We start from the raw sequence: 56,823 nt of genomic DNA, 5'->3' as shown, positions 1-56,823 counted from the left end.
GACCCACCTGACCTTCGAGTTGTTCGAGGACCATAGCCTGGTCCACGCGCAGCTGGTGATGCGCCGCAATCCCGAGCGCGGCGCCGGCCTGCCGCCGCTGGTGCTGGACGGCCAGCAACTGGAACTGCTGAGCGTCGCCCTGGGCGACCAGGAGCTGAGCGCCGCCGACTACCAGTTGAGCGACAGCCACCTGACATTGCAGCCAATCAGCGACAACTTCACTGTCGACACCAGCGTGCGCATCCACCCGCAAACCAATACCGCCCTGGAAGGCCTGTACAAGTCCGGCGGCATGTTCTGCACCCAATGCGAGGCCGAGGGCTTTCGCAAGATCACCTACTACCTGGATCGCCCGGACGTGATGAGCACGTTCACCACCACGGTGATCGCTGAGCAGCACAGCTATCCGGTGCTGCTGTCCAACGGCAACCCGATCGCCAGCGGCCCCGGCGAAGACGGTCGGCACTGGGCAACCTGGGAGGACCCGTTCAAGAAACCGGCCTACCTGTTCGCTCTGGTGGCCGGTGACCTGTGGTGTGTCGAAGACACCTTCACCACCATGAGCCAGCGCACCGTCGCACTGCGTATCTATGTCGAGCCGGAAAATATCGACAAGTGCCAGCACGCCATGAACAGCTTGAAGAAGTCCATGCGCTGGGATGAAGAGGTCTACGGTCGCGAATACGACCTGGATATCTTCATGATCGTGGCCGTGAACGACTTCAATATGGGCGCCATGGAAAACAAGGGCCTGAATATCTTCAACTCCAGTGCGGTGCTGGCCCGCGCCGAGACGGCGACCGACGCCGCGCATCAGCGGGTCGAAGCAATCGTCGCCCACGAGTATTTCCACAACTGGTCGGGCAACCGCGTGACCTGCCGCGACTGGTTCCAGCTGTCGCTCAAGGAAGGCTTCACCGTATTCCGTGATTCGCATTTTTCTGCGGACATGAACTCGGCCACCGTCAAGCGTATCCAGGATGTGGCCTACCTGCGCACTCACCAATTCGCTGAAGATGCAGGACCCATGGCCCACGCCGTGCGCCCGGACAGCTTCATCGAGATCTCCAACTTCTACACCCTGACCGTGTACGAAAAGGGTTCGGAAGTGGTCGGCATGATCCACACCTTGCTCGGCGCCGAAGGTTTCCGCAAAGGCAGCGACCTGTACTTTGAGCGCCACGACGGCCAGGCCGTGACTTGCGATGACTTTATCAAGGCCATGGAAGACGCCAACGGCGCCGACCTGACCCAGTTCAAACGCTGGTACAGCCAGGCCGGTACGCCACGTCTGGCGGTGAGCGAGTCCTACGACGCCGCAGCCAAGACCTACAGCCTGACCTTCCGTCAGAGCTGCCCGCAAACCCCGGACAATGTGGAAAAGCTGCCGTTCGTGATTCCGGTGGCCCTGGGCCTGCTGGACGCCGATGGGGCTGACCTGCCGTTGCGTCTGGCTGGTGAAGCCGTCGCGACGGGCACCTCGCGGGTGTTGTCGGTGACGCAGGCCGAGCAGACGTTCACCTTCGTTGATATCGCCGAACAGCCGTTGCCTTCGCTGTTGCGTGGTTTCTCCGCGCCGGTGAAGCTGAGCTTCCCCTACAGCCGTGACCAGTTGATGTTCCTGATGCAACACGACAGCGACGGTTTCAATCGCTGGGAGGCGGGCCAGCAACTGGCGGTGCAGGTGTTGCAGGATTTGATCGGCCAACACCAGCAGGGCCAGGCCCTGGTGCTGGATCAACGGCTGGTCAATGCACTGCGCAGCGTGTTGAGCGACGACAGCCTGGACCAGGCCATGGTTGCGGAAATGTTGTCGTTGCCGGGCGAAGCCTACCTCACCGAAATCAGCGACGTGGCGGATGTCGACGCGATCCACGCCGCCCGCGAATTTGCGCGCAAGCAGTTGGCCGACCACCTGTTCGAAGGCCTGTGGCTGCGCTATCAGGCCAACCGCGACCTTTCGCGCAACACGCCTTACGTGGCGTCGGCCGAGCACTTCGCCCGCCGTGCCCTGCAGAACATCGCGCTGTCGTACCTGATGCTCAGTGGCAAGCCCGAAGTGCTGGCCGCGACCCTGGAACAGTTCGACGCGTGCGACAACATGACCGAGCGCCTGACCGCATTGGCGGTACTGGTCAACTCGCCGTTCGAGGCCGAGAAGGCCAAGGCCCTGCAAGTGTTTGCCGAGAACTTCAAGGACAACCCACTGGTCATGGACCAATGGTTCAGCGTCCAGGCCGCTAGCGTATTGCCGAACGGGCTTGCGCGGGTCAAGGCGCTGATGCAGCACCCGGCGTTCAATATCAAGAACCCGAACAAGGTGCGTGCGCTGGTTGGCGCCTTCGCCGGACAGAACCTGATCAACTTCCACGCGGCCGATGGCTCAGGCTATCGCTTCCTGGCTGACCTGGTCATCGAGCTGAATGCCTTCAACCCGCAGATTGCCTCGCGGCAGTTGGCGCCGCTGACCCGCTGGCGTAAATACGATAGCGCCCGCCAGGCGCTGATGAAGGCTGAACTGGAGCGCATCCGCGGTTCGGGCGAGCTGTCCAGCGATGTGTTTGAGGTGGTCAGCAAAAGCCTTGCATAGGGCTGACTATCCAGCAGGGGCTCCCGGTAATGAAGGTGCTTGTCTGTAGTGAAGGTGCCGTCTGTAGTAAAGGGGCTTGTCTGTGGCGAGGGGGCTCGTCCCCCGCTGGGCTGCGCAGCAGCCCCTGTAGCCCCTGAGCTCTATCTGACACACTGCTTTGCAGCCCTGCGGGGGCGATACGGCGTTCCGGCAAGCCCCCTTGCCACAAACAAACCCCTCTCCACAGATGAGCTCTCTGGCCATGGAACGGTATGATTTTTGATTCACCCCTGGCCGCGTATCAGCAGGCCCTGCACGCGGGTTTTGTCGAGGACGATGCCCAGCGCCATGCCGTGCAAATCTTGCAGGATTGCCATGAGGCCTTGCATCAGGGCGCCCATGGTCCCGTGACCGGCGTTTATCTCTGGGGGCCGGTGGGCCGTGGCAAGACCTGGTTGATGGATCAGTTCTACCAAAGCCTGCGGGTGCCTGCGCGGCGTCAGCACTTTCATCACTTCATGGGCTGGGTCCACCAGCGCTCGTTCCAACTGACCGGCACCCCCGACCCCTTGCAGGCCCTGGCCCGTGAGTTGGCCGGGGAGGTGCGGGTGCTGTGTTTTGACGAACTATTCGTCAATGACATCGGCGATGCGATCATCCTCGGGCGTTTGTTCCAGGTGATGTTCGACGAAGGCGTGGTGATGGTCTGCACCTCCAATCAGCCGCCGGAGCAACTCTACGCCGATGGTTTCAACCGGGAACGCTTCATGCCGGCCATTGAGGCAATCAAGGCCCATATGCAGGTGGTGGCGGTAGCGGGCAGTGAAGATCACCGCCTGCATCCCGGCACCGCTGAGCAGCGCTACTGGGTCGATGAGCCCCAGGCACTGGCACAGGTATTTGAGCGGTTGAGCTCGGGACAAGCCTGCAGCGATGCACCGGTGGTCGTGGGCTCACGCAGCATTGCCACGGTGAAATCCTCTGCCACGGTGCTGTGGTGTCGCTATGCCGATTTGTGCGAGCAACCGTTGGCGGCCATGGATTTCATGCAGCTGTGCGATCGTTACAGCGCCATATTGCTCGGCGAAGTCCCCAGCTTGAGTGCTCAGCAGCGTTCTGGACGGATTGCCCGTGGCACCGAAGACGGCGCCCAGCGCGTGGAAGCGGGGGATCGTGAGTTGCCGCAATTGTCTGTGCACGACGACGGTGTGCGGCGCTTTATTGCCCTGGTCGATGAGTGTTACGACCGCAAGGTACCGTTATACATCGAAGCCAAAGTGCCTCTGGTGTCGCTGTACACCGAGGGTTATCTGGAGTTTGCCTTTCGACGGACCCTCAGCCGCTTGCAAGAAATGCAGCTACAGCGCTTCGGCAGATAATGGCTTTGAGCCACCTTTTGTCGATTGCAAGCGTGATAGCGCTTTCCTGCACAAACCTGTAGTTAATCTCCTTCATCTATGGCCGACGGCCCGCTTACAATCGAGGTTTTGTGGGGAGGTAATCCCTGCCTAACTGCTATCGAGGAAGGAAATGGAAGCCGCAGAAATACTGGTGCTGCAAGCCAGCTACAGCAATCCTGTGCAGGCCGAGGCCATTGGCCTGTTACTCAATCACTACGCACAAGATCCCATGGGCGGGGGCAAAGCCCTGTCCGCCGATTTGCTGGCGCAACTGCCGGCTGAATTGGCCAAGCGTGCCCATGCATTCAGCGTACTGGCCTTTGTCGGGGGTGAGCCGGCCGGGCTGGTGAACTGCTTTGAAGGGTTCTCGACCTTCGCCTGCCGCCCGTTGGTCAACGTGCATGACGTGGTGGTCATGGAGCAGTTCCGTGGCCTGGGCCTGAGCCAGAAAATGCTGCAAAAGGTCGAGGAAATCGCCCGTCAACGTGGCTGCTGCAAGATCACCCTCGAAGTGCTGGAGGGTAATCCGGTGGCACAGGCTTCGTATCGCAAGTTTGGTTTTGATGACTCGGTGTTCGACCCGGCCCATGGCCGCATGCTGTTCTGGAGCAAGGCGCTTTAAAGCCGTATCTACGCGAGTCGCTCTTCTGGGGGGGGACATAATCGTCGCACCGCCGCTCCCACAGGGGAATGTAGCTCCGCACTCTGGTTTTGCTGTTGCTCTGCTTTTGATCTTGATTTCAGGCGCCCCGTCAAACCACGATGGCCGATCGCGGCGGGCCGCCGTCAGGGCCGAACCCTAAGTGGCCGTAACCGCAGCAACGCAGATGTACACATACCAAGAAGATAGTTGTGTAGATACTCATGCTGTATTGAGGGACAAGCCCTCACCACAAACAGGTCACCACCGGGGCACGAGTGGCGCATCAGCTCTTGGGTTGCTCGCTGTCCCGCGCCTGTTCGACGGAGCCGGCTTCGGCGCCCTTGGCATCGGTCGCCGCAGTCTGTTCAGCATCGCTGTGGGTTTGCTTCTGGATGAAGCTGAAGTTGTTGAAGTGCTCCTTCACGCGTTCCGCGCCACCTTCGGCGAAGGCCGCAGCCGAGGTCAGGCCCAGCAGGCCGGCGAGCATCAAGGTTGAAAGTTTCATCGCATGTATTCCCATTAAAAGTGATCGGTATCTGCACCGTCCCTGATCAGATTTATGGGAATAGTCTGTAGGAAGCTTATTAAATGAGAATTAACGTCAAGAACATCCAAAGTTAACCACCCGGTTAACTTTGGACGGGGTGAGGGGCGTTTACTTCAGCACCACATTCGTGGGGGCGGCAATCACCTTGGGCTTGATCAGGCTGAAGTCGATCAAGGCCTTCTGCGGACGCTGGTAGGGATCGCCAATCAGCAATGGCCGTGGCTTGAAGCTATCGCTGACCAGGCTGCGGCTGCGGTCCAGTTCGTCGAAGCTCAGGCCGGCAAGGTCGGCCCAGGTGTGAATCAGCTGGGAGCTGCTGTAGGGCCGTTGTACATCGCCTTGCATATTCCAGTCGTGGGTAGCACGCCACTTCGGCGAGGCCCAGGTCATGAAGGGAATGGTGTACATCGGCGCCGTCGGCTTGCCCTCGTTGCGGCCCAGGGTTTCGTGGCCCGCCGAGTCGAACACATCCTCGCCATGGTCGGACAGGTACAGCAGGAAACCGTTGGGGTCAGTCTTGGCGTAGTCCTTGATCAGGCTCGACACCACGAAGTCGTTGTAGCGCACCGCGTTGTCATAGCTGTTGTAGGTGGGCAACTGGTCGTCACGCACGCCATCCGGCACGCCCTGGCGGTCGGTAAAGGTGTCGAAGCTCGGCGGGTAGCGGTACTGATAGCTCATGTGGGTGCCCAGCAGGTGTACCACGATCAGCTTGCGCTCGGCCTTGTCGGCGAGGGCCTTGGAGAACGGCTCCAGCACGTCGCCATCGTACTGGCGGGCGTTCTGGTTGCGGTTGTTATTGAGGTACACCTGCTCGTCGGCCTGCTCCGAGAACGTGGTGAGCATGGTGTTGCGCTTGGTCATGGTCTGCTGGTTAGTGATCCAGAACGTCTTGTAGCCGGCCTGTTTCATCATGCTGACGATGGATGGGGTCTTGAGGTACAGGTCCGGGTGGTCTTCGTCGGCAAAGGTCAGCACCTGTTGCAGCGCCTCGATGGTGTAGGGGCGCGGGGTAATGACGTTGTCGAACACGTCCAGTTGGTCGCGCAGCTTGTCCAGTTCCGGAGTGGTCTTGCGTGGATAGCCGTAGAGGCTCATGCGCTGGCGGTTGGTGGACTCGCCGATCACCAGTACCAGGGTCGACGGCTGGCCGGCCATGCTGTCCTTGAAATTGCTCAGGGGCGGGATCTTGCTGACGTTGTCGAGCATGCCCTGCATGTTGTTCAACTGCTGGGTATAGCGACGATAAGCGACGATCATCTGCCACGGCACCGCAGGTTCGACACGGGTTTCGAAACCATCGATGGCCCGCTCCAGGGTGTCGTTGGTAGCGATCTGCTTGACCAGCGGATAACCGACAATCGCCAGCACAATGGCGGTCGCCGCGATCATCGCCCGACCCTTGGGCAGATAGACCGGGCGCACGCGGGTCCAGAGGAAGATGGCCAAGGCCGTGTGGGCAATAAAGGCCAGCACGATCCACCAGGCAAAATATTGGGTTGCGTACTCGCCGGCTTCAGAGATGTTCGACTCGAACATGATGAAGATGACGCTCTGGGAAAATTCCTGCTGATAAATAAAGAAATAGCCCAGGCTGGCCATGGAACAGGCCCACAACACCACGCCGATCAACGCGGCCAGCAGTCTGGCGCGACGCGGGAATAGCAGCATGGGCGCCAACCACAGCGCGCTCATGAAGAACGCCTGGCGGAACCCACTGAAGCCGGAGGTGCCGGTCAATTGGATCAGTAGCTGGGTAATACCCGAGAAATACCAGAAAAACAGGAACATCCAGCCAAGGCCGGCCCAATCAAACCCCGTCGCAGACTTCGTGCTGCGTTTGAACATCGCCATGCAGCGCTCCAACCCAATAATTGCCACCGCCCATGGGTGAGACGGCGTTCTGGCGAAGGATTATCGGGAAGGGCTGGTGAAAACTTCGTGAGTTGGGTCTGAGGTGGCGAGCATTGCAGGCGCCGGCAAAAGCTCAGCAGGTGATGGCTTGATTCGTGAGCTGGGCCTGCAACTGCGCACGCAGACGGATCACTTCCTGCTGCAACTGTTCACGTTCGTCTTTCAACTGGCGCAATTCGTCGCGGCGGATGGTGACGTAAAGGGTTTGTGGCGGGCGTGTGATCTGTGCAGTGCGCATTGCTTACCTCGCAAATAGCCGGTGTATCGCGGTGCCAGGGGGCTTGAGTCGAGGCCCTTGGCAGGAGTCAGGGGCGATTCTGATTTCTTTTTTGGCTCAAGGGAACTTTTTTATTTTTCGGGGTCGTTGTGACTTTTCAGCCAGTGATGGTGAAACGATGGCCTGTTTTTGTGATGAAACTAGTGCGATTGGCGCCGGACTAATTCGTCATTGCGCTATAAACTGTGTCACACATTTTTTATTTGTAGTTGGGAGCATCAATACATGCAACTGGGGATTATCGGACTAGGCCGCATGGGCGGGAATATTGCGCGCCGCTTGATGCTCAATGGGCATACCACCGTGGTCTACGACCGTAATGAAGCATTCGTAAAAGGCTTGAGTGAAGAGGGCGCGACCGGCGTTGCGGATCTCGCCGCCCTGGTCGCTGGCCTGCAAAAACCGCGAGCTGTCTGGGTCATGTTGCCGGCGGGCGAACCCACCGAAACCACGATCAACGACCTGAGCCAACTGATGGAACCCGGCGATGTGATTATCGACGGCGGCAACACCTTCTATAAGGATGACGTGCGTCGCGGCAAGGCCCTGGCGGAAAAGGGCCTGCACTACATCGACGTCGGCACCTCCGGTGGCGTCTGGGGCCTGGAACGTGGCTACTGCATGATGATTGGCGGCGACGCCGAGACCGTCAAGCACCTGGACCCGATCTTCGCCACCCTTGCCCCAGGCCTGGGCGACATCCCGCGGACCAAGGACCGTAAAGCGACCGACGACCGTGCCGAGCGTGGTTACATCCATGCAGGCCCTGCCGGTTCCGGGCATTTCGTGAAGATGATCCACAACGGCATCGAGTACGGGATGATGCAGGCGTTTGCCGAAGGGTTTGACATCCTCAAGACCAAGAACTCGGAAAACCTGCCAGAAGAACAGCGGTTCGACCTGAACGTGGCAGATATCGCCGAAGTCTGGCGTCGCGGCAGCGTCGTATCTTCCTGGTTGCTGGACCTGACTGCCGATGCCTTGGCTTCCGACCCCAAGCTTGATAACTATTCGGGTTCCGTGGCCGACAGCGGCGAAGGGCGCTGGACCATCGAAGCCGCCATGGAGCAATCGGTGCCGGTGCCGGTATTGTCCAACTCCTTGTTCGCACGGTTCCGCTCGCGCCAGCAAAGCACCTACGGTGACAAGCTGCTGTCGGCCATGCGCTTTGGCTTCGGCGGCCATGTGGAGACTTCCAAAAAATGACGGCCAACGGCAAGAAACCCAAGGCCGAGCCCGCTCCACCCACTACCTTGTTCCTGTTCGGTGCCCATGGCGACCTGGTCAAGCGCCTGCTGATGCCGGCGCTGTACAACCTCAGTCGCGATGGTTTGCTGGGTGAGGGTCTGCGGATTGTCGGGGTGGATCACAACGCTATCAGCGATGTCGACTTCGCCAAGAAACTCGAAGACTTCATCCGCACCGAAGCCGCGAGCAAGGTCAAGGGCAATGCCGAACATGCACTGGACCCACAATTGTGGGCCCAGTTGGCCAAGGGCATCAGCTACGTGCAGGGTGATTTTCTCGATGATGGCACCTATGCCGATATCGCACAGAAGATCGCCGACAGCGGCACCGGCAATGCGGTGTTCTACCTGGCCACTGCGCCGCGCTTCTTCAGTGAAGTGGTGCAGCGCCTGGGCCGGGCCAACCTGCTGGAAGAAAGCCCCGAGGCGTTCCGCCGCGTGGTGATCGAAAAGCCGTTTGGCTCCGACCTGGCGACGGCCGAGGCATTGAACGCCTGCCTGCTCAAGGTCATGAGCGAAAAGCAGATCTACCGCATCGACCATTACCTGGGCAAGGAGACGGTGCAGAACATCCTGATCAGCCGTTTCTCCAACGTGCTGTTCGAAGCGTTCTGGAACAACCACTACATTGATCACGTGCAGATCACCGCCGCCGAGACTGTCGGCGTGGAAACCCGGGGCAGCTTCTTCGAAAACACCGGCACTCTGCGCGATATGGTGCCCAACCACCTGTTCCAGTTGCTGGCGATGATTGCCATGGAACCGCCGGCGGCCTTTGGCGCCGACGCGGTACGTGGCGAGAAGGCCAAGGTGATTGGCGCTGTGCGCCCCTGGTCGCTGGAGGACGCACGGGCCAACTCGGTGCGCGGCCAATACACCGCCGGCGAGATCGGTGGCAAGGCGCTGCCGGGTTATCGGCAGGAGGCCAATGTGGCCCCGGACAGCAGCACCGAGACCTTCGTGGCACTGAAGGTGATGATCGATAACTGGCGCTGGGTCGGCGTGCCGTTCTACCTGCGTACCGGCAAACGCATGAGCGTGCGCGACACCGAGATTGTGATCTGCTTCAAGCCGGCGCCGTATGCGCAGTTCCGTGACACCGAAGTCGACGAACTCAAGCCGACGTACCTGAAGATCCAGATCCAGCCCAATGAAGGCATGTGGTTCGACCTGCTGGCGAAAAAGCCCGGGCCGACCCTGGACATGGCCAACATCCAGTTGGGCTTTGCCTACAAGGACTTCTTCGAGATGCAGCCCTCCACCGGCTACGAAACCCTGATTTACGACTGCCTGACCGGTGACCAGACGCTGTTCCAGCGCGCGGACAACATCGAAAACGGTTGGCGTGCGGTACAACCGTTCCTCGATGCCTGGAAGGAAGACGACGGGATCCAGGCCTACAAGGCTGGCGAAGACGGCCCGGCGGCGGCAGATGCGTTGCTGGCCCGTGATGGCCGCGCCTGGCATAGCCTCGGATGAGTGCAGACGCGATTCAACCCATCCGTTTTTTGTTGAGTGATATGGACGGCACGTTGTTGTTGCCCGATCACAGCCTGAGCCAGCGCACCATTGATGCGGTGCGGGCGCTGCGTGAGGCCGGGGTGTTTTTCAGCCTGGCCACCGGGCGACCGCCCAGGGCCATGCTGCAGCAGATCGAAGCCCTGGGCGTCGATGTGCCCACGGCCGGGTTCAACGGCGGCACCCTGGTCAACCCGGACGGCAGCATCCTGGTTGCTCACCACTTGCCCGCAGAGGCGGCGCTGATCACCTTGGCGTTGCTGGGCGAGCAGCCGGAGGTGGAAATCTGGGTGTTTGCCGAGGGCGACTGGTTGCTACGCGATGCAACGGGCCCCATGGTGCCTCGGGAGCAGCAGGGCCTGGGCTACGCGCCGGTGGTGGTGGAGAGTTTTGAGCCGGTCCTGGGGCGGATCGACAAGATCGTCGCCGCCAGCGCCAATGCTCAGTTGTTGATTGAGCTGGAGGCGCAGTTGCAGCCCAAGGTCGCAGGCCTGGCTCAGGTGTCGCGTTCGCAGCCGGTCTATCTCGATATCACGGCGATGCAGGCCAACAAGGGCGATGCCCTGAAAACCCTGGCCGCGCATCTTGGCGTGGCGCTGGAGCAGACAGCGGCCATCGGCGACGGCGGCAATGACCCGGCGATGTTTCAAGTGGCCGGGTTATCGATTGCCATGGGCCAGGCCGAAGAGGCGGTCAAGCGTCAGGCCGATGTGGTCACCGCCAGCAATGTCGAGGACGGTGCGGCCCAGGCTATTGAGCGGTTTATCCTTCACAGCCAATAACTGACCGCGTACCAGCCCAGCACGCCCATCACCACGGTATACGGCAGCGCCATCCACACCATGCGCCCGTAGGACAGGCGGATCAGTGGCGCAATCGCCGAGGTCAGCAAAAACAGGAACGCCGCCTGACCGTTGGGTGTCGCTACGCTGGGCAGGTTGGTCCCGGTATTGATTGCAATGGCCAGGGTCTCGAAATGCTCGCGGCTCATATGGCCGGACACAAACGCCTGCTTGACCTCGGTGATGTAGATCGTTGCGACAAACACGTTATCGCTGATCGCGGACAGCAGGCCGTTGGCAATGAACAGCATGCCCGGCTGTTGTTCGGCGGGCAGTGCCAACACCCACTGGATCAATGGCGTGAACAGCTGTTGATCGTGAATCACCGCAACCACAGCGAAAAACACCACCAGCAATGCGGTAAAGGGCAGGGCGTCCTTGAAGGCATTGCCGATGCGGTGCTCTTCGGTAATCCCGGTAAAGGCGGTGATCAGTACGATCACCAGCAGTCCGATCAAGCCAACCTCGGCGATATGAAAGGCCAGGCCGGCGATCAGGATCATTGCTGCCAGGCCTTGGACAATCAGGGCCGCACGTTGGCGCGGGGTGCGTTCGGCGTTGTCTTCGCGGGCGTAGTTGGCCAGCACCTGACGCACGTTGTCCGGCAGTAGGGTGCCGTAGCCAAACCAGCGCAGCTTTTCCAGCAGTACGCAGGTCATCAGGCCGGCTACCAGCACCGGTAACGATACCGGGGCAACGCGTTGGAAGAACTCGCTGAAATTCCAGCCCATCTCATGGCCGATCAACAGGTTCTGTGGTTCTCCCACCAGCGTGCATACGCCACCCAAGGCGGTGCCGACGGCGCCGTGCATCAACAGGCTGCGCAGGAAGGCGCGGAATTGCTCAAGGTCGCTGTGGTGCAAGGTAGGTAGATGGCGGTCGTCGCTGTATTCGCTGTCCTGGCGTGGATCATTGCCTGAGGCCACGCGGTGATACACCGAATAGAAGCCCACGGCGGCACTGATAATGACCGCAGTGACCGTCAAGGCATCGAGAAAGGCTGAAAGAAAGGCCGACAAAAAGCAGAACATCAATCCCAGCAGCGCCTTAGAGCGTACGCCCAGCAGTAAGCGCGAAAACAGGAACAGCAGCAAATCCTTCATAAAATAGATGCCGGCCACCATAAACATCAGCAGCAGAATCACCGGAAAGTTATGCAGCAGCTCGTCGTACAGCGCCTGGGGCGTGGTCATTCGCAGCAACAGTGCCTCGACCATCAACAACCCGCCGGGCATCAACGGATAACAGTGCAACGCCATGGCCAGGGTGAAAATGAACTCGGCCACCAGCAGCCAACCAGCCGCAACCGGGCCAAAAGCCCAGAGCACCAGGGGGTTGATGATGAGGAAAGCGAGGATGCTGGCCTTGTACCAACGGGGCGAGTGCCCAAGGAAGTTATGGGCGAAGGCCTGGGCCATTGAACCGGACATGGGGTGCTCCTGGGGGCGAGAAGCGCGCAAAGTGCCCGATGCTCGCAGGAAGATCAAGCGGTCATGGCATGGCAGCCATATAAAGAAGGGAGATACTTAAGTGTCAGGCACGCAAAACCCGTGGCGGGAGTCGAACTCACGCGCCACGGGTTTAATAGTCTTAACAAGTTGCAGCCAATATAAGAAGCGACGGTATGTCGCAGTGGCTGCCTTAACTTACTTGGGCATTGCCCAGGACTGTAGTTGATAACCTTCGCCATTGAGTTCGGCGCGGGCTTGTAGCAGCAGGGTTTCCAATTGTTTTGGATCGGAATAAGTGCTGCAAGGAATTTGTTTGCGCCCGATGCGTTTCTCGGTGCGGTCGATCACGGTCAGGCTCAGTTCGCCAGTGCCGTCTTGTGGGGCCCAGGCCACGCAGTGAAAAGGTTGGAAAGCACGGTCTGCGATCAAAAGAGCTTCGTTGATACGGAGCGGGGCGTTCATGGGGTCTTCTCTCTAAGTGCCCAATCAAAAGATGTGCCGTCGGTTGGGCTTACCGTTCGGCTAGTACCTGTACTGATGCACGATGACGGGGTACGGGTCACATGTTAGAACAACAAAATTCAACTTTTCGTGATTAACGTCATGTAAGGCGCGATTTTGAAAGGTGAATGAAAGATTGAAGTAGCGCTCGCCGGGGGGGCTGATCGCTAAACGCTGTATCGGTGATGGTTTTATCGCGAAACGATACAAGGGTAGCGTCAAGATCTTGCTAGGGTTATGAGCAGCTTGCCCAAACTGTTGTTTCTAAATAACTTTAATGATTTTGACGCCAAGGAATAGTCATGGTCGTTACACCAGCCCTGCGTCGCGTGCTTGTGGTCGATCCCTGTGACGACTGCCACCGGTTATTGCCTGGTTTGCGGGCGGCTGGCTGGGATGTGGACAGTTGCGCCCTGGATGCATTGGGGGATCGTACCTGTGATGTGGGGCTGTTGCGGCTCCTGCCCATGCACTTGGAGCGACCTGAGGCGGTCAAGGAGTTGATCAGTCGTAGTGGTACCGAATGGATTGCGGTGCTCAGCCCCGAAATGCTGCGTCTGCAGAACGTCGGCGACTTTGTCTGTGAATGGTTTTTTGACTTCCACACCTTGCCCTTCGATGTGTCACGGGTGCAAGTGACCCTGGGCCGCGCCTTTGGCATGGCACGCCTGCGGGGTAAAGGCGCCGCCCACGTGAACGAACTGGAGCATGAGTTGCTGGGTGACAGCCGGCCAATCCGTGAGCTGCGCAAACTGTTGGCCAAACTGGCCCCCACCGAATCGCCGATTCTGATCCGTGGCGACAGCGGCACCGGCAAGGAATTGGTGGCCAAGACCTTGCACCGCCAATCCCAGCGCCACGCCAAGCCGTTTGTGGCGATCAATTGTGGCGCGATCCCAGAACACTTGATCCAGTCCGAACTGTTTGGCCATGAAAAGGGCGCATTTACCGGCGCCCACCAACGCAAGATCGGGCGTATCGAAGCAGCCAATGGTGGCACCCTGTTCCTCGATGAAATCGGCGACCTGCCCATGGAGTTGCAGGCCAACCTGTTGCGCTTTCTCCAGGAAAAACACATTGAGCGGGTTGGCGGTAGCCAACCGATCCCGGTGGATGTGCGGGTGCTGGCCGCGACTCACGTCGACCTGGAAGCCGCCATCGAGAGGGGGACTTTCCGCGAGGACTTGTACTACCGGCTCAATGTCCTGCAAGTGATTACCGCGCCGCTACGGGAGCGGCATGGCGATGTCGGCATGCTGGCCAATCATTTTTCCAGGTTCTACAGCCAGGAAACCGGGCGCCGCCCACGCAGTTTCAGCGAGGACGCCCTGATCGCCATGAGCAAGCATGGTTGGCCGGGCAATGTGCGCGAATTGGCCAATCGGGTGCGGCGTGGCCTGGTACTGGCTGAAGGGCGGCAAATCGAAGCAGCCGACCTTGGCTTGCAAAGCCAGCAGGCTATCGTTCTACCCATGGCCACACTGGAAGACTACAAGCACCGCGCTGAACGCCAGGCGCTGTGTGATGTGCTGAACCGGCACAGTGACAACCTGAGTGTCGCCGCCCGTGTGTTGGGGGTTTCCCGGCCCACGTTCTACCGGTTGCTGCACAAACACCAAATCCGCTAGGGCGGGTAAAAAAAGCCCCGTCGCGACCCTTATCGCGGCGGGGCTTTTCCTTTTCTACTGCATGGGGGCGCAGCGGTTTTAGAAGTAGTACGGGAATTTCAGGCTGAAGGTAAAGTCTGGTGCGTCATCCGTCATACCGATCGCCAGGTTGGGCACGATGGTCAGGTTTTCACTGGCGGCGATGGTCATGCCGACGTTGAAATAGCCTGCGTTGGCGTCGCTGGAAACAATCGACTGCCAGTCGCGGCCGTCAGGCTTGAGCTTGCTCTTGCGCTGGATCAGGTCGGACACTGAGAACGACATACTCATGCGCTCGTTCAAGGCAAACGCCACGCCCACGCCGAACTGGAAGCTGTCGCCCAGGCGGACCTTACCTCCGAGCTTTTGGTTGACGTCGCTGCTGATGTCATCAAACGACTCTTCGAGGTTGTGGGTGTAGGACACCGAACCAAACAGCACAGCCGGATCGAAGGTCTTGACCAAGGAGATCCCTGGGGTGATCGACCACACGCCGTTGCCGGTGGGCAGGCTCTCCGGTACATACAGGTTGTCGTTGGCCGTCGAGCGCAACAGTTTGATTCCGAAAGGCTCTTTGCCGGTCGGGGCCTTGACCCTTACCGAAACCACGGCATCCGGCATCGTCGGCGATTCGTCGAGGAACTTGTAGGCGATCCCGAAGTTGACGTCGCCGATGGTCGGGTCCCGGCTCACGGTCTCTTCGGAAGTGGCCTGCGGGTCGCCGCCACTGGCACCGCCGGACTGATAGGTCGACTCGCGGTATATCACCGGTACGTTCACATCAAACTGCCAACGGTTGTCGAGGTTGTAGCGGCCGGTCAAGTCCAGGGTCCAGTTATCGGCCTTGATCCGGTCGAGGTTAATATTGCCGAGAAAGATCGAATCCAGTGCGAGGAAACCATTGAGGGTCAACTGGCGGGCGTCGTATCGCGCGTAGCTGATGCCGGTTTCAAAACTGAACTTACCGTTGCCGAAAAAGCCGCTGGCTTCGTTATACAAGTTGCTCACGCTTTGCGCCGGCGCCGAATCATCCTTGAGCGATTGGCCATAGGAACTGCCGCCGGCCGCACCGTCCTTGGCGTCTTTGGCGCCGCTGGCGGCCACCGTGCTGCCGCTTTGCTTGAAGTCCGCCGGCGACTTGGCCAGGCGTTTGGGCGCGGGTACAGCGGGTTGGTCTTCCACCTGGCGCACCCGTTGCTCGAGGACGGCCAGGGCTTTTTGTTGGACTTCGTAGCGCTGCTTGAGCTCCAGCAGTTCTTGTTTGAGGGTTTCGATATCCGCGTCTGGCGCTGCGTACAACATACTCGCGGGCAAGAGCGTACTTAAACAAACAACGGCACGTAGTGATAACGATCGGTGCATGAAGTAAGCCGTCCTTTTCTAATGCGTAAGTGTCGAGGGTCAGCGTAGTTCAATAACCGAGTGTGCGTAGGCCCTTGAGTTGATCCAGATTGCAGTTCAATGCCCCGGCGTTCAGGCCATTGCTGCCAAGGGCGACATTGAGCTGGGTCATGTTATTGACGAAGTTGCTATTGCCTTGCAAAACCGTGCCTTGCAGCACGTTGCCGCCGCCGATCTGCTGCAGCGCATTGCCCTGGTTGTTGTGGGCCGCGATGGCCATTTGCACGCCGCCATTGTTGGCGGACACACTGACCCGGCCAGCCGCGCTGTCTGTTGTAAAGGAGCCACCCGCCATCAACGCATGCCCTGATTGCGAGACGTTGGCCGGTGACAGGCCGTTTTCACTGACATTGATCCCAACGTTATTATACGCCGTGTTGCCATCGCCGGCGGCACGTACGGTCTGGGTCACACCCTGGCCGCTGCCCAGCCCTGCGCCACCGATCACGCTGCCGGTGCCCGGGTCGCGGTTAGTGCCGTTACCCACCGATCCGGTGGACTGCACATAGAATTGCGGAGTGATCGTCGATGAGTCGATGTGCATGTTGGCGCTCACCGTACTCGTGTCGCCCGCCGCATTGGTCCAGGTGGTGCTCATGACAATGCCGAAACTGACAATGCGCCCCGGCATCACGAAGCGGCCGCGCAGTTCAGCCAGTTCCGCGTCGTTCATTTCAATGGGCTTGAACGCCGAGGCGGCATAAGCCGGCATCGAGGCTGCCAGGCACAGGGCCGTGAGCCAACGGGAAGTGTTCATCATCTGCTCCTAGGGCGTCCTGCCCCTTATGGCGCTTCTAGAAGAAGTCGCTCTGGATGAAACCGAAGTCCATCAGCTCGGCGTCGCCCACGGGCCGGAACTCGTTCATTTTGGTCTTGGCGGTCAACGGCGTAGGGGGATCAAGCAGGGCGTTGGTCTTGTCATAGCCTTCACCGAGTACGGCGAACACGATGCCATTCCACCCTGCGACGAAGTCATCCCGCGAAAGGCGTTTGTTGCCCAGGACCGGATCGCCGATATAGACCCAGCCTTTTTCGGCGCGCTGCATCACCACGAAGTGCTTGTAGCCACGGATCTCCACCAGCACCACTACCGGAATCTTTACCGTCAGCAGGGTGTCGGGGCCGATCTTGTAGCCCCTGGCCCGCATGCCGATGCTTTCCAGGTAGCGCTTCATGTCCAGCATGGAAAAGCCCTGGGTGCGTACCAGATTCTGGTCAGCGTTAATCAGCATGCCCTTGATGACATGTGCTTCATCGACGTCCAGCCAATAGGCCTGGCGCAGGATGGTGGCGAGTGCCGCCGCACCACAGCTGAAATCGGTTTTCTGTTCCACCAGGTTGGCGAACCGGCGCTCGCGGATGCTCTCGACCTTCTTGAAGATCACTGCACCGCCGGGCATGGCGGAAATCGCCATTTGCCCTGCCCAGGACGGGCCGGTGAGCAATAACAGGAGGCAAAGGGTCGCGAGGCGCATGATCTATGACCTGTTGGACACTGGAAATAAAGAAGGGCCTTGTTGCCAAGGCCCTTTTGTATCAGAACGCCAGTTTGCTGCCGCCACCCGCTGCGCATTGGGTGCAGCCGCTGCCCAGGGTGAGGGTGTTGCTTTGTTGGTTGCCTGAACCCGCCGCCACGTTCACGCCGATGTTGCCGGACGCATTGTTGGCGGAGTTGAGCAGGCCTGCGTTGTTGACCACATACTGAGGGTTGTAGCTGTATTTGGAGGACGCTTCGTTGAGGAAGTGGTTATCCAGGGACACTTGCTCGGTGTTCGAGGCAGCCGCGACGTTTTTGCCGTCAGCTGTCACGATCGCCAGGTTGTTTTTCTGCTGGTTGCCTTGACCGGCCGCCACGTTCACGCCCACGTTGCCGGAGCTGTTGTTGGCCGAGTTAACCAGTGAAGCGTTGTTTTGCGTGCCTTTGTTAATGAACTTGTTGTCTTTGCTTTCTTGATAGATATCAGCTACGGCGAAGACGCTGGCCGCATCATCAGCGCTACTGGTGATGGCAGCAGCGTTGTCTTGCTGGTTGCCGGAACCGGCTGCGATGTTAGCGCCCAGGTTGCCTTTGCTGTTGCTCAGCGAGCCGTTGGCCCCTGCATTGTTGAGGGTCTTGGTGTCTTCGAACTTGTTGTCCTTGCTCACTTGAGTATCAGTCACAACCGCAGCCACAGTGCCGGTGGGCACAGAGGGTGTTGTCCATTTTTCGGCAGGACCTGCCTGTGCAGCAACAGCCATGAGCGCAGCCAGAGCGAAAACCAGTGGTTTGAGAGCCATTGTAGGTTTCATGGTGTATCTCCTTGCTTCTAGTTGGTTAAGTGTTGGTACGGTCTAACAAACACCTATCAAGGGATTACTTGATAGTGACACCGAGGGTGTTAGCCATTCGGTTCCCCACCCCTGCACTCTGATTCACCTGTACCACTCCACGGCTGCCGGTGAAGGCCTGGTCGCTGGTAACGACCTGGCGGCTGCCAGTGGTAGAGGGGGATCGTGAGTCTGGTAACAGCGTCATGTTCTGTTGCGACAGGACGCTGTCATCGATGCTTTGCGGACCTGTGCTGATCCGCACCGCATTGATCATCTGATTGTTGGCCCCGGCCGACTGGTTGACGCCCAGGATGCCGTTGCCGTTGCTAAATGAGCTGCCCTGAATCGCCGCGCTGGCGTTAAGGGCGGGATCAACCTTGCCGTCGAGTTTCTGGATAAGCGCGTCGCTGGCCTGGCCACCGAGGCTGACCGCGCGGCTGTTGATCTGCTGTTGTTGATTGCCGGCGGCTTGGTTGACTGACAGCACACCGGTGTATTGCTTGCCGGCGTTGTCGATCAGCGCCTGGTTGCTGCTATCGGCCATGGCCGCCGAACAACCGATTACGGTGAGGAACAGCCACGAACGGTTCATTGCTGGACCCCCATCATCGCGCCGATGTTGTTCAACGGCGCCAGGCCGCGCTCGATCGAGCCGCTGATCTGCCCGCCCAGGGTGTTGCCGCTGGCATGTCCGGCCGCCGCACCGGCGCCCAGGCCAGTCGAGTTGTTGCCCAGGGTATTGCTCAAGCCGGGAAGGTCGCCGCTGGGCAGGATGGTGCGGGTGATGGTCGAGCCGCTGCTGACCCCGGCGAAATCGTTGTCGCTGAGTTCGCCGCCGGTAGCGCGCAGGATCTGTTGGCTGGGGTTGGCGTTGACGGTGGATGGGTACGGGTCTTTGCCAAAGGAGGGCCGACCGACCATAAACCCCTGCACATTACGCCCCGTCACGATGATGCCGTCCTCGGCAGAGGCGGGCAGGCTCACGCTGGCGCTGAGTACACAGCTAATCAGCAGCAGGCCTTTGAAGCCTTGATTGAGAGTTGCCACGGCATCATTCCTTGTTTTGTGACGCTGACCCTAAACAGCGCTGCAAGGAATAGAGCAGAAGCTGTGCCGCTTTTTAAATTTTCCGAATTTTCAACGGCTTGGGATTTAAGTCCGGGTGGACGTAGGGCGGGGTGTATCAGGCCTGAAACAGCAAGCCGGCCAATGACCAGCGCCTTGCAGGGGGAAGGGGGTGTTTCAGCAAAGCAACACTATCGATGACGAATCGATGAATCCGCAGCCACAGGGCGGTTGCGCGGCGTTGAGTGTTTCAAAAGTGGACACAGCGGCGCGAGCAACACCCCGGGCAGAGCGTGCTGCTCAGATCTTGGGAGCTTTGCGCGGTATGGAGTTGAGCACGGTGTTGCCATCCTGGTTCTGCGTCAGATAGACCGGCAGCACCTTGGGCAGGGAGGCCACCAGATGGGTGACTTCATGGATGTCGTAGATCCCGCCAATACGGATATTGCCGGTCCCGGTATCGGCCAACATCACCGGTTTGCTCAGGTAGCGGTTGATCAGGGGCAAGGCATCCACCAGCGCCAGGTTATCGAGGATCAACTTGCCCGTGCGCCAGGCCAGTGCCGGATCCTGGGCAGAGAACGCCTGGATCTGCGGCTGCGCGTCACCGCGGTTGTAACTGGCTTGCATCCCGGGCGTGAGATTCAGCCCGCTGTGGCTGGCATCGCTGGAGATCTTCACCGAGCCTTCCAGCAGCATGACCCGCACCCGATCGTCATACTTCCAGACGTTGAACTGGGTGCCTGTCACACGGATCTGCCCGGCGCCGGCGCGCACCACAAACGGGTGTTCGCGGTCATGGCTGATCTTGAAGAATGCTTCGCCCTTTTTCAGGGTGGCCCGACGTTCGTCTTTATAGTTGCTGTAGACCAGCTCGGTGCCCAGGTTCAGCTCCACGACGCTGCCATCGTTCAGTGTCACCTGGCGCAGGCCGTTTTCGGCATCGTAATGCTCATAGGAGCTGGGTAGCCAACCGGCCTCCCAGCCAGCGAAGGCGGCGAGGGGCAGGCCCACCAACGAGATGGCTGCCGCCACGGCATAGTTGCGCCAGCGACTGGGCGGCGGTGCCAGCGCAACCGGCGGGGACGGTTGGCCAGTGCGTGGCAAATGGTCGGCCACATCCCAGATTTCCAGCATGGCGGCATATTCGAAGGCATGCAGGGGGTGCGCATCGTGCCACTGTTCGAAAGCCTGCCGCTCGGCCTCTGTGCAATCAAAAGCGTGCAAGCGCATGCACCAATGCGCGGCGGCATCGGTGACTGCATCATATTCGGCTTCTGAAAGGGGCTGTTGGGTCATTGGTGCTTCCTGATTTCCTACATTCTACCCTTCCCGGCAGGGTGCCGAGAACAGCCATCATGGCGAATGAGCATCAATGTGGAACTAATTCGGCCGGCAAACACCCTAAAAATCTGGATCTGTAAGTCATTCTCTATAACGGAGTAAGAAAATGCTGAAGAAAACCCTCACTGCCATGCTTGCCACTGCCACCTTGCTCGGCGCCGGCGCCGCCTTGGCCGATAAGCCAGGAGCGGGCTGGATCACCATCGAAAAAGCCATCGAGACAGCCAAAACCAAGGCCGGCTACATCGAGCTCTACAGTATCGAAGCCGATAACGACGGCTACTGGGAAGGCAAGGGCCGCAAGTCTGATGGCAGCGTCTACGAGTTCCGTATCGATGGCGCCTCTGGCAACGTTCTGCGTGACCAGAAAGACTGATCGCAAGCCGGTCAGCCCACCGACGCCTTTCGAGTGGAAGGCGTCGGGTCCAACTGGCGTCCCAGGTTGGTAATCAGGAACGCCACCGAGTCGGCATTATCCAGGATAGTGTCGACTCGTTTGTTTAGATCGGTCATGAATATGCCCCTGGCGTTACTCAGGTCTACGCCGCCGGTGGTGCGCAGGGTCTGGTCCCCGTGGCATAGCAACGAATGACGCAGTTCAGACGGTCGTATCAGCGCCAGATGTATAAGGTGCGAGCCCTCACAGGTGTTGACAGGCGGGTCGCCGGGCGTTGTTTAATCAGTGCGTTGAGTCCAGCAGGCTGTAGCCCCCCTCCAATAACAATTCAGGAGCTTCAGATGTCAGCCACGCCCGTTTGCGCAGTAACTACATCAATGGCCTTCAGCGAACTGGTGGCCCTGCTCACACATATCTTCATCCGCCATGGCACCTCGGCCGAAGTCGCCGCTGTGCTGGCCGATAACTGCGCCCGTGCCGAGCGCGATGGCGCACACAGCCATGGGGTCTTTCGCATTCCTGGCTACGTCTCGACATTAAATAGCGGCTGGGTTGATGGCAGGGCCGTGCCACAGGTCGAGGATGTTGCCTCGGGTTTTGTCCGCGTCGATGCCGGCAACGGTTTTGCCCAGCCAGCCCTGGCGGCGGCGCGCCCGCTGTTGGTGGAAAAGGCCCGTAGCGCCGGAGTTGCGGTCTTGGCCATTCGCAACTCCCATCACTTTGCGGCGCTCTGGCCCGATGTCGAACCCTTCGCCGAAGAGGGCCTGGTAGCCCTCAGCGTGGTCAACAGTATGACCTGCGTGGTGCCACACGGTGCGGATCGCCCCTTGTTCGGCACCAATCCCATCGCGTTCGCCGCGCCCCGCGCCGATGGGCCGCCGATTGTGTTTGACCTGGCCACCAGCGCCATTGCCCATGGCGACGTGCAGATCGCCGCGCGCAAGGGCGAGCGCGTGCCACCTGGCACCGGTGTCGACAGCCTGGGCCAGCCGACCCAGGACCCTCGGGCCATCCTTGAAGGGGGCGCGTTGCTGCCGTTCGGCGGGCACAAGGGCTCGGCCTTGTCGATGATGGTAGAACTGCTGGCGGCCGCGTTGACGGGGGGCAATTTCTCCTTTGAGTTCGACTGGTCCAACCACCCCGGCGCCAAGACGCCTTGGACCGGCCAGTTGCTGATCGTCATCGACCCGAGCAAAAACGTTGGCCAGGGCTTTGCCGAACGCAGCCAGGAACTGGTGCGCCAGATGCATGCAGCAGGGTTACGACGTTTGCCGGGCGACCGCCGTCATCGGGCGCGGGCCAGGTCTGAGGAGGAGGGGATTATCATCGACGGTCAAGAGTTGGAGCGCTTGCGGGCGTTGGCCCAGGCCTGAACACCGGCGCGGACGACACCGCGCCAGTGATGACCGTTATCAGTGGCGACGGCCCAGCAACAGGCCGACGACCAGGCCGAAACCGGCCGAGATTGCCACCGTCTGCCACGGGTGGCCACCGATGTAGGTTTCGGTAGCATCGACCACCGGCTTGCTGCGTTCACGCACGTTGGACACCGAGTCCAGGGCCTGCTTGAGCTTGATCGCGACCTGCTCGCGCAGGGTTTCACCTTCTTCTCCCACCAGCGACGCGCTGCTTTTGAGCAGCTTGTCCGATTCTTCGATCAGGGCCTGGAGTTCGCTGAACGCCTGGTCCTTGATTTGCTCTTCGACTGCTTGGGCGGCGGTTTTACGGGCCATTGAGTAGCTCCTTGCGGGGTAAGTGGGCAGTGAACAATGGAGTCTTGCAGTGGGCTAAAAGTTGCAGTTTTTTTTGCTGACTCTCAGCACGGCGCAAAATCCGAATTCGGACCTTTCGACCTACAGTGTAAGATGTCACCTATTTGTGCAGCAGGTAATTCCACATGAGCTTCAATCTGGCCAACAAGCCCCTTGCCGAGCGCGCTGCGCTTGAAGATGAAAAGTCCCGTCTGTACGACCTGTGGCAAAGCAATCTGGGCAAAGCCAAGGGCGAAGGCGCCCGGCTGTTTGGCGAACGCTCCAAACGCAAGGGCAAATGGGCTGAATGGGTCCGCTCGGAGTTGGATGGCATGTCGCCCCCGGAGTTTGCCAACATGGTGCGCAGTGAAGTCAACCGACTGATGGCGGCCAAGTAGGGGCCGGCGATTGCGGTAGTTCAGTCACTACATGTGCTGGCTGGTATACCGCTATCGCGGGCAAGCCCGCTCCTACAGGGATTGTTTCAGCCATTCTTCGCGGGTGATTTCCCAAATGTCCTTGGGAAAAACCCCCGCCACGAATTGTCCTTCTTCCGTACGGATCAAGCGCATGCCGGTTTTTTCCGAAATCCTGCGCGAGCCCAGGTTCGGCGCGGCCTTGGGCACCCGCAGCAGTGGGCGCCGGAGCACCTTGAACCAATACTCGGTCACCGCCGCACTGGCTTCGCTCATTAACCCCTGTCCTTGCCATTGCGGCGCCAACCAGAATCCGCGGTTGTTATCCTCCTCGTCCATCAAACTGGCGTTACCGATCAGTTGCGCCGGTGCTTGGCGTAGGCGAATCGACCAATGCCATTCACGGCCCGCCGCCATGGCCGGCAAGGCCAGATCCTCCAGATAACGGCGGGCGCCATCGGCCGGGTAGGGCCAGGGCACCAACGCATTGAGGTAACGCACCACCTCCCAGTGGGCAAACTGCTGTTGCACGCCCTCGGCGTCGTCCAGGGTCAGCGGTTGCAGGATCAGGCGTTCGGTGTGCAGGGTGGGCAAGGTGACCATGTTGTTTACCACGTCACTGTGCTGGGCAGGTCCAGCGTCCCGCGATCAACAAAACGCACGGTGCCAAACAACCCGCCGGCCAGCTTGCCGCGCAGCACATACGGCAGGTTGTTCAAGCTCTGGGTCTGGCTCAGGCCCAGGGTCTGGCGCAGCACGGAAAACGCCGAAACGCTGACCGGGACTGTCAGCACCGTCTCGGAAAAACGCGGGATCGATCCCTGCTGATCGCTGACCCCGGCCGCCAGTGGCCGCCCATTGACCTCCAGGTCCAGGGCCACGCCGTTGTAGTCGATCGCTGTTTCGTTGGGGTTCTGCACCCGCAACTTGACCGCAAACCGCACTTCCAGGTCCTGGCTTTGCAACGGTTCGATGCCCACCACATTGATATGCAGCGCGTCACGGTTGGGGAACAGCGCGCAGGCGCTCAGGCTGAGCAACACCAGGGAGAGGGTCAGGCCGATCAATCTGCGCATAAGGGTTCCTATTTCGTCGGGGCCGGGTCCTGCATCACTTTGAGGGTGGAGGCTTCCGGATCAAATTCATCTTCTTGCAGCTCTATGAACTCTTCAGGCAGGAAGATGTTCAGCAGGATCGCACAGAATGCACCGACGGTAATCGGCGACTCGAAGATGTTATGCAGGGCCTTGGGCAACTCGCGCAACACTTCCGGTACCGCCGCCACGCCCAGGCCCATGCCCAGGGAAATCGCCACGATCAGCACATTGCGTCGATGCAGCCCGGCCTCGGCGAGGATCTTGATCCCGGCCACCGCTACCGTGCCGAACATGATCAGAGTCGCGCCACCCAGCACCGGCTTGGGCATCAATTGCAAGACCGCGCCAATCATCGGGAACAGACCGAGCAACACCAGCAGGCCGGCAATGAAATACGCCACGTAGCGGCTGGCGACGCCAGTCAACTGGATCACGCCGTTGTTCTGGGCGAAGGTCACCATCGGCAGGCTATTGAAGGTGGCGGCCATCACCGAGTTCAGGCCATCGGCCAGCAGGCCGGACTTGATGCGTTTGATGTACAGCGGGCCTTTGACCGGCTGCTGGGAAATCATCGAATTGGCTGTCAGATCACCGGCCGCCTCCAGTGGGGAAATCAGGAAGATCACCGCCACTGGAATAAACGCCACCCAGTCAAACGAGAACCCGTACTTGAATGGTACGGGCACGCTGACCAGCGGCACCTGGGGCAATGCCGCCAGGTCGACCCGCCCCAGCCACCAGGCCACGACAAACCCCAGGGTCAGGCCGATGACAATCGAGCCCAGACGCAGGAACGGGTTATTGAAACGGTTGAGCACCACGATGGTCACCAACACCAGGGCGGCCAACCCCATATTGCTGGCGGCACCCAGGTCGGCGGCGCCGTAGCCGCCGGCCATGTCAGTGACGGCGACCTTGATCAACGACAGACCCATCAAGGTGATGATGGTGCCGGTCACCACCGGGGTGATCAGTTTGCGCAATTTGCCGATGAACTGGCTGAGCACCACTTCGATAAACGCCGCAAAGAAGCAGATCCCAAAGATCGTCGACAGGATCTCATCGGTGCCGCCGCCCCGGGCCTTGACCATGAATCCGGCACTGAGAATCACGCTGATAAAAGAAAAGCTGGTGCCTTGCAGGCACAGCAAGCCCGAGCCCACCGGGCCAAAGCGCCGCGCCTGGACAAAGGTGCCCAGGCCCGAGACGAACAGGGCCATGCTGACCAGGTACGGCACTTCGCTTTCCAGGCCCAATACGCCGCCGACGATCAGGGTCGGGGTGATGATCCCCACAAAGCTGGCGAGCACGTGCTGCAGGGCGGCAAAAATCGCCGCCGTGAAGTGCGGACGGTCTTCCAGACCATAGATCAGGTCTGATTTATAGCGGGGGCGGGGGGCTTGAGCGTCAGACAAAATACGTGCTCGGGTCAGAAAATGGACGCGCAGGATGCCAGAAAGCGCCCGCTGTCAAAAGTGTGAAAATATATTTCTACGATCCGTGCAAAAAGCCTCAAGCCTGCCGATATCTTTTATAGGCCCACATATCCCTTATAACAGTGGGGCCGAACAGCCATCTGTGTGCGTTGACGCACAGTGACCGTGTCGCGGCAAGGACGCTCGCAGCCATCCCTTTTTGAGAGCTTTCCTATGTCCCTCCGTAATTTGAATATCGCACCTCGGGCGTTTCTCGGTTTTGCGTTTATTGCGTTGCTTGTGATTGTTCTGGGGGTGTTTGCTGTCAATCGCATGACGTTGATTCGCCAGGCCGCGCTGGATATGGGCGCCAACCAACTGCCGAGTGTCGGCTACCTGGCCAATATGACCGAGAACGTGTTGCGCCTGCGCATTCTGTCCTTCCGTGTCCTGGTCAATCGTGAACCGGCCGCCCTGCAAGATGCCCAAACGCGTATCGGGGTTTTGGTCGATAAGGCCCGCCAAGCCCAGGCAGGCTATGCCGCGATGCCGGCTGGCGCCGAAGAGGCGGCGCTGTACAAGACCTTTGCGGCCACGCTGGACAGCTACGTCAAAGCCCAGGCGCAAATGCTTGAGCTGTCCCAGCAGAACAAGGTCGAGGAGATGCGCGCACTGATCAACAGCCGGATCAAGGACGGCACCGATCAGATGGGCGAACAGCTCAATAAGCTGATTGCAATCAATGCTGCCGATGCCAAACAGGCCGGTGAAGACGCCGGGCGCAGCTATAGCGATGCGATCACAGGGATTATCGTGGTGTCGGTGGTCGCGGCGCTGATGACCGTATTGCTCGCCTGGCTGCTGACCCGCAGCATTGTCGCGCCCCTGCGCAAGGCAGTGGCGGCCGCCGAGACCATCTCCAGTGGTGATCTGAGCAAAGTCATCGAGGACGACGGCCAGGATGAACCGGCCCGCCTGATCGGCGCCCTGGCTAGCATGCAGAACAACCTGCGCCAGACCATCCAGCACATCGCGGGCTCTGCCACACAATTGGCCTCGGCTGCCGAAGAGCTGAGCGCAGTCACCGAGGAAGCCTCCAAGGGCTTGCAACAGCAGAACAATGAGATCGACCAGGCCGCCACGGCGGTCAATGAAATGACCGCCGCCGTGGAAGAAGTGGCACGCAACGCAGTATCGACCTCCGAGGCCTCGACCCAGTCGAACCAGGCCGCGCGGGAAGGGCGCGACCGTGTGGTGGAAACCGTGGGCGCGATCCAGACCATGACCCAGGACGTGCAGAACACCTCGGTGTTGATCGAAGGCCTGGCGACCCAGGGCCGCGATATTGGCAAGGTGCTGGATGTGATTCGTGCGATTGCCGAGCAAACCAACCTGCTGGCCCTCAACGCGGCCATCGAAGCTGCACGCGCCGGTGAAGCCGGACGCGGGTTTGCCGTGGTGGCCGATGAAGTGCGCGCCCTGGCCCATCGCACCCAGCAGTCGACCCAGGAGATCGAGAAGATGGTCGCCGGGATCCAGAACGGCACGGGTGAAGCGGTGCAGTCCATGCAGCAGAGCAACCAGCGCACTCAAAGCACCCTGGAAATGGCCCGCGCTGCGGGTGTGGCGCTGGAGCAGATCACCCAGTCCATCAGCCTGATCAACGAGCGCAACCTGGTGATCGCCAGCGCCTCTGAAGAGCAGGCCCAGGTCTCGCGGGAAGTGGACCGCAACCTGGTGAACATCCGCGACCTGGCTACCCAGTCGGCGGCCGGTGCCAACCAGACCAGCGCCGCCAGCCACGAACTGTCGCGCCTGGCGGTGGACTTGAACGCCATGGTGGCACGTTTCGTGATCTAACTGCTGGTGTGGAAGGGGGGCAGCGGCGGCAGCCCCAAAACCAGCCACCTCGGTGTACCTGGCAGAACATGGTGAGATTATTGGGGCTGCTTGCTCCCCCTTGTGGCGAGGGGGCTTGCCGGAACGCCGTATCGCCCCCGTTGGGCTGCGGTAGCAGCCCCAAAACCAGTCACCGCGGTGTACCTGGCAGAACATGGTGAAGTCATTGGGGCGGCTTCGCCGCCCAGCGCGGGGCAAGCCCGCTCGCCACATAAAGCCAGTGGTCCACAGTAAGTTCGAGGGTGTGGCAAGTTCCCTGTGGCGAGGGGGCTTGCCGGAACGCCGTATCGCCCCCGTTGGGCTGCGGTAGCAGCCCCAAAACCAGCCACCGCGGTGTACCTGGCAGAATATAGTGAGGCTGTTAGGGCGGCTCCGCCGCCCAGCGCGGGGCAAGCCCGCTCGCCACATAAAGCCAGTGGTCCACAGTAAGTTCGAGGGTGTGGCAAGTTCCCTGTGGCGAGGGGGCTTGTCCCCCGTTGGGCTGCGGCAGCAGCCCCAAAACCAGTCACTGCGGTGTACCTGGCAGAATATAGTGAAGTCATTGGGGCGGCTTCGCCGCCCAGCGCGGGGCAAGCCCGCTCGCCACAGACAAGCCCTATCACCAATCAGGCCCTATCACCAATCAAGCTTTCTCACCAATCAGGCCCTATCTCCAATCAGGCTCTCTCAGCACTCAGGCCAGGCTCAGCGCTTCCAGGTGCTGGTGTTCACCAGGTTTTTCGGGCGTTCGCCGGCCAGTGCTGCCAGCAGGTTGTCTACCGCGCATTTGGCCATGGCTTCGCGCGTTTCATGGGTGGCAGAGCCGATGTGCGGCGTCGCCACCACATTGTTCAAGCGCAGTAACGGCGAGTCATGGTTCAACGGCTCACGCTCGAACACATCCAGACCCGCAGCGCGAATCGTACGCTGTTGCAGGGCTTCGACCAGCGCCGCCTCGTCTACCACTTTGCCCCGGGATATATTGATGAAAATCGTCTCCGGCCCCATAAGCGCGAACTCCTTGGCGCCAATCAACCCCTGAGTCTCGGTAGTCAGCGGCAATGTCAGGCACACAAAGTCGGCTTGCTGCAGCAGGTCGGGCAGGCTGCGGTATTGCGCGCCAAACCGCTGTTCCACCGCAGGCTTGGGCGAATGGCTGTGGTAGATCACCGGCATGCCAAAGCCAAAGTGGCCCCGCTGCGCCAGGGCTTCGCCAATGCGCCCCATGCCAATGATGCCCAGGGTCTTGCCATGCACATCGCTGCCAAAATGCAGCGGGCCGATGTTCTGGTTCCAGTTGCCGGCACGCACCATATTCGCCAACTCCACCACGCGTCGGGCGGTGGCGAGGATCAGCGCAAAACCGGTGTCGGCGGTGGTTTCGGTGAGTACATCAGGGGTGTTGCTCAGCAGAATGCCGCGCTGGGTCAGGTAGTCGATGTCGTAGTTATCAACGCCCACCGAAACACTGGCCACCGCTTCCAGCTGCGGTGCCAGGTCCAGTAGGGTCGCATCCAGGCGCAGGCTTGCCCCCAGCAAGCCGTGGGCGCCGGGCAAGGCATCACGCAACTGTGCCAGGCCTGTGGGGTCGAGGGTTTCGATCAGCGTCACCTGGGCCGCCTCATGCAGGCGGGCCATCAGCGGCGCGGAGAGTTTCTTGTACAACACGACATGTTTTTTCATCAGGTTCTTACCTTCAAATCCAGGGAGTGCAACGGTGCTGCCGGGGAGGGTTCACGAGCACCGGTCTTGAGAAAAATCGTCAGCACTACCGACAGCAGCAATGCGCCGCTCATCAGCAGGTACGATGCGCCTGGCGAGCCGGTGCTGCTGTTGAGGTAGCCCACCAGGTATGAGCCGCCAAACGAGCCGAGCGCGCCCATGCTGTTGATCAAGGCCATGGCGCCACCGGCGACGTTGGCCGGGAGGATTTCCGGGACGATGGCAAAAAACGGCCCGTAGGGCGCGTACATGCACGCACCGGCGATCACTAGCAGGGTGTAGGACCACCAGAAATGTTCAGCCCCCAACAGGTAGGAACCGTAGAAGGCGATGGAGGCGATCAACAGCGGCGGCCACACAAAGCGTTTGCGTTTTTGCAGCTTGTCCGAGCCCCAGGACACCGCCAGCATGCCGATCACCGCCGCCAGATACGGCAGCGCCGAGAGCCAGCCGGCTTCGACCATGTTCATCTGCAGGCCGGCCTTGAGGATCGATGGCAACCACAACACGAACCCGTAGACCCCAATGCTCCAGCAAAAAAACTGCAGCGCCAGGATGATCACCTTGGGTGAACGAAAGGCTTCGGCATAGTTTTTTACCGCCTTGAGCCCGACCTGTTCGGCGGCCAGGGCGGTTTCCAGGTCGTGTTTCTCGCCGGCGCTCAGCCACTTGGCGTCCGCTGGGCGCTCATCGGCCAGGCGCCACCAGATAAAGGCCCAGAACACCGCCGGCAGGCCTTCGACGATAAACATCCAGCGCCAGCTGTAATGCTGCACCAGGTAACCCGACACCACCGACATCCACAACATGGTCACCGGGTTGCCGAGGATCAGAAAGGTATTGGCCCGCGAGCGTTCGGCGCGGGTGAACCAGTGGCACAGGTACACCAGCATCGCCGGCATCACGGCGGCCTCGACCACCCCGAGCAAAAAGCGGATGGCGATCAACATGTAGGCGTTGGACACAATGCCGGTCAATGTGGCCAGGCCGCCCCAGAGGATCAGGCTGACGAAGATCAGTTTCTTTACGCTGCGCCGTTGGGCGTAGATCGCTCCCGGCACTTGGAAGAAAAAGTAGCCAAGGAAGAACAGTGCGCCGAGCAGTGAAGACATGCCCGGGGTAATCATCAGGTCTTCGGCCATCCCGGAGGCGGCCGCAAAGCCGTAGTTGGCGCGGTCCAGGTACGCCAGGCTGTAGGTGATGAAGACGATGGGCATGATGTACCACCAACGGCGGGTGGCGAGTTTCAGGTTATTCATGGGGTTGCTCCTGAGCTTGTTGTAGTTGTGGCAACAGGTAACGGTGTTTCGCGCCGGGGGTCAGCCGGCTTTTTGCAAGGCTGGCAGGTCGGCGCGCAGGGGCAGGCCTTCCATATCGCCACGGCTTTGTACCGCGCGGCTGCCGATCCAGTTGGCGCGCTGCACTGCCTGGGTAAAGCTGAGGTTTTCCAAAAGGGCGCTGATCAGGCCGACAGCAAAGCCATCGCCGGCGCCGACTGTGTCCACGACCTTGGCCACGGGCACGGCGGCGACAAAGCCCTGGTCCAAGTGGTTGCGGTAATAGGCGCCGTGAGGGCCGAGCTTGATCGCCACGGCTTCCACACCCTGGTCGAGATAGAAGGCGGCAATGTCCGCAGGGTCTTCGAAACCGGTCAGCAGGCGACCTTCGCTCAAACCCGGCAATACCCAATGGGCCAGGCTGGCCAGGGCATTGATTTCGCGGATCATTTTTTGCTCGCTGGGCCATAGCGAGGGGCGCAGGTTAGGGTCGAAGGACACACTGCGGCCCGCTGCGCGCATCTGGCTCATCAACTGGCGCGACAGCTCGGCGGCGGTGTCTGACAACGCCGGCACAATGCCGGTGGCGTGCAGATGCCGCGCTTGCAGCAGCTCAGGCGTAATCACGGCGCTGGACAGGTGACTGGCCGCCGAGCCACGGCGAAAGTACTCGACCTTCGGATCGGCGCCGCTCTCTTCCCGGGACTTGAGCTGGAAGCCGGTGGGGTGCGCGTGATCGACCGCCACATGCCGGCAATCCAGGCCCTCGCGCTCAAGGGTCTGCACCACAAAGCGGCCTAATGAATCATCGCCGACCCGGCTCAACCAAGCCACATTGAAACCCAGGCGTGACAAGCCAATTGCCACATTGCTGTCGGCGCCGGCGATTCGTTTGTGAAACTGGCCGACCTGGGCCAGGTCGCCGGTTTGCTCGGCGACGAACATCGCCATGGTCTCGCCAAAGGACAGGATATCGATCTCAGACATGGGCATTCTCCACACGCGGTTGGCCAAGGACGCTGAGGGTGGTCACCTGCTGGGCAGTAACCTGCAGCAGGTCGTCGCCTTGCAGTGGGAATTCCACCGCGCGGCTGATTCCTTGGGGCATCAGCCCGAGCAATTGTTCCCACTGATGCAGGTCGGCGGCGCCCGGCGGCAGCGCCACCAACTTGCCGTCGGCGCGCCGGGCCACCGCCTTGCAATGCAGGTAATCGACATGCCTCCCCAGCAGGCGTGCGGCGGTCTGGGGCGATTGGTCCTGCCAGTGCCAGTTGCCGATATCGAAGGTCATCTTCACCGGCACGCTCAGGCGTTCGGCTTCATCGAAAAAGCGTTGCATCGGCTCGATGCGCCCACCGTGCAGGGTCTGGTCGTTTTCCACCAGCAAGCGCACCGGGTGGCGGTTGAGCAGGGCGCTGAGGCTGTGCAGGTCGTTGGTGTCGGTGAAGTAACCGAGCGAGACCTTCAACCAGCGCGCACCGAAGGCCTGGGCTCGGTCCAGGGTGGCGGCCAGTTCGTTGTTCGCTTGTGCACGCCCGGCCACCCACAGTTCCAGGGGCGAGGAAAACACGCACTCCAGGTCCTGCTCAGCGGCAGCCTGGGCCAGTGCGCTGGGTTGTTCGGTGGTCAGCAGTTCTTCACGCCATTCAATGCGTGTGGCGCCGGCAGCGGCCAGCAGCTCGACGAAGCTCAATTGGCCGCGCTGGCGAACCAGGTCGGCGCCGTAGCTGGAGAGGCTGATGGAAACGGGATATTTGTGCATTGTTATTGATCTCTGAAACCGGTTTCATTTTTAGGCAAAAAAAGCCCACCCATGTCGGCAGCGACGCCTATATCGGGTGGGTGGAACCTCGCACGATAAGCTGCGGAGCGAAATCCACGGCGTGGGTTGGCGAAGTATCACCACGCAAGCGCTTGAGCAGGCACTCGAAGGCGCTGGCGCCAATAGCTTCGGTGGGCTGGGCGAGGGCGGTGATGCCGCTACCGACCAACGGGAACCAATCCAGGTCATCGAGGGCAATCACCCCCACGTCTTCGAACAGACGACAACCCAATTCACGCAACGCCCGAGTACAGGCCAGCGCGGCGACGCCGTTGGCACAGAACAGCGCTTTGGGGCCTGGCTTGGGGGCGGCCAGAAACGCCTGTAAACCGCGGTTCAAGTCAGGGTCAATTTCCAGCACGCTACCGCGTAACGCTGGGCGGCGGCTGATTTCGGCCTGGAAACTGTCCAGGCGCTCCACCCGCGAACTGGTGCCATCCGCTGTTTCGCTGACCAGCAAGATGTCCCGATAACCCTGTTGCTCCAGGTGTTCCAGGGCCATGCGCACGGCCAGAGGGTTATCCAGACCCACCAGATCGCTGTGCAATGCCTCCACCTTGCGGTCTACCAGCACCAGCGGCATTTCCCGCTGCAACTCCAGCAGTTGCGCAAGGTGATGGCCAAGGGTATTCACGATCAAACCTTCGATGTTGTACGCACGCAGCGCCGCCAGGTGCTGGCGCTCCTGCTCGTCATCGCGGTCGGTGTTGCACACCACCAGGCTGTAGCCGTGTTGCCGGCAGGCGGTTTCCACACCATGCATCACGGCAATGGAATAGGGGTTGCGGATATCGGCCACCAGCATGCCGATCAGGCGTGTGCGCCCACGCTTGAGGCCCCGGGCCATCTGGTTGGGGCGGTAACCCAACTCATCGATGGCCTGCTCGATACGCAGGGCGATGGTGTCGGAGAGCAGGGCGCGGTCATCGCCGATAAAGCGCGACACACTGGCCTTGGACACACCGGCACGTTCGGCTACATCAAGCATGGTCACGCGGCTGCGCTGGGCGGCAGAGAATGAAGTCACGGTAGCGGGCCTTTCTTATTTTGGAATAGACGGTTCATGAATCTAGCTGAAACCGGTTTCAGTGGACGCCATGTTCAATGCCTCGTCAAGAAATTTTCTGAAAGCCAATGGCATTGAGAGGGGTTGGATCCGACGAGTGGCATGCATCACCTGTTAGTTTTGACAGTTACGGACAATGAAAATCAGGAGTTTAATTTGCGCAACAGTCAACCGTTCAGGCACTGCCACATTCTGGTTTCATCGTTGAGGTAATCGTCATGTCCGGCACCTCCAAGCCAATCACTCAAGCTGCTATCACCCGATCAGAGCAAGGTGTGCTGTCTCTTTTGCCGATGATCATTCCTGGTGTGGACCCTTTGGACCCGAATGGGTTGATTCCCGCAGCATTGATGCTCGCGCCGCTCGAAGTGCAAATTCCCATGTGGGCACCGTCCCCTGAGCCTCTGGATACCCCCCATATCCTCACGCTGAATTGGGCGCGCGCAGGCATTGTGGTTTACAGCGACTCGGTGACGATTCACTCGCCGCCGCCACCGGTGCCGACCATGCACACCCTGTTCATCCCTTTGCTTGTGCTGCGGGCGCAATCAGGTCCCGTCGAACTGTATTACAGCGTCACTGATTCATTTGGTGGGACCAGCGTACTGGATCCCAAAAGAACACTGACGGTGGACATGGACGCGCCGCAGTTATTAAACCCTGCCGACCGACTGGCGTTTGTCGTGCTTCCTGCACCGGTAGTTGATGAGCCGTACTTGGGCAGTAATCCGCAGGTGGCGTTTCACGTTCCGCCCTACAGCGGTCGCGATGACGGCGACAAGATTCATTTTTACGTGTCCAATTCAGCCAACCCGCCGGTTGCGGGTGAAGATGGTGTTTATGAACTGGTGTCCAGCGCTGATCCGTTGATTGCCACCCTGGATGCAGACGAGTTTCGCAAGCTAAACAATGGCGACGCTTACATATTTTTCAGGATTTTTGACAAAGCAGGCAACTTCAGCGACCGCAGTGCCGGCCTGCCATTTCAGCTGATGCTGACCGCGTTACCGGGGCCACGGCCTCTTCCGCAAATCGTGCCGCCCCGCTACGACGACTTGCTGATCAATCGCGAAGACGCCAGGGCTGGCGTATTTGTTCGGATAGGGCTCTACACCGACTGGGCTGCGGGGGATGAGGCCATTGTGTATTGGAAAGGCCGTCCTACTGCCAGGCATCCGGTCAACGGCTTCCCCACCGATGTCGAGGTACCGTGGAGCGTTATGCGAGGTCCGCTGACCGATCCGCTGGTGCCCGAAGCGGTGCCGGTACGCTATGAGATTATCCGCGGTGGCCTGCCGCCATTTCCTTCGTTCAATATTCTGGTGAATGTGAACCTCACCGTCGCCGGGCAGGACCACGGGAATGCACCAGCGCTGTTCAACCCGGATTTGCCCGTGCCGCAAGTCTGGGGGCTTGTTTCCAACACCCAGAACGTAGTCAACCATGATGACAACCCCGCCGGCGCCCGTGCCCGCGTATTGCTTTATGAGAACCCGGTGCCAGGAGAGATTCTGCGGTTTTACTGGAATGGTATCGGGCCGGTTGCCAGTTACACGGTGCAGTTTGGGGATGTAGCAGGGCAACTAGTGTTTTCCACGATTATCCCTTGGGCTGTCATGGCGGGTTCTATTCATCCAGCATTGCCGGTGTATTACACCACCAGTAATGGAGTGAATGATCAGCAATCGGACAATGCGCTAGTAGCTGTCAATACGGGTGCATTGATTGCATTCCCGGCCCCGATTCTAAACCATACTTTAGTGGGGCCTGCGGGTTACTTGGGCTGTTGTTCTAAGCCTGAAATATTTGAGGGGGTGGAGTGGTCTTTGGCGCCAGATGATCGCTTTGAGCTTAACGATGTTGTGACTTTTTTTTGGGAGGGCTTTCTCGTCAATAACTGGGAGCCGCCGGTTATTGAAGAGTCGAGGTATGACGATACTCAAGCGTTCAATACTACCGCAGACTTGATGAATGGATTGCACTTCAGGGTCGCGCCCTATGAGGAGAAAGTCGTGCCGATGCGTAACTTCGGTTCGGCTCGAGCCTGGTATCAGGTGAGGCGTGGCGGGGCCCTTATAGGTGAGTCGCTACCAAGAAGGATTCGTGTTGATCTGCTATTCCCAGGCTCAGGACGGTATTGTCAGTTAGGCGATGTCATTTCGTGTTCAAACGACGGAGTGGCAACCATTATCGGAAGCAAGAGTCACTAGTTTTTATACTGGCTTGGTCGCAATGCTGTAGTTGTTTTTAAAGTGTGTAGTCAATCCTGCGCCCAATGGGCGAACCCGTTCGCAATGTTGCATTGGATGCTGCTGCACGCCCTGGAAAAGCTGTAATACTCAATCAGTACTGGAGAAAGAAATGGACAGGAAAACGTTAGAAACTATCCAAAGGTTTCAAAGTCGTTGCACCGCAAACAATACAGTTAATAGTTTGCCCCCGGGGAGCTTGGAAGGGCAGGTTCCGGGATTCCCTGGGTTGATTTATCGCAATAACGCACTTAAAGAGACATTGGAGTTTTTAATTCCCCGTTGGGATGACTTCAGCACGAATCCGGCTTTTCCAGACACCGTTAGAGTCTGGATGTGGCCATTGGATGACGCCCAGCCGTCCGAGCCTTTTACGACATTTACCGTATCTTCACCTGCAGCGGGTGGAGTGCCGGTCAATATTGCGTTGGCTCGACGTCCACCTGGCGCTCACCTGATCAGGTATGAGGTGTTTGTCGACAATATCGGCAATGCCACCCAGTCAGATCAGCAACTGCTGATCGTAGACCTCGCGGGTCCCTATTCCAGTCATGTGGGGCCGATTCCCGCACCCTTGCCCCCAGCAGGCCTGCCAACCCCCGCGTCATTGGCTTACTTCCAGGGTTTACCCAACCAAACGGCTATGTTTCGCATTCCTGGCTATCCTGACTACGCAATCGGGGACTATGCGTTGTTGTTCTACAACAATTCGGACGAACCCTATCTGCCTACTGCAGGCAGTACTGACCCGAGATGGTTGCTGCCTGCCGATTTAAGCTTCCCCTTGCCCTTGTCGGTCGTCCAGGGGAGCCCGGATGGGCTACGTAGCTTGCGCTATGAGTTGTACGACGCCGCCGGCAACCCTGCGAGGTTGTCGTCCCAGTTTGCATTTGACGTGGGGCTGTTTCCTGCGCCGAGTAACTTCAGGGCGCCAACCATTGATCTGGCGGTTCCCGGTGACCTGCTGATTGATCGCATGGATGCTGCACAGCTCAACGGCGCTATCGTCCGCATTCCCGCCTATGAGAATTTTCTGCGAGGTGACGAGGGAGACATAATCAGTGTGACACTGACCACCTCCCTGGGCACCGCGACCCTGCCCGATGTGCCGTTGGGCAGTAACACCTTCCCGGTGCAGGTACATGTTGGATTCCCTACGCTGGCTCTGCTTTATGGGCCACCGAAGGGTTATTGTCGATGACGGTGTCCTACGCGGTGAAGCGCCGTTCGGTCAGCTACCCTTCGACGTTGACAGCAACCACTGACCTTGACCTTTTCGTGGTTGGGCCAACAAACCCGGACGAGCCGGATCTGGTCAACCCTGATCTGAACCCGGTAGTGGTCAGGGGGGAGGATGCGACAGGCGTCGAGGGACCGCCTAATGAGCTGCTGCCTGAACATGCAAACCGGCCAGCCAATGCCTATATCACGCTCTGGGACAAACCTCCGACTCCGGACGCGGGGCCATTTACGATCTATCTGTTTTATGAAGGCGTACAGGTGGATACACAGTTTGTCCCAAGTGGTATCGCCAACCAGGTCGTCAAGTTGCAGATCCCCGCAAGCGCCGTTTCTGACCATAACAACGGTACGAAGCGGGTGAGTTACACCATCGGTGCCGCAGGCAGCTCGAATCGACAATACGCCCCCACCACACTGGTTGAAGTCACGGCCAATATCATATTCCTGGCGCCTCCGGTCGTTCGAAAGCTTACAGGCAGCGGCGCGGGGATTATCAACTGCACCAGCTTCGAGCCAGAAGCGCCGATCCCCGGCAATATCAAAGTGTTTATTCCGCCCTCGGAGCATTTCTCGCTGAATATGATCGTTACCGTGCATTGGCGGGGTTACCGGGATGATGCTGGCTTAGACGAGGTTACTTCCGTCGCTGCCAGCAAACCTTCGGTGCCACTGACGCAGACGATGATCAACCTGGGATTCGAGATTGAATTGGAGGACTACTTCACCCTCTTCAAGCCGATTCAGCCGACCACGGATGACCGGCTTGCCGGTTCAGCCAAGATTCACTACAGCATCGTGCTGCCCTCGGGCACGGTTAACTCCTCTGACGCTACGCCGCGAGTGCGTGGACAAAAGATCGGTGGTGTAAGTCCGGTTTTTTGTGATGAGACGGTCGTGCCTGCACCTTGATCTTTTGTTTTGTGGACAAAGGGGAGCATTGCTCCCCTTTCGCATTTTGATGAGGATGACCGAACGCCTGAAGTCAGTTGGCTACGATTACAGGCCTTGAGCCCCAATAATACGGACACTTAAGGATAATCCTACATAAAGCGGTAAGTACTCTGGATAAGGTTGGCGCCGCTCGATTGGCAGGGTCCCACACAGTTTGGAACCGGCCCGTTTCTTGCGAATTGGAATGCCAACCCAGAGGTCCGCTAAATGCCATCCGTATTCAATTTCAAACCTTCACCGTTGAGCCTCGCATTGAAGGCCAATACTGTAACTTTGCTTATGCTTATGGGCCACGTAGCCGAAGCCCGTATCGTCACGGGGCCCGACGAGTTTGTGCGCCCAGGTCCGGCGCCGGATCGTTTTGAACTGCGCACGGGTTCGGGCCTGACCGTCCAAGGGACCGAAACCCTGGAAATCCGTGCCCAATCGGCCACCCTGGTAGTTACGCCAGGTAGCTTGACCAAGGACATCGTCGCTTTTGATTCCCAGATCCGTGTAGACGGTTCGGATGTCATTGCTCGTAGCACGGCAGATGCCGCTATTCGCGCTACAGGCAGCAATGTGCTGGTCAGCAACAGTAATCTCATCCACAACAATGGAACCGGCCTGATTGCCGGCCGCTCGCTGGGCGGTACTGATGGTTCCAGCGTCAAGGTCATCAACAGCACCATTACCGGCACTAACCGTGGTGCCAGCGCCAGCGCGTACAGTGTGCTGGACTTCAGCGGTTCCCATATCGAAGCGACGAACGACAATGGCATGGGCCTGTCGCTGATGAGCGGGACAGCGTTTGCAACCGATAGCCAAATTGTAGGTGGCGCCAACGGCGTGCAAATGGCCGTCGATGGATCGTCCGGAATCATGGACAGTACGTTGCTGCTGGACGGTTCCAGCGTGGTAGGTACGAACGGTGCTGCCATCCTGACAAGAGCGGGTACCAACGCTGATATTCAGGTACTGAACGGCTCGTCCCTGACCGGCGGCAACGGCAATATCCTGGAAGTCACCGGTGGCTCCAGCGCCAACATGAACGTTGACCGCAGCGTCCTGGTGGGCGACGTGGTTGTCGAGGATGGCAGCAGCGCCAAGGTGCAGCTCAACAACGGCTCCTGGTTGACCGGCCAGTTGAAAAACGTTGCCGAGTTGAGCGTGAACGATGCCTCCAACTGGGTGCTGGTGGGCGACAGCAATGTCGACGCCTTGAAGATGGGCGGCGGCGCCGTGCACTTCGGCGGGGCGGATGAGTTCTACCAATTGAACGTCAAGAGCCTGGAAGGCGAGGGCACGTTCATCATGCACACCGACTTTTCCACCCACCAGACCGATTTCCTCAACGTCGAGGGCAAGGCCGACGGCAGTCATAGCCTGCTGCTGGCCGCCACCGGCTCGGAAATGGCCCGCGGCGAGCCGATCAAGGTTGTGCATACCGAAGGCGGCAATGCGCACTTTTCCCTGCTGGGTGACACGGTGGACGTCGGTGCCTTTGCCTATGGCTTGAAGCAGGAGGGTACCGACTGGTTGCTCGACCCGACCCGTCGCGGCACCAGCACCAGCGCCCACTCGGTACTCGCCCTGTTCAACAGCGCGCCGACCGTGTTGTACGGCGAGATGAGCATCCTGCGTACGCGCATGGGTGAATTGCGCTTCAGTGAAGGGGCTGGCAACGGCCTGTGGATGCGCAGCTACGGCAATAAATTCGACGTAGCGAGCAACAAGAACGGCGCGGGCTACAAGCAGGTCCAGAAGGGCTTAACCATCGGTGCCGACGCGCCGTTGTCCAGCGGTGATGGTCAGTGGATTGCCGGCGTGATGGGCGGCCACAGCACCTCGGACCTGAGCCTGACCCGAGGCAGCAGTGGTGAGGTCAAGAGCTACTATGTGGGCGGTTACGCCACCTGGCTGGACGCTGAAAGTGGTTTGTACTTCGATGGTGTGGCCAAGCTCAACCGCTTGCACACTGAGAACGACGTGACCATGAGCGATGGTAAAAAAGCCAAGGGAAGCTACTCGCAAAACGCCGTGGGTGCATCGGCCGAGTTCGGTCGCCACATCAAGCTGGATAACGATTTCTTCGTTGAACCGTATGGCCAGTTGTCGGCAACGATCACCCAGGCGCAGAGCTATGAGCTGTCCAATGGCTTGAAGGCCAAAGGTGATCGCTCCAGCAGCGTGGTCGGCAAGGTGGGTGTGACGGCTGGCAAGAACATCCAGCTGGAAAGTGGCGGTGTGCTGCAGCCTTACCTGCGTACTGCCGTGGCCCATGAGTTTGATCAGAGCAACAAGGTGTTTATCAACGGTCAAAGCTTCAACAATGATCTGTCCGGTTCGCGGGTTGAATTGGCCGCCGGTGTGGCCATGTCGGTTTCGCAGAACGTCAAGGTACATGCAGACTTTGAAACCAGCCAAGGCAAGAAGATCGACCAGCCCTGGGGTGTCAACTTCGGTATTCGTTACGACTTCTAAGACACCCGCTCAAAAAAGGAAGCTTCGGCTTCCTTTTTTTGTGGGCGCTCTTGGCGGTTAACCGAACAGTCCGGCAGCGATATTGATCGAGAACCCCAGGATCGCCGTGTTGAACAGGAACCCGATCAACGATTGCCCCAGTACCACCTTGCGCATGGCGCGGGTGGCGACACCCACGTCCGAGGTCTGCACGGCGACGCCGATGGTGAAAGAGAAGTACAGGAAATCCCAGTAGTTGGGCGTCAGCGGCCCCTCGGCAAAACGCAGCGCCGGCTCCTTGCCCTCCCAGGTGTAGTAGAGGCGGGCGTAGTGCACGCTGAAAATCACCCCGATCAGCAACCACGAACCAATCACCGTAACGCCGGTAAAGCCGTAATGCAGCAGGCGTTCGGCGGTGTCCAGGTGTTTAGTGCCGGCCAGGCCAAAAGCGATGGTCGCCAGGCTGGCAATCGCGGCAATACACACCATGAACAGCACCAGGCCGGCGTTCTCGTCCTCGATTTCGGCGATACGCTTAACGTCTTCGGCCTTGGCCCGGATGGTCAGGCGCAGCATCAGGACCAGGTAAGTCCAGACTCCGGCGTTCCAGCCGATGAGGATTTTGGTGAGGATCGAATCGAAGGGCGCGAGGATGCCGATTGCCAGGCCCAGGACGGCGGCGGCGGAAAGGCGAGGGTGGGTTCGGGCGAGAAAGGGCATGGTGCTCACAAATGCAGGTGTGGTGAGCAACCATAGCCTATTCCTGTAGGAGCCGGCTTGCCGGCGAACAACCAGAGAACGCCTCGGGCCATCAGGATAACCGCGTTATCGTTGACGATTTTCGCCGGCAAGCCGGTTCCTACAGGGTGGTGCGATCAATCTTTGCGTTTGCGCACCAGTTTCATCACCACCACAAAGAACACCGGCACAAACACCACTGCCAATGTCGCGGTGATCATCCCGCCGATCACCCCGGTGCCGATCGCCTGCTGGCTCGCCGAACTGGCACCGGTGGCAATCGCCAATGGCACCACGCCGAGGATAAACGCCAGCGAGGTCATGATGATCGGGCGCAGACGCAAGCGGGCCGCTTTCAATGTCGCATCGATCAGGTCTTCACCCTGGTCATACAGCTCCTTGGCAAACTCGATGATCAGAATCGCGTTTTTCGCCGACAGGCCGATGATGGTGATCAAGCCGACCTTGAAGAACACATCGTTGGGCATGCCACGCAGCGACACCGCCATCACCGCGCCCAATACCCCCAACGGCACCACCAGCAACACCGAGGTGGGGATCGACCAGCTTTCATACAGCGCCGCCAGGCACAGGAACACCACCAGCAGCGACAGCATCAACAGCAGCGGCGCCTGGGAACCCGACAAGCGTTCCTGCAGCGACAAACCGGTCCATTCCTGCCCCAGACCCGCCGGCAGTTGGCTGACCAGGCGCTGGATTTCCTCCATCGCCTCGCCGGTGCTGTGGCCCGGTGAGGCTTCGCCGGAAATTGCGATGGCCGGGTAGCCGTTGTAACGGGTCAACTGCGCCGGGCCCTGCACCCAACGTGCTTCGACAAACGCCGACAGCGGCACCATCTTCCCGGCGTCGTTGCGCACGTGAATCTTCAGCAGGTCTTCGACCTGGCTGCGTTGGTCACCTTCGGCCTGTACCACCACCCGCTGCATGCGGCCCTGGTTGGGGAAGTCGTTGATATAGGCCGAGCCAATGGCCGAGGACAGGATATTGCCTACATCGGCAAACGACACGCCCAAGGCATTGGCACGCTTGCGGTCCACTTCAAGCTGCACTTGTGGCGCTTCGGCCAAGGCACTTTCGCGCACGTTGGCCAGGATCGGGCTTTTTTCCGCCGCCGCCAGCAACTCGGTACGCGCCGCCATCAACGCGGCATGCCCCACGCCACCACGGTCCTGCAGGCGGAACTCAAAGCCGCTGGACGTGCCCAAGCCGTCCACCGGTGGCGGCAGCACGGCATAGGCCATCGCATCCTTGAGCTCGGTAAAGGCCATGTTGGCGCGATCGGCAATCGAGGCTGCCGAATCGTCGCTACTGCGCTCGGACCAGTCCTTGAGCGTGGTAAACGCCAGCGCCGCGTTCTGCCCAGCGCCGGAGAAGCTGAAGCCCATGATCATCGTCGTATCGCCGACGCCTGGCTCGGTGGCGTTATGCGCCTCGATCTGCTCAGCCACCAGTACCGTACGGTTTTTGCTCGCGCCTGGTGGCAGCTGAATATCGGTGATGGTGTAGCCCTGGTCTTCCACCGGCAGGAACGAAGCGGGCAGGCGGCTGAACAGCAACCCCATGCCCACCAGCAATACCAGATAGATCAACAAGTAGCGGCCGCTGCGCTTGAGGGCATAGGCCACCCAGCCTTCGTAGCGGTCGGTCAGTTGCTCGAAGCGGCGGTTGAACCAGCCAAAGAACCCGCCCTTGGCGTGATGCTCGCCCTTGGCAATCGGCTTGAGCAACGTGGCGCACAGGGCCGGGGTCAACGACAGGGCGAGGAACGCCGAGAACAGGATCGAGGTGGCCATCGACAGCGAGAACTGCTGGTAAATCACCCCCACCGAGCCGGGCATAAAGGCCATCGGCAGGAATACCGCCACCAGCACCAGGGTAATCCCGATGATCGCGCCGGTGATCTGGCCCATGGCCTTGCGTGTGGCTTCCTTGGGCGACAGGCCCTCGGTGACCATGATCCGCTCGACGTTCTCCACCACTACGATTGCATCGTCCACCAGAATGCCGATGGCCAGCACCATGCCAAACATGGTCAGCACGTTGATCGAGAACCCCAGCAACAGCATGGTGGCGAAGGTGCCCATCAGCGCAATCGGCACCACCAGCGTCGGGATCAGGGTGTAGCGGATGTTCTGCAGGAACAGGAACATCACCGCAAACACCAGCGCCATCGCCTCCAGCAGGGTGTAGATCACTTTGGTGATCGAGACCTTGACGAACGGAGAGGTGTCGTACGGGATCTTGTACTCGACATTGGCCGGGAAATAGCGCGACAGCTCATCCATCTTCGCCCGCACCAGGGTCGCCGTGCTCAAGGCATTGGCGCCCGGCGACAGCTGCACACTGACGGCGGTGGAGGGCTTACCGTTCAGGCGCGTGGAGAACTGGTACTCCTGGCTGCCGATCTCGACCCGCGCCACATCGCCAATGCGCACGGTGGAGCCGTCCGGGTTGGCCTTGAGCACAATGTCGGCAAACTCGGCCGGGGTGGAGAGCTGGCCCTTGACCAGAATCGAGGCGGTGATTTCCTGGGTGTTGGTGCCCGGCAAATCGCCAATGCTGCCCGCCGAAACCTGGGCGTTCTGCGCGGTGATCGCGGCATTCACGTCAGCCGGGGTCAGGTTGAAACCGATTAGTTTCTGCGGGTCGATCCAGATCCGCATCGCCCGCTCGGCGCCATACAACTGGGCCTTGCCCACCCCGTCCAGGCGCTTGAGCTCGTTCATCACGTTGCGCGCCAGGTAATCGCTGAGCGCCACGTCGTCGAGCTTGCCGTCACTGGAGGTCAGGGTCACCAGCAGCAGGAAACCGGCGGACACTTTCTCCACCTGCAGGCCTTGCTGGGTCACGGCTTGCGGCAGGCGCGGCTCCACGGCCTTGAGGCGGTTCTGCACATCGACCTGGGCCATTTCCGGGTTGGTACCTGGCTGGAAGGTCGCGGTGATGGTGGCCGAGCCGAGGCTGCTCTGGGATTCGAAATACAACAAGTGGTCGGCACCGTTGAGCTCCTGCTCGATCAGGCTGACCACGCTTTCGTCCAGGGTCTGCGCTGAAGCGCCCGGGTACACCGCGTAGATTTCCACCTTCGGCGGCGCGACGTTGGGGTACTGCGCCACCGGCAACTGCGGGATGGCGAGGGCGCCGGCCAGCAGGATAAACAGGGCGACCACCCAGGCGAAGATCGGGCGGTCAATAAAGAACTGCGGCATTGTCTCTGATCCCTTTGATTACTGGCCGGCTGCCTGGGCGACGGGCTCGGGGCTGGCATCCACTTCGACTTTTTCACCGGGGCGCGCATGTTGCAGGCCCTCGACGATGATGCGGTCACCGGCCTTCAGGCCGCTGTTGACCACCCAGCGGTCGTTGACCGCGGCGCCCAACTCCACCGGTTGCTGGCTGACGTTCTGTTCGGCATCCACCAGCAACACCATGGGGATACCGGCGCTGTCGCGGGTGATTGCGCGCTGCGGCACGCTCAGGCCTTGCTGGTCGACCGCCTGCTCCAGGCGCACGCGGATAAAGCTGCCGGGCAACAGGTCGAGGTCCGGGTTGGGGAATTCGCTGCGCAGGTTGATCTGCCCGGTACCGGGGTCCACGGAAATCTCCGCGAACAGCAACTTGCCCGGCAGCGGGTACAGGCTACCGTCATCCTGGATCAGCGTGGCCTTGGCCTGGTCCTGGCCCACTTGCTTCAAATGCCCGGCGCGGAATGCCCGGCGCAGGTCATTGAGTTCGCGGGTGGACTGGGTGAGGTCGGCGTGGATCGGGTCCAGTTGCTGGATCAATGCCATGGGCGTGGCTTCGTTCTGGCCCACCAGTGCGCCTTCGGTCACCAGCGCCCGGCCGATGCGCCCGGAGATCGGCGCTGTCACCGTGGCATAGCCGAGGTTGAGCTTGGCGCGTTGCACCGCGGCCTGGTTGGCCGCGACATCGGCGGCAGTCTGCCGGGCGGCGGCGCGGGCGTTGTCGTAGTCCTGGGCGCTGATGGCATTGCCTTCGACCAACTGGCTATAGCGCTGCTCTTGCAGGCGCGCCTGGAAGGCATTGGCTTCGGCCTTGCGCAGGCTCGCCTGGGCGCTGTCGAGGTCAGCCTTGAACGGCGCCGGGTCGATACGAAACAGCACGTCGCCCTGTTTGACGTCGTGGCCTTCGTTGAACACCCGCTGCAAGACCACGCCGGCCACACGTGCGCGCACTTCGGCAATGCGCGGTGCGGCAATTCGCCCGCTCAGTTCACTGCTGATGGACAGGGGTTTGGCTTCGAGGGTTTCGATCCGTACCTTGGCGAGGGGCATTTGCGGGGCCTCGTCCGCGGAGTTGCCACAGGCACCCAGGGCCAACGTCAGTGCCAGCAGGCAAAACGGCGCAAACAGATTCTTTGACATGCTCTTATCCCAATATTGACTGGCGCATCCTACGGACGCGCCCGGCTCAGTGCTGTGAAGCTGTGTAGGCGGTGTGTGAAGAAATGTAAGGTGCGGCGCACACCGAGGCGCGTGCGTATATCCTTCACGGCTGTGGATCCTAACAAGCTCTTCTGAACAATGACGATCTAATGTGGGAGCGGGCTTGCCCGCGATAGCGGTGTGTCAGTAGATACATTCGCGACTGATGCACCGCCATCGCGGGCAAGCCCGCTCCCACATTGGATTTGTGTACGACAAAAAACCGTATTAATTGGAAACACCATGCCCAACATCCTCCTGGTCGAAGACGACGCCGCGCTGTCCGAGCTGATTGCCAGTTACCTTGAACGCAATGGCTATCACGTCAATGTGCTCAGCCGTGGCGACCATGTGCGCGAACGGGCCAGGCTCAATCCACCGGACCTGGTCATCCTCGACCTGATGCTGCCTGGCCTTGATGGCCTGCAAGTCTGCCGCCTGCTGCGCGCCGACTCGGCGGGCCTGCCGATCCTGATGCTCACTGCCCGCGATGACAGCCATGACCAGGTGCTGGGCCTGGAAATGGGCGCCGATGACTACGTGACTAAACCGTGCGAGCCACGGGTGTTGCTGGCCCGGGTGCGCACCTTGCTGCGCCGCAGCAGCCTCAGCGAGCCACAGGCGGCCAATGACCAGATCCTGATGGGCAACCTGTGCATCGACCTGTCGGAGCGCTCCGTGACCTGGCGCGAGCAGGTGGTGGAGCTGTCCAGCGGCGAATACAACCTGCTGGTGGTGCTGGCCCGGCATGCAGGTGAAGTACTCAGCCGCGACCAGATCCTGCAGCGCCTGCGGGGTATCGAGTTCAACGGCACCGACCGCTCGGTGGACGTGGCCATTTCCAAACTGCGCCGCAAGTTCGATGACCATGCCGGCGAAGCCCGCAAGATCAAGACGGTGTGGGGCAAGGGCTACCTGTTCAGCCGTTCCGAGTGGGAATGCTGACACCATGTTCCGCGTCCTGATCCGTCTCTACCTGCTGACCATCGTGACCTACAGCGCGGCGATCTACCTGATCCCCATGGGCATCATCGAGGTCTTCCACAACCGCTACATGAACTACAACATCGAGCAATCCCGGGGCTTGCAGAGCCTGATCGTGCGCCAGTACCACAGCCGTCCGGTGGAGCGCTGGTCGGAGGTCACCGACCAGTTGGGCCGGGACTTCGCACCGTTGAAGGTGCAATTGCTGCATCGCCAGGACGCGCGCTACACCCCAGCCGAGGAGCGGTTGCTGGAACAGGGCAAACCGGTGATCCGCCTGGGGGAGTGGGGCTGGATGGAAGAAATCAGCTCGCCACTCAATGAGCAGTTGGCGGTCAAGCTGACCATCCCGCCCGACCCGCTGGACATGAACCTGCTGTATTGGAGCATGAACGTGCTGATCGGCGCGGCGTTGCTGGGGGGGCTGTTGATCTGGCTGCGCCCGCACTGGCGCGACCTGGAACGCCTCAAGGCCACTGCCGCGCAACTGGGCCGTGGCCATCTGGAAGAACGCACGCACATTCCGGCGAGCTCCAACATCGGCAGCCTGGCGGCGGTGTTCGACACCATGGCCAACGATATCGAACACCTGCTTAATCAGCAGCGTGACTTGCTCAACGCCGTCTCCCACGAACTGCGCACCCCGCTGACCCGCCTGGATTTCGGCCTGGCCCTGGCGTTGTCCGAAGACCAGCCGGCGGCCAGCCGCGAACGCCTGCAAGGCCTGGTGGCGCACATCCGTGAACTGGATGAACTGGTGCTGGAACTGCTGTCCTACAGCCGCCTGCAAAACCCGGCGCAACTGCCCGAACGGGTGGACGTGGTGCTCGATGAGTTTATCGACAGCATTTTGGGCAGCATCGACGACGAACTGGAAAACCCCGAGATCGTGATTGATGTGGTGCTGGACTGTGCCGTGGAGCGTTTTACCCTCGACCCACGCCTTACCGCCCGCGCCCTGCAAAACCTGCTGCGCAATGCCATGCGCTATTGCGAACGGCGCATTCAGATTGGCGTCAAGGTCTGCGCCAAGGGTTGCGAAATCTGGGTGGATGACGATGGGATTGGCATCCCCGAAGAACAGCGCGCACGGGTTTTCGAGCCGTTCTACCGCCTGGACCGTAGCCGCGACCGCGCCACCGGTGGCTTCGGCCTGGGCCTGGCAATCAGCCGCCGGGCGGTGGAGGCGCAGGGCGGCACACTCACCGCACAAGCCTCGCCACTGGGCGGCGCGCGCATGCGCCTGTGGTTGCCCACCTGAACAGTGTGGCCAGAGGGCCTGTTGTGCCTAGGGGCCTATTGTGGTTAGGAGGGCTTGTTGTGGCGAGGGGGCTTGTCCCCCGTTGGGCTGCGCAGCAGCCCCAAAACCAGCCACCTCTATTTGTCTGAAAAAACTCGGAGAGCTTGAGGGACTGGGGCTGCTTCGCAGCCCAACGGGGGACAAGCCCCCTCACCACAACACGCCCACGGCGTGCAGTTATGCAGTCCTGCTTTTGGCATATGCGCAGCCTTACCGCCCCTGACGCACCCTTGCTATAGTTCGGGCCTTATCAGCCGCCAGCCAAGGATCACTGCCATGTCCGAATACCAAGCCTTTGTCGTCGAACTCCACGGCAACGTCGCCCATGTGCAGATTAATCGCCCAGAAAAAATCAATGCCATGAACGCCGCGTTCTGGAGCGAAATCATCGAGATTTTCCAGTGGGTCGAAGACACCGACGCCGTGCGCGCTGTGGTGTTGAGTGGCGCCGGCAAGCATTTCTCCTCGGGCATCGACCTGATGATGCTGGCCTCGGTGGCCAACGAGTTTGGCAAGGACGTGGGGCGCAATGCACGCTTGCTGCGGCGCAAGATCCTGCAATTGCAGGCCTCGTTCAATGCCGTCGACAACTGCCGCAAGCCGGTGCTGGCGGCGATTCAGGGTTACTGCATCGGCGGCGCCATCGACCTGATCAGCGCCTGTGATATGCGCTATGCCGCTGACGACGCGCAGTTCTCGATCAAGGAAATCGACATCGGCATGGCCGCTGACGTCGGCACTCTGCAACGCCTGCCGCGCATCATCGGCGACGGCATGTTGCGTGAACTGGCCTACACCGGCCGCACCTTCGGCGCCGAAGAAGCGCGTAGCATCGGCCTGGTCAACCGCACCTTTGCCGATCACCAAAGCCTGCTGGCCGGGGTCATGGAGCTTGCCGCGCAAATCGCCGCCAAATCACCGATTGCTGTGACCGGCACCAAGGCCATGATCAGCTACATGCGTGACCACAGCATCAACGATGGCCTGGAATACGTTGCCACCTGGAACGCTGCTATGTTGCAATCCAACGACCTGCGCGTGGCCATTGCGGCCCATATGAGTAAGCAGAAACCCGAATTCGTGGATTGACTGAACATGACCCCAGGCTGGATTACCACAACGCTGCTGGACAACGACGCCCCTGGCGGCTGGGCTGTGGCCCGTAGTCGCGAAGGTTTTTTACTCGATGACAACGGGCCGCTGTTTCCCAGGGAATGGCTCAAGCGCCAGGACCTTTCGGTGTTGGCCGAGCACGGTATTGGTCATCTGGACGGTGAGCCCGTGTATCTGCTGGAACTGAACAGTCCAGGCGATGTGCCAGGGTGCCGTTGGCAAGGTTTGCGGGCCTTTATGCTGCAAGGCGACCACCGTTTGTACAAAGTCCTGGGCTATGCCGCGCAAATCGGTACCTGGGCCCGCGAGCACCGGTTTTGCGGCAGTTGCGGCCAGGCGATGGTGCAGGTGCCCCGAGAGCGCGCGATGTTCTGCCAGGCCTGCGACCTGCGCAGTTACCCGCGCATCTCACCGAGCATGATTGTGCTGATCACCCGTGGCGATGAGATTCTGCTGGCCCGTTCACCGCGTTTCGTCACCGGGGTCTACAGCACCCTGGCCGGGTTTGCCGAGCCGGGGGAGTCTGCCGAAGACTGCCTGATCCGCGAAGTGCGCGAGGAAGTGCAGGTCGAGGTGCAGAACATTCAGTATGTGGGCAGCCAGTGCTGGCCGTTTCCCCACTCGATGATGCTGGGCTTTCACGCCGAGTATGCCGGGGGTGAGATCGTGCCCCAGGCCGATGAGATTGAGGATGCGCAGTGGTTCAACATCCACCAGTTGCCACCGCTGCCGGCGTCGCGCTCGATTGCCCGCTACCTGATCGACCTGTATGTGGCGCGCCGTCTAGGCCACGCTGAACCAGTGCTGCCAGGCTAGGCGCACGGTCAGACCGAGGACCACGGTGATAAACACCGGGCGAATGAATTTGGCGCCGCCGCTGATGGCACTGCGGGCGCCAAAGAACGCGCCGACCATCACCGACAGGCCCATGCTCAGGCCGACAATCCAGTCTACCGAACCATTGAAGATAAACACCGACAGCGCTGCGGCGTTACTGACGAAGTTCATGCTGCGTGCCACACCGCTGGCCTTGACCAGGTCGACGGGGTACATCAGCAGGGTGCTGACGGTCCAGAACGCGCCGGTGCCGGGGCCTGCCACGCCATCATAAAAGCCCAGGCCGAAGCCCTGGGTTGATTGCCATTTCTTCTTGATCGGCGCATCCGCGTCCAGCGGCGCCTTGGGCGTGCCGCCAAACAACAGGTAGATGCCGCACGCGAAGACAATCACCGGCAGCATCTTGTTCAGCCATTCGGCGGGCAGGTAGTGGGCGACAATGGCCCCCACCAGCGCGCCGACCAGGGTGCCAACAATGGCATGCACCCACTGGCGCGGGTGGAACAGCTTGCGCCGGTAGAAGGTGAAACTGGCGGTGGCCGAGCCAAAGGTTGAACTCAATTTATTGGTGCCCAGTACCAGATGGGGCGGCATGCCGGCGGTGAGCAAGGCCGGGGTGGTGAGCAAACCGCCACCGCCGGCAATGGCATCGATAAAACCGGCGATAAAGGCAACCACGGCGAGAATGGCCAGAGTGGTGAGGTCAACGCTGAGTTCAAAAGGCATGGAGTCGACTTATTTTCGGCGAGGCGCAGAAAGGGGCTGCGCGAAAGCCCCATAGCTTACCTATAACCAATTGTTACGGCGACTGTTGCAACACACCATCACCTGAAAGTGTTGTGCCAGCAACAGTGATCCAACAAATTCTCCGCCTGGGCAACATTGCCCCATCCGCGCTCGGAATGGCAGGGTGCGCCTGCCACGGGGCTTCGCCCACGCTGGCACGCTTGCTGCTCCACAACCTGCACCATCCCTGTGTGCGAGGTACCGAACGATGACTCAGCAAGCCGTAAAATTCGCCTATTGGGTGCCCAATGTCAGTGGTGGCCTGGTGGTGAGCAAGGTCGAACAACGCACCGACTGGGGCATCGACTACAACCGCAAACTGGCCCAGTTGGCAGAGGAGGCGGGGTTTGAATATGCCTTGACGCAAATCCGCTTCACCGCCGGCTACGGCGCCGAGTACCAGCATGAATCCGTAGCCTTCAGCCACGCGTTGCTCGCCGCCACCAGCAAACTCAAAGTGATCGCGGCGATCCTGCCGGGGCCCTGGCAGCCGGCGCTGGCGGCCAAGCAACTGGCGACCATCGATCAACTGACCCATGGCCGGGTGGCGGTGAATATCGTCAGCGGCTGGTTCAAGGGCGAGTTCCAGGCCATTGGTGAACACTGGCTGGAGCATGACGAGCGCTACCGGCGTTCCGAGGAGTTCATCCGCGCCTTGAAAGGCATCTGGACCCAGGACGACTTCACCTTCAAGGGCGATTTCTACCGTTTCAACAATTACAGCCTCAAACCCAAACCCCTGGGCCAACCGCACCCGGAGATTTTCCAGGGGGGCAGCTCCCGTGCGGCCCGGGATATGGCGGCGCGGGTGTCGGATTGGTATTTCACCAATGGCAACACGCCGGAGGGGATCAAGGCCCAGGTCGACGATATCCGCGCCAAGGCGGCGGCCAATAACCATTCGGTCAAAGTCGGGGTCAATGCGTTTGTGATCGCCCGCGACACCGAGCAAGAGGCTCAGGCGGTGTTGGCCGAGATCATCGACAAGGCAGACCCGCAGGCGGTCAATGCCTTCGGTGATGCCGCCAAACAAGCGGGCAAGGCATCGCCGGAAGGCGAGGGCAACTGGGCCAAGTCCAGTTTCGCCGACCTGGTGCAGTACAACGACGGTTTCAAGACCAACCTGATCGGCACGCCACGGCAGATTGCCGAGCGTATCGTCGCGCTCAAGGCGGTGGGCGTGGACCTGGTGCTGGCGGGCTTCCTGCACTTCCAGGAGGAGGTGGAGTATTTCGGCCAGCGCGTATTGCCCCTGGTGCGCGAGCTGGAAGCCAAGGCCGCGGCGACCGGCAACGCCAGGCCGGTGGCATTACCGGTATAACACCACCGCCGCCCGTAGCTGGTTATTGCCAAAGCGGCACATCCGCTCGAACTCCCCGTGGCTGACCGGCAAATGCTGGCAGTCCATGGGCTGGCGGTGCTGGCTATGGTCCACGTCGGGATCATGCAGGTAGACAAACTCTTGATCGCAGTCGGTCACGATCACCCAGTGCGGTGACTTGGAACGCGTCAGCCGGTAGCTGCTGATCAGCACCAGGGGCTGACCACCGGCGTTCAGGACCTGCGACAGATCCAACGCGCCGCCAAACACCTGTTGCACATCACTGTTGGCCAACTCTTCCTCGAATCCCTCATGTACCAGGCGCATGACCTCTTTTTTATGCGGGGCGCGCACCCCATCGAGAAACAGCGGCCCACGGACGTTGACCTGCATGTGCACGCGAAAGCCCCGGCGCCAGGCGGCCAAGGCCAGGCCCTGGGGGCTGCAACCGCCGTGGCCGGCGGTCATGAACACGGTGGTTGCCTCGCGCCAGATCTGCAGTTCTTCGCGGCGCACAGACTCACGCCCAGGTACCAGGGCGCCCATGGCCATCAGCAGGCAGGCGGCGCCGCAGGTGAAGTCGGTGGTCTGCTGGTAGTAGGGCACGCTCAAGGCCCGCGCGTCAGCGTGCTGGAGGATACGTTTCTCCAGGCGCAGGGCGTCGGTATGGTCGGCGTAATAATCGTTGATCAGGGCAAAGCGCCGGTAGCCACTGCGTTCATACAGCGCGATGGCACCTGGGTTATCGGTGCGCACCTCAAGGCGCAGGTACGCACAGTCGTGTGCCAACGCGCAGGCTTCGATGCGCGCCAGCAATTGCTTGCCCAGGCCCATGCCCCGAGCCGGCGCGGCGATGGCCAGGGAGTACAGGCGCGCCAATGAGGTGCCGCGATGGAACAGCACCAGGGCATAACCCAGCAATTGTCCGGCGTTTTCAGCCACCAGTAACTGCGCGTGGGCGCGGCTGATCATCCACTGGAAACTGCGGGAAGACAGCCGGTCTGTGGTGAAACAGTGCTGTTCCAAGGCCACCAGTGCTGGCAAGTCATCAAGGGTTGCAACGCGAAAAGAAAGAGTCATATAACCGCCGTAAAAGTTGCGTAACTAAACGAGACTTCTCTGAAAGATCGTGCTTAATAGAAAAGGTCAAGTTCTCTAGCGGATCAATCAATATGTCAGCGGTACAAAGTCATTGGCGAGAAGTATCCGAGCAAACTGTCGCGGCGACAATCACTTGCGGCGGATATTTTTCCACTCCGCCCAAGAGTGCAAGCCAAGTGGTGATTATTGTTGAACGCAAGGAAGATTGGGCCTCGTACTTCCCCAGTGAAGATATTGTCACTGCCCAGGAGTACCTCGAACACCCCCGGGAGAACGAGGCCGGCAAACGGGTGCAGGTCATCAACCTGTGCCGCAGCTACAAGTACCTGGGGCATGGTTACTACTGCTCGCTGCTGGCCGAGGCGCGGGGGCACAAGGTAATTCCGTCGGTGCGCACCATCAGCGAATTGACGAAAAAATCCTTGTATGGCCTGGCCCTGGATGACCTGGATAAAACCCTCGATAAAGCATTGAGCCATCACCTCTACAGTAATACCGAAGGTTTTACCCTGACACTTTATTTTGGTCGAACCAATATCGATCCGTTGCAGGATTTAGCCCGGCAGTTGTTTGAAGCCTTTCCGTGTCCGATTTTGTTAGTTGAGTTTCGCAAGAATAACGGCTGGCATATCGAAGGCATCAAGTCCGGGGTATTACATAAGTTGCGTGATGACCAGGAAGATCAATTCGCCCATGCGCTGGACAACTTCAGCCGCAGGATCTGGCGTCAACCGCGTTCCCGGCGTCTGGCCCGTTATGACCTGGCGATCCTGCATGACCCCCAGGAGCAGTTGCCACCGTCCAATGCCAAGGCCCTGGAAAATTTCGTGCGGGTGGGCAAGGGCCTGGGCATCGATGTGGAGCTGATCGAACGCAAGGACTACGCGCGCCTGGCCGAATACGACGCCTTATTGATCCGTGAAACCACCAGTGTCGACAACCACACCTATCGTTTCGCCAAGAAAGCCGAGAGTGAAGGGCTGGTGGTGATGGACGACCCGGCGTCGATCCTGCGCTGCACCAATAAGGTCTACCTCACGGATATGCTCAAGAGCCATCAATTGGGCATGCCTGCCACCGAGATTCTGTACAAGGAGCGACCGGAAGACTTCGAGCGGGTTGGCGAGCGGCTGGGCTTCCCCCTGGTGCTGAAAATCCCCGACGGCTGTTTCTCCCGGGGGGTGATCAAGGTGGAAAGCCAGGAGGCGCTGCTGGCCGCCACCGCCGAGCTGTTCGAACATTCGGTGTTGCTGCTGGCCCAGGAATTTTTCTATACCGAGTACGACTGGCGCATTGGCGTACTCAACCGCAAGCCGATCTTTGCCTGCCAGTACTTCATGTCCAAGGGCCATTGGCAGATCTACAACCACAAGGCCATCGGCCAGGACATCAACGGCGAGTGCCGGACCCTGGCGGTGCACGAGGCCCCCAAGGCCGTGGTGGAACTGGCCGTCAAGACCGCCAACCTGATTGGCGATGGGTTGTACGGCGTGGACTTGAAGCAGTCCGGCGACAAGGTGGTGGTGATCGAAGTCAACGACAACCCGAACATGGATGCCGGGATCGAAGACGCCTACCTGCAAGACGACCTGTACTCCCTGGTGCTCGAAGAGTTCGTGCGCCGCCTGGAGCTCAAGCGCCAGGGCCAGGTCTGGTGATCCGCTTTGAACTCAACGAGGGCGTGCTGCGTCGCACCGAGCGCGAAAGTGCCGAGATCCTGCTGTTCAGCAATCCCGACAGCCATGAGCGTGAATTGCTGCACGAGCGCTACAAGGTCGATGAGCACGCGCTGGCGTCGGCACTGGACCCGGACGAGGTGTCGCGTATCGAGTTCCATCCAGACAATCTGTTTCTGATCTGGAAGCGCCCGCAAAACTACTCCGGGGGCAGCAACCTGGTGTTTGAAGTGTCCTCCTGTGGCTTGCTGTTTTCACCGGACCGTCTGCTGGTGATTGCCACCGACGACAGCCAGTTGTCCGGCCTGGGCGCGCGCCGGTCGTTGCATACACCGTTGGATGTGCTGCTGGATCTGCTACTGAACAACATCCACCACTATCTGGGCCACCTCAAGGTGATCAAGCTGGTCGCCCGGGAGTTGCAGCAGCAGTTCAACGCCTCCATGAGCAACCGCCACCTGATGCAGATGTTCAGCCTCAGCGAGAGCCTGATCTATTACATCAACGCGCTGCACAGTAACGGCGCGGTCTTGACGCGCTTGCGCAACCATGGCGAGAAGGAGCATTTCAGCCCGCAGACCCTGGGCCTGATCGACGACCTGATCATCGAGAACAACCAGTGCTACAAGCAGGCGGAGATTTATTCCAATGTGTTCTCCGGGCTGATCGACGCCCGGGGCAACCTGATGAACAACAGCATGAACAACCTGTTGCGCAAGCTGACGCTGATCAACGTAGTGTTCCTGCCGCTGAACCTGATCGCCAGCATTGGCGGCATGTCCGAGTTCAGCATGATGACGGCCGGGACGCCGTGGTGGGTGGCATACCCGCTGTTTTTGCTGGCGATGGCGTTGGGCGCCGCAGGGATGGTGCTGGGACTCAGGCGGATTGCCAGGGGTGGCGGCAAAGCAGGGTGACCGGGACCTGCGTTGCCGCCGGTATTCGAAGACTCAGGCGCCCGCCTGTAGCGTCAGCACTTCAAAACCATCAGCGGTGACGGCCACCGTATGTTCCCACTGGGCCGACAGGTTGTTGTCGCGGGTCACCACGGTCCAGCCATCCTTGAGGCTGCGCACTTTGGCGCTGCCCTGGTTGAGCATCGGCTCGATGGTGAACACCATGCCTTCGCGCAGGGTCAGGCCTGTGCCCGGGCGGCCGAAGTGCAGGATTTGCGGCTCTTCGTGCATTTCCCGGCCAATCCCATGGCCGCAATACTCGCGCACTACGCTGTAGCCGTTGGCCTGGGCGTGGCTCTGGATCGCATGGCCGATATCCCCCAGGCGGGCGCCGGGTTTGACCTGGCGGATACCGGTCCACATCGCTTCGAAGGTCTGCTCCACTAGGCGCCGGGCCTTGGGTGTGACGGCGCCGATCATGTACATCTTGCTGGAGTCGGCGATAAACCCGCCTTTTTCCAGAGTGATGTCGATATTGACGATGTCGCCATCCTTCAACACATCCTTGGCATTGGGCATGCCATGGCACACCACTTCGTTGATGGACGTGTTGATGCTGAAGGGATAGTCGTATTGCCCAAGGCTGGCGGGGCGCGCTTGCAGGTCATTGCGGATAAACGCCTCGACCGCTGCATCCAGTTCCAGGGTGCTCTGGCCGGCGCCGACCCGGTTGTCGAGCATGCTGAATACCTGGCCCAGAAGGCGCCCGGCTTCGCGCATCACGGCAATCTGTGCAGGGGTCTTGATCATTGGCTGCGCCCCCGGATCAGGTCGGGTTTGTCGAGCAGCAGCTTGTTGATCAAGTCGTTGTAGGCCAGGTGCGGATTGAGCTCGGCCAACAGGCCGATCTTGATCCAGAACTGCGCCTGGGCGTTGATGGAGCGGTCCATGGTGGCGCTGGCCAGACGGATTTGTTCATGCAAGTGATCAGTAATCTTGACGATGCCCATGAGCTTCACTGTGTAGGGTGGATATACAAAGCGTATATGTTTCGTATATCGCTAGTAAACCCCGGCAGTTGACTTGTCACAGGCCGACGTTTAGTTTCGTTGCATGACATTTCGAACCCATAGTTCCCAGCCAAGCATTATTACCGCCATTCCTCATTTGGCGGGATAGCGTTCGGCTGTACCCAAACCCGCCCT

At 60.1% G+C, this 56,823-nt stretch carries 51 protein-coding genes (1 of these 51 cut by a window edge); 22 read left to right on the top strand and 29 right to left on the bottom strand.

What is annotated here, in order from left to right; translation table 11 throughout:
- The 3 genes from pepN to HBO09_RS18390 all read left to right on the top strand — a co-directional run.
- Positions 1–2,590: the 3' portion of an aminopeptidase N gene (pepN, locus tag HBO09_RS18400; protein ID WP_169995329.1), read on the top strand. Its footprint begins 68 nt before the window's first position; 2,590 of the gene's 2,658 nt are visible here — the last part of the coding sequence; its start codon lies off the left edge, out of view; its stop codon occupies positions 2,588–2,590.
- A 251-nt stretch (positions 2,591–2,841) separates the two neighbouring features.
- Positions 2,842–3,948: a cell division protein ZapE gene (zapE, locus tag HBO09_RS18395; RefSeq protein ID WP_169995331.1), complete on the top strand. Its 1,107-nt coding sequence runs from the start codon at positions 2,842–2,844 to the stop codon at positions 3,946–3,948.
- A 151-nt stretch (positions 3,949–4,099) separates the two neighbouring features.
- Entirely contained in the window at positions 4,100–4,591 is a 492-nt protein-coding gene (locus HBO09_RS18390) for a GNAT family N-acetyltransferase (RefSeq protein ID WP_169995333.1), read from the top strand.
- 304 nt (positions 4,592–4,895) lie between these two features.
- Here HBO09_RS18390 and HBO09_RS18385 read toward each other — a convergent pair whose 3' ends face one another.
- The 3 genes from HBO09_RS18385 to HBO09_RS18375 form a co-directional block, all read right to left on the bottom strand.
- Complete coding sequence (locus HBO09_RS18385; RefSeq protein ID WP_169995335.1) at positions 4,896–5,117, bottom strand: hypothetical protein; 222 nt, start codon at positions 5,115–5,117, stop codon at positions 4,896–4,898.
- A 150-nt stretch (positions 5,118–5,267) separates the two neighbouring features.
- Positions 5,268–7,013: a phosphoethanolamine transferase CptA gene (locus HBO09_RS18380; protein WP_169995337.1), complete on the bottom strand. Its 1,746-nt coding sequence runs from the start codon at positions 7,011–7,013 to the stop codon at positions 5,268–5,270.
- Positions 7,014–7,146: 133 nt separating this feature from the next.
- On the bottom strand, positions 7,147–7,311 hold the full coding sequence (locus HBO09_RS18375; RefSeq protein ID WP_169995303.1) for a DUF6026 family protein: 165 nt from the start codon (positions 7,309–7,311) through the stop codon (positions 7,147–7,149).
- A gap of 264 nt (positions 7,312–7,575) precedes the next feature.
- Between HBO09_RS18375 and gnd the strand changes: the two genes are divergently transcribed.
- Genes gnd through HBO09_RS18360 form a run of 3 tightly spaced genes read left to right on the top strand, consistent with a single transcriptional unit; the run spans position 7,576 to position 10,897 of the window.
- The gene (gene gnd / locus HBO09_RS18370) at positions 7,576–8,556 is read left to right on the top strand and encodes a phosphogluconate dehydrogenase (NAD(+)-dependent, decarboxylating) (RefSeq protein WP_169995338.1); all 981 of its coding nucleotides are present in this window, start codon (positions 7,576–7,578) and stop codon (positions 8,554–8,556) included.
- Entirely contained in the window at positions 8,553–10,076 is a 1,524-nt protein-coding gene (gene zwf / locus HBO09_RS18365; RefSeq protein WP_169995340.1) for a glucose-6-phosphate dehydrogenase, read from the top strand. Before gnd ends, zwf begins: the two co-directional genes overlap by 4 nt.
- Positions 10,073–10,897, top strand: coding sequence for an HAD family hydrolase (locus tag HBO09_RS18360; protein ID WP_169995342.1), 825 nt, complete (start codon positions 10,073–10,075; stop codon positions 10,895–10,897). Before zwf ends, HBO09_RS18360 begins: the two co-directional genes overlap by 4 nt.
- Here HBO09_RS18360 and nhaB read toward each other — a convergent pair.
- Both nhaB and HBO09_RS18350 read right to left on the bottom strand, forming a co-directional pair.
- Positions 10,885–12,387, bottom strand: coding sequence for a sodium/proton antiporter NhaB (gene nhaB, locus HBO09_RS18355; RefSeq protein ID WP_169995344.1), 1,503 nt, complete (start codon positions 12,385–12,387; stop codon positions 10,885–10,887). The genes HBO09_RS18360 and nhaB overlap by 13 nt on opposite strands.
- Positions 12,388–12,603: 216 nt before the next feature.
- Positions 12,604–12,870, bottom strand: coding sequence for a hypothetical protein (locus tag HBO09_RS18350; RefSeq protein ID WP_029291472.1), 267 nt, complete (start codon positions 12,868–12,870; stop codon positions 12,604–12,606).
- 341 nt (positions 12,871–13,211) lie between these two features.
- Here HBO09_RS18350 and HBO09_RS18345 point away from each other — a divergent pair, with 341 nt between their 5' ends.
- A complete protein-coding gene (locus HBO09_RS18345) occupies positions 13,212–14,537 on the top strand; it encodes a sigma-54 dependent transcriptional regulator (protein ID WP_169995346.1) in 1,326 nt (441 codons plus the stop codon).
- A gap of 78 nt (positions 14,538–14,615) precedes the next feature.
- On the opposite strand, the gene HBO09_RS18340 is transcribed toward HBO09_RS18345, so the two are convergent.
- The 7 genes from HBO09_RS18340 to HBO09_RS18310 form a co-directional block, all read right to left on the bottom strand.
- Positions 14,616–15,917, bottom strand: coding sequence for a hypothetical protein (locus tag HBO09_RS18340; RefSeq protein WP_169995348.1), 1,302 nt, complete (start codon positions 15,915–15,917; stop codon positions 14,616–14,618).
- A 49-nt stretch (positions 15,918–15,966) separates the two neighbouring features.
- Complete coding sequence (locus HBO09_RS18335; protein ID WP_169995350.1) at positions 15,967–16,713, bottom strand: hypothetical protein; 747 nt, start codon at positions 16,711–16,713, stop codon at positions 15,967–15,969.
- Between the two features lie 37 nt (positions 16,714–16,750).
- Positions 16,751–17,431 carry a C39 family peptidase gene (locus HBO09_RS18330; RefSeq protein WP_169995352.1) on the bottom strand — a complete coding sequence of 227 codons (681 nt, stop codon included), beginning with the start codon at positions 17,429–17,431 and terminating at the stop codon, positions 16,751–16,753.
- 61 nt (positions 17,432–17,492) lie between these two features.
- Positions 17,493–18,245: a hypothetical protein gene (locus tag HBO09_RS18325; protein ID WP_169995354.1), complete on the bottom strand. Its 753-nt coding sequence runs from the start codon at positions 18,243–18,245 to the stop codon at positions 17,493–17,495.
- Between the two features lie 64 nt (positions 18,246–18,309).
- Entirely contained in the window at positions 18,310–18,858 is a 549-nt protein-coding gene (locus HBO09_RS18320) for an adhesin (RefSeq protein WP_169995356.1), read from the bottom strand.
- The gene (locus tag HBO09_RS18315; protein ID WP_169995358.1) at positions 18,855–19,313 is read right to left on the bottom strand and encodes a hypothetical protein; all 459 of its coding nucleotides are present in this window, start codon (positions 19,311–19,313) and stop codon (positions 18,855–18,857) included. The genes HBO09_RS18320 and HBO09_RS18315 overlap by 4 nt, the downstream gene beginning before the upstream one ends.
- Positions 19,314–19,631: 318 nt before the next feature.
- The gene (locus tag HBO09_RS18310; RefSeq protein ID WP_169995360.1) at positions 19,632–20,630 is read right to left on the bottom strand and encodes a FecR family protein; all 999 of its coding nucleotides are present in this window, start codon (positions 20,628–20,630) and stop codon (positions 19,632–19,634) included.
- Positions 20,631–20,781: 151 nt separating this feature from the next.
- Between HBO09_RS18310 and HBO09_RS18305 the strand changes: the two genes are divergently transcribed.
- Entirely contained in the window at positions 20,782–21,051 is a 270-nt protein-coding gene (locus HBO09_RS18305) for a PepSY domain-containing protein (RefSeq protein WP_169995362.1), read from the top strand.
- A gap of 11 nt (positions 21,052–21,062) precedes the next feature.
- Here the strand turns inward: HBO09_RS18305 and HBO09_RS28980 are convergent, their stop codons facing one another.
- Complete coding sequence (locus HBO09_RS28980) at positions 21,063–21,188, bottom strand: hypothetical protein (RefSeq protein ID WP_262381275.1); 126 nt, start codon at positions 21,186–21,188, stop codon at positions 21,063–21,065.
- A 225-nt stretch (positions 21,189–21,413) separates the two neighbouring features.
- On the opposite strand from HBO09_RS28980, the gene HBO09_RS18300 reads away from it, so the two are divergent.
- Positions 21,414–22,445: an Ldh family oxidoreductase gene (locus HBO09_RS18300; RefSeq protein WP_169995364.1), complete on the top strand. Its 1,032-nt coding sequence runs from the start codon at positions 21,414–21,416 to the stop codon at positions 22,443–22,445.
- Between the two features lie 39 nt (positions 22,446–22,484).
- On the opposite strand, the gene HBO09_RS18295 is transcribed toward HBO09_RS18300, so the two are convergent.
- Entirely contained in the window at positions 22,485–22,805 is a 321-nt protein-coding gene (locus HBO09_RS18295; protein WP_070995271.1) for a DUF883 family protein, read from the bottom strand.
- A gap of 164 nt (positions 22,806–22,969) precedes the next feature.
- On the opposite strand from HBO09_RS18295, the gene HBO09_RS18290 reads away from it, so the two are divergent.
- Positions 22,970–23,221, top strand: a complete 252-nt coding sequence (locus tag HBO09_RS18290) for a hypothetical protein (RefSeq protein ID WP_029291496.1) — start codon at positions 22,970–22,972, stop codon at positions 23,219–23,221.
- A gap of 72 nt (positions 23,222–23,293) precedes the next feature.
- Here the strand turns inward: HBO09_RS18290 and HBO09_RS18285 are convergent, their stop codons facing one another.
- The 3 genes from HBO09_RS18285 to HBO09_RS18275 are packed head-to-tail and all read right to left on the bottom strand — an operon-like array spanning position 23,294 to position 25,751.
- Positions 23,294–23,842 (bottom strand): GNAT family N-acetyltransferase, encoded by a 549-nt coding sequence (locus tag HBO09_RS18285; RefSeq protein ID WP_169995365.1) that lies wholly within the window; start codon positions 23,840–23,842, stop codon positions 23,294–23,296.
- A gap of 5 nt (positions 23,843–23,847) precedes the next feature.
- Complete coding sequence (locus HBO09_RS18280) at positions 23,848–24,315, bottom strand: LEA type 2 family protein (protein WP_169995367.1); 468 nt, start codon at positions 24,313–24,315, stop codon at positions 23,848–23,850.
- 8 nt (positions 24,316–24,323) lie between these two features.
- Positions 24,324–25,751, bottom strand: coding sequence for a nucleobase:cation symporter-2 family protein (locus tag HBO09_RS18275; protein ID WP_029291503.1), 1,428 nt, complete (start codon positions 25,749–25,751; stop codon positions 24,324–24,326).
- A gap of 234 nt (positions 25,752–25,985) precedes the next feature.
- Between HBO09_RS18275 and HBO09_RS18270 the strand changes: the two genes are divergently transcribed.
- Complete coding sequence (locus HBO09_RS18270) at positions 25,986–27,611, top strand: methyl-accepting chemotaxis protein (RefSeq protein WP_169995369.1); 1,626 nt, start codon at positions 25,986–25,988, stop codon at positions 27,609–27,611.
- A 723-nt stretch (positions 27,612–28,334) separates the two neighbouring features.
- Here the strand turns inward: HBO09_RS18270 and HBO09_RS18265 are convergent.
- The 5 genes from HBO09_RS18265 to HBO09_RS18245 form a co-directional block, all read right to left on the bottom strand.
- Positions 28,335–29,312, bottom strand: coding sequence for a D-glycerate dehydrogenase (locus HBO09_RS18265; protein ID WP_169995371.1), 978 nt, complete (start codon positions 29,310–29,312; stop codon positions 28,335–28,337).
- Positions 29,312–30,610, bottom strand: coding sequence for an MFS transporter (locus HBO09_RS18260; protein WP_169995373.1), 1,299 nt, complete (start codon positions 30,608–30,610; stop codon positions 29,312–29,314). Before HBO09_RS18260 ends, HBO09_RS18265 begins: the two co-directional genes overlap by 1 nt.
- A 60-nt stretch (positions 30,611–30,670) precedes the next feature.
- A complete protein-coding gene (locus tag HBO09_RS18255) occupies positions 30,671–31,615 on the bottom strand; it encodes a sugar kinase (protein WP_169995375.1) in 945 nt (314 codons plus the stop codon).
- The gene (locus tag HBO09_RS18250; RefSeq protein ID WP_169995377.1) at positions 31,608–32,390 is read right to left on the bottom strand and encodes a TIM barrel protein; all 783 of its coding nucleotides are present in this window, start codon (positions 32,388–32,390) and stop codon (positions 31,608–31,610) included. The genes HBO09_RS18255 and HBO09_RS18250 overlap by 8 nt, the downstream gene beginning before the upstream one ends.
- Positions 32,391–32,457: 67 nt before the next feature.
- Complete coding sequence (locus HBO09_RS18245) at positions 32,458–33,477, bottom strand: LacI family DNA-binding transcriptional regulator (RefSeq protein WP_169995379.1); 1,020 nt, start codon at positions 33,475–33,477, stop codon at positions 32,458–32,460.
- A gap of 257 nt (positions 33,478–33,734) precedes the next feature.
- On the opposite strand from HBO09_RS18245, the gene HBO09_RS18240 reads away from it, so the two are divergent.
- From HBO09_RS18240 to HBO09_RS18230, 4 genes are all read left to right on the top strand, one after another.
- A complete protein-coding gene (locus HBO09_RS18240) occupies positions 33,735–35,726 on the top strand; it encodes a hypothetical protein (protein ID WP_169995381.1) in 1,992 nt (663 codons plus the stop codon).
- 151 nt (positions 35,727–35,877) lie between these two features.
- Positions 35,878–36,966, top strand: a complete 1,089-nt coding sequence (locus HBO09_RS28975) for a hypothetical protein (protein ID WP_262381274.1) — start codon at positions 35,878–35,880, stop codon at positions 36,964–36,966.
- On the top strand, positions 36,963–37,916 hold the full coding sequence (locus HBO09_RS28970) for a hypothetical protein (RefSeq protein ID WP_262381273.1): 954 nt from the start codon (positions 36,963–36,965) through the stop codon (positions 37,914–37,916). Before HBO09_RS28975 ends, HBO09_RS28970 begins: the two co-directional genes overlap by 4 nt.
- Positions 37,917–38,165: 249 nt before the next feature.
- Positions 38,166–40,421, top strand: coding sequence for an autotransporter outer membrane beta-barrel domain-containing protein (locus HBO09_RS18230; protein ID WP_169995384.1), 2,256 nt, complete (start codon positions 38,166–38,168; stop codon positions 40,419–40,421).
- Between the two features lie 57 nt (positions 40,422–40,478).
- Here the strand turns inward: HBO09_RS18230 and HBO09_RS18225 are convergent, their stop codons facing one another.
- The 3 genes from HBO09_RS18225 to HBO09_RS18215 all read right to left on the bottom strand — a co-directional run bounded on the left by HBO09_RS18225 (position 40,479) and on the right by HBO09_RS18215 (position 45,544).
- Entirely contained in the window at positions 40,479–41,120 is a 642-nt protein-coding gene (locus HBO09_RS18225; protein ID WP_169995386.1) for a DUF1345 domain-containing protein, read from the bottom strand.
- A gap of 155 nt (positions 41,121–41,275) precedes the next feature.
- Entirely contained in the window at positions 41,276–44,368 is a 3,093-nt protein-coding gene (locus HBO09_RS18220; RefSeq protein ID WP_169995388.1) for an efflux RND transporter permease subunit, read from the bottom strand.
- An 18-nt stretch (positions 44,369–44,386) separates the two neighbouring features.
- The gene (locus HBO09_RS18215; RefSeq protein ID WP_169995390.1) at positions 44,387–45,544 is read right to left on the bottom strand and encodes an efflux RND transporter periplasmic adaptor subunit; all 1,158 of its coding nucleotides are present in this window, start codon (positions 45,542–45,544) and stop codon (positions 44,387–44,389) included.
- 303 nt (positions 45,545–45,847) lie between these two features.
- Here HBO09_RS18215 and HBO09_RS18210 point away from each other — a divergent pair, with 303 nt between their 5' ends.
- The 4 genes from HBO09_RS18210 to nudC all read left to right on the top strand — a co-directional run bounded on the left by HBO09_RS18210 (position 45,848) and on the right by nudC (position 49,817).
- Entirely contained in the window at positions 45,848–46,549 is a 702-nt protein-coding gene (locus tag HBO09_RS18210; RefSeq protein WP_070995281.1) for a response regulator transcription factor, read from the top strand.
- 4 nt (positions 46,550–46,553) lie between these two features.
- Positions 46,554–47,849, top strand: coding sequence for an ATP-binding protein (locus tag HBO09_RS18205; RefSeq protein WP_169995392.1), 1,296 nt, complete (start codon positions 46,554–46,556; stop codon positions 47,847–47,849).
- Positions 47,850–48,164: 315 nt separating this feature from the next.
- Positions 48,165–48,977 carry a crotonase/enoyl-CoA hydratase family protein gene (locus HBO09_RS18200; protein WP_169995394.1) on the top strand — a complete coding sequence of 271 codons (813 nt, stop codon included), beginning with the start codon at positions 48,165–48,167 and terminating at the stop codon, positions 48,975–48,977.
- A 6-nt stretch (positions 48,978–48,983) separates the two neighbouring features.
- A complete protein-coding gene (gene nudC / locus HBO09_RS18195; RefSeq protein WP_104912427.1) occupies positions 48,984–49,817 on the top strand; it encodes an NAD(+) diphosphatase in 834 nt (277 codons plus the stop codon).
- On the opposite strand, the gene HBO09_RS18190 is transcribed toward nudC, so the two are convergent.
- Positions 49,785–50,564: a TSUP family transporter gene (locus HBO09_RS18190; protein ID WP_169995397.1), complete on the bottom strand. Its 780-nt coding sequence runs from the start codon at positions 50,562–50,564 to the stop codon at positions 49,785–49,787. The two genes, nudC and HBO09_RS18190, sit on opposite strands and share 33 nt — an antisense overlap.
- Before the next feature lie 268 nt (positions 50,565–50,832).
- Here HBO09_RS18190 and sfnG point away from each other — a divergent pair, with 268 nt between their 5' ends.
- Positions 50,833–51,945, top strand: coding sequence for a dimethylsulfone monooxygenase SfnG (sfnG, locus tag HBO09_RS18185; protein ID WP_169995399.1), 1,113 nt, complete (start codon positions 50,833–50,835; stop codon positions 51,943–51,945).
- Here the strand turns inward: sfnG and HBO09_RS18180 are convergent.
- Positions 51,934–53,025, bottom strand: a complete 1,092-nt coding sequence (locus HBO09_RS18180) for a GNAT family N-acetyltransferase/peptidase C39 family protein (RefSeq protein WP_170060950.1) — start codon at positions 53,023–53,025, stop codon at positions 51,934–51,936. The two genes, sfnG and HBO09_RS18180, sit on opposite strands and share 12 nt — an antisense overlap.
- Before the next feature lie 92 nt (positions 53,026–53,117).
- Between HBO09_RS18180 and HBO09_RS18175 the strand changes: the two genes are divergently transcribed.
- Both HBO09_RS18175 and HBO09_RS18170 read left to right on the top strand, forming a co-directional pair.
- On the top strand, positions 53,118–54,704 hold the full coding sequence (locus HBO09_RS18175; protein ID WP_178120330.1) for a RimK family protein: 1,587 nt from the start codon (positions 53,118–53,120) through the stop codon (positions 54,702–54,704).
- The gene (locus HBO09_RS18170; protein WP_169995594.1) at positions 54,698–55,639 is read left to right on the top strand and encodes a magnesium transporter CorA family protein; all 942 of its coding nucleotides are present in this window, start codon (positions 54,698–54,700) and stop codon (positions 55,637–55,639) included. Before HBO09_RS18175 ends, HBO09_RS18170 begins: the two co-directional genes overlap by 7 nt.
- 33 nt (positions 55,640–55,672) lie before the next feature.
- On the opposite strand, the gene map is transcribed toward HBO09_RS18170, so the two are convergent.
- Positions 55,673–56,428, bottom strand: a complete 756-nt coding sequence (map, locus tag HBO09_RS18165) for a type I methionyl aminopeptidase (RefSeq protein WP_169995403.1) — start codon at positions 56,426–56,428, stop codon at positions 55,673–55,675.
- Complete coding sequence (locus HBO09_RS18160) at positions 56,425–56,628, bottom strand: ParD-like family protein (RefSeq protein WP_169995405.1); 204 nt, start codon at positions 56,626–56,628, stop codon at positions 56,425–56,427. Before HBO09_RS18160 ends, map begins: the two co-directional genes overlap by 4 nt.
- Between the last annotated feature and the right edge of the window lie 195 nt (positions 56,629–56,823).

The organism is Pseudomonas sp. WS 5027 (genome assembly GCF_012985695.1).
GTDB lineage: Bacteria > Pseudomonadota > Gammaproteobacteria > Pseudomonadales > Pseudomonadaceae > Aquipseudomonas > Aquipseudomonas hygromyciniae.
The sequence above is the reverse complement of the archived record's forward strand: the minus strand, read 5'-3'. Positions and strand labels throughout refer to the sequence as shown.

What these genes read in the sequence shown, in the direction of transcription:
- HBO09_RS18280 (WP_169995367.1), bottom strand. Translation starts at nt 24,315, where the DNA reads ATGCGCAGATTGATCGGCCTGACCCTCTCCCTGGTGTTGCTCAGCCTG.
- HBO09_RS18190 (WP_169995397.1), bottom strand. Translation starts at nt 50,564, where the DNA reads ATGCCTTTTGAACTCAGCGTTGACCTCACCACTCTGGCCATTCTCGCC.
- HBO09_RS18180 (WP_170060950.1), bottom strand. Translation starts at nt 53,025, where the DNA reads ATGACTCTTTCTTTTCGCGTTGCAACCCTTGATGACTTGCCAGCACTG.
- HBO09_RS18215 (WP_169995390.1), bottom strand. Translation starts at nt 45,544, where the DNA reads ATGTCAAAGAATCTGTTTGCGCCGTTTTGCCTGCTGGCACTGACGTTG.
- HBO09_RS28980 (WP_262381275.1), bottom strand. Translation starts at nt 21,188, where the DNA reads ATGACCGATCTAAACAAACGAGTCGACACTATCCTGGATAATGCCGAC.
- HBO09_RS18285 (WP_169995365.1), bottom strand. Translation starts at nt 23,842, where the DNA reads ATGGTCACCTTGCCCACCCTGCACACCGAACGCCTGATCCTGCAACCG.
- HBO09_RS18350 (WP_029291472.1), bottom strand. Translation starts at nt 12,870, where the DNA reads ATGAACGCCCCGCTCCGTATCAACGAAGCTCTTTTGATCGCAGACCGT.
- HBO09_RS28975 (WP_262381274.1), top strand. Translation starts at nt 35,878, where the DNA reads ATGGACAGGAAAACGTTAGAAACTATCCAAAGGTTTCAAAGTCGTTGC.
- HBO09_RS18265 (WP_169995371.1), bottom strand. Translation starts at nt 29,312, where the DNA reads ATGAAAAAACATGTCGTGTTGTACAAGAAACTCTCCGCGCCGCTGATG.
- HBO09_RS18230 (WP_169995384.1), top strand. Translation starts at nt 38,166, where the DNA reads ATGCCATCCGTATTCAATTTCAAACCTTCACCGTTGAGCCTCGCATTG.
- HBO09_RS18250 (WP_169995377.1), bottom strand. Translation starts at nt 32,390, where the DNA reads ATGCACAAATATCCCGTTTCCATCAGCCTCTCCAGCTACGGCGCCGAC.
- HBO09_RS18290 (WP_029291496.1), top strand. Translation starts at nt 22,970, where the DNA reads ATGAGCTTCAATCTGGCCAACAAGCCCCTTGCCGAGCGCGCTGCGCTT.
- HBO09_RS18345 (WP_169995346.1), top strand. Translation starts at nt 13,212, where the DNA reads ATGGTCGTTACACCAGCCCTGCGTCGCGTGCTTGTGGTCGATCCCTGT.
- HBO09_RS18175 (WP_178120330.1), top strand. Translation starts at nt 53,118, where the DNA reads ATGTCAGCGGTACAAAGTCATTGGCGAGAAGTATCCGAGCAAACTGTC.
- HBO09_RS18375 (WP_169995303.1), bottom strand. Translation starts at nt 7,311, where the DNA reads ATGCGCACTGCACAGATCACACGCCCGCCACAAACCCTTTACGTCACC.
- nhaB (WP_169995344.1), bottom strand. Translation starts at nt 12,387, where the DNA reads ATGTCCGGTTCAATGGCCCAGGCCTTCGCCCATAACTTCCTTGGGCAC.
- HBO09_RS18380 (WP_169995337.1), bottom strand. Translation starts at nt 7,013, where the DNA reads ATGGCGATGTTCAAACGCAGCACGAAGTCTGCGACGGGGTTTGATTGG.
- HBO09_RS18390 (WP_169995333.1), top strand. Translation starts at nt 4,100, where the DNA reads ATGGAAGCCGCAGAAATACTGGTGCTGCAAGCCAGCTACAGCAATCCT.
- HBO09_RS18325 (WP_169995354.1), bottom strand. Translation starts at nt 18,245, where the DNA reads ATGAAACCTACAATGGCTCTCAAACCACTGGTTTTCGCTCTGGCTGCG.
- HBO09_RS18255 (WP_169995375.1), bottom strand. Translation starts at nt 31,615, where the DNA reads ATGTCTGAGATCGATATCCTGTCCTTTGGCGAGACCATGGCGATGTTC.
- HBO09_RS18260 (WP_169995373.1), bottom strand. Translation starts at nt 30,610, where the DNA reads ATGAATAACCTGAAACTCGCCACCCGCCGTTGGTGGTACATCATGCCC.
- HBO09_RS18295 (WP_070995271.1), bottom strand. Translation starts at nt 22,805, where the DNA reads ATGGCCCGTAAAACCGCCGCCCAAGCAGTCGAAGAGCAAATCAAGGAC.
- HBO09_RS18240 (WP_169995381.1), top strand. Translation starts at nt 33,735, where the DNA reads ATGTCCGGCACCTCCAAGCCAATCACTCAAGCTGCTATCACCCGATCA.
- HBO09_RS28970 (WP_262381273.1), top strand. Translation starts at nt 36,963, where the DNA reads ATGACGGTGTCCTACGCGGTGAAGCGCCGTTCGGTCAGCTACCCTTCG.
- HBO09_RS18330 (WP_169995352.1), bottom strand. Translation starts at nt 17,431, where the DNA reads ATGCGCCTCGCGACCCTTTGCCTCCTGTTATTGCTCACCGGCCCGTCC.
- HBO09_RS18385 (WP_169995335.1), bottom strand. Translation starts at nt 5,117, where the DNA reads ATGAAACTTTCAACCTTGATGCTCGCCGGCCTGCTGGGCCTGACCTCG.
- sfnG (WP_169995399.1), top strand. Translation starts at nt 50,833, where the DNA reads ATGACTCAGCAAGCCGTAAAATTCGCCTATTGGGTGCCCAATGTCAGT.
- HBO09_RS18210 (WP_070995281.1), top strand. Translation starts at nt 45,848, where the DNA reads ATGCCCAACATCCTCCTGGTCGAAGACGACGCCGCGCTGTCCGAGCTG.
- HBO09_RS18200 (WP_169995394.1), top strand. Translation starts at nt 48,165, where the DNA reads ATGTCCGAATACCAAGCCTTTGTCGTCGAACTCCACGGCAACGTCGCC.
- HBO09_RS18335 (WP_169995350.1), bottom strand. Translation starts at nt 16,713, where the DNA reads ATGAACACTTCCCGTTGGCTCACGGCCCTGTGCCTGGCAGCCTCGATG.
- HBO09_RS18310 (WP_169995360.1), bottom strand. Translation starts at nt 20,630, where the DNA reads ATGACCCAACAGCCCCTTTCAGAAGCCGAATATGATGCAGTCACCGAT.
- HBO09_RS18340 (WP_169995348.1), bottom strand. Translation starts at nt 15,917, where the DNA reads ATGCACCGATCGTTATCACTACGTGCCGTTGTTTGTTTAAGTACGCTC.
- HBO09_RS18205 (WP_169995392.1), top strand. Translation starts at nt 46,554, where the DNA reads ATGTTCCGCGTCCTGATCCGTCTCTACCTGCTGACCATCGTGACCTAC.
- zwf (WP_169995340.1), top strand. Translation starts at nt 8,553, where the DNA reads ATGACGGCCAACGGCAAGAAACCCAAGGCCGAGCCCGCTCCACCCACT.
- HBO09_RS18220 (WP_169995388.1), bottom strand. Translation starts at nt 44,368, where the DNA reads ATGCCGCAGTTCTTTATTGACCGCCCGATCTTCGCCTGGGTGGTCGCC.
- zapE (WP_169995331.1), top strand. Translation starts at nt 2,842, where the DNA reads ATGATTTTTGATTCACCCCTGGCCGCGTATCAGCAGGCCCTGCACGCG.
- HBO09_RS18360 (WP_169995342.1), top strand. Translation starts at nt 10,073, where the DNA reads ATGAGTGCAGACGCGATTCAACCCATCCGTTTTTTGTTGAGTGATATG.
- gnd (WP_169995338.1), top strand. Translation starts at nt 7,576, where the DNA reads ATGCAACTGGGGATTATCGGACTAGGCCGCATGGGCGGGAATATTGCG.
- HBO09_RS18320 (WP_169995356.1), bottom strand. Translation starts at nt 18,858, where the DNA reads ATGAACCGTTCGTGGCTGTTCCTCACCGTAATCGGTTGTTCGGCGGCC.
- HBO09_RS18270 (WP_169995369.1), top strand. Translation starts at nt 25,986, where the DNA reads ATGTCCCTCCGTAATTTGAATATCGCACCTCGGGCGTTTCTCGGTTTT.
- HBO09_RS18225 (WP_169995386.1), bottom strand. Translation starts at nt 41,120, where the DNA reads ATGCCCTTTCTCGCCCGAACCCACCCTCGCCTTTCCGCCGCCGCCGTC.
- nudC (WP_104912427.1), top strand. Translation starts at nt 48,984, where the DNA reads ATGACCCCAGGCTGGATTACCACAACGCTGCTGGACAACGACGCCCCT.
- HBO09_RS18305 (WP_169995362.1), top strand. Translation starts at nt 20,782, where the DNA reads ATGCTGAAGAAAACCCTCACTGCCATGCTTGCCACTGCCACCTTGCTC.
- HBO09_RS18300 (WP_169995364.1), top strand. Translation starts at nt 21,414, where the DNA reads ATGTCAGCCACGCCCGTTTGCGCAGTAACTACATCAATGGCCTTCAGC.
- map (WP_169995403.1), bottom strand. Translation starts at nt 56,428, where the DNA reads ATGATCAAGACCCCTGCACAGATTGCCGTGATGCGCGAAGCCGGGCGC.
- HBO09_RS18160 (WP_169995405.1), bottom strand. Translation starts at nt 56,628, where the DNA reads ATGGGCATCGTCAAGATTACTGATCACTTGCATGAACAAATCCGTCTG.